Source organism: Actinoplanes regularis, assembly GCF_900188005.1.
Lineage (GTDB): Bacteria > Actinomycetota > Actinomycetes > Mycobacteriales > Micromonosporaceae > Actinoplanes > Actinoplanes regularis.
On sequence record NZ_FZNR01000011.1, the window covers coordinates 170,226 to 227,007 of the forward strand.

Genomic DNA, 56,782 nt, shown 5'->3' on the forward strand with positions numbered 1-56,782 from the left:
GCTCCCTGCGCACAGCATCCGCCACCGTCGACGGTCCCCAGCAGCGCAAGGCCCAGGCCCTATCCGTCGAGGCGTACCACGTCGCCGCCTCCATCCTGCTCAAGCAGGGCGACAAGGGACTGGCCTGGCTCGCGGCAGATCGCAGCGTCCAGGCCGCTCAGCAGACCGAGATCCCACTGATGATCGGCTCCAGCGCCCGGATCATCACCCACGCCCTGATGGACGGCGGCCACCACCGCGCCGCAGCCAGCAACGCCAGCAGTGCAGCCCAGCGCATGGACGCCGCCCTCCCCCAGCCGACCGACGACGACCTATCGGTCTACGGCTCACTCCTACTCCGCGGCGCAATCGCCGCCGCCCACAACAGCGACCGCCACACCAGTACCGAACTCCTCGACGAAGCCGAGCAGGCCGGCGACCGCTTGGGCCACGAGGGCAACCACATGTGGACCGCTTTTGGCCCCAACAACGTCCTGTGCCACCGCGTCAGCGCCGCCCTGCGATTTGGCGACGCTGGCACCGCCATCGACTACGCCCGCCGCATCGACCTCGACGCGCTGCCCATCAACGAACGCAAGGCCGTGCTCCTGCTCGACGTCACCCGCGCATTCCTGATGTGGGGCAAGCACGAACAAGCCCTCCACACGATCCAGGCCGCCGGCCAGATCGCACCCGAAGAGATCACCGGACGCCCCCGGATCCGCCAGCTCGTCGGCGACCTGGTCGCCACCGCACCCATCAGCGTCCGCCGCGAAGCCCGCGAGTTCGCCGACGCCCACGGGATCGCCGCATGAGCACCGACAGCAAAGTCCTCTACGTCGTCGTCTGCGCCGCCGGCCCCGCCGGCGAAGTCGGCCAGCTCGTCAAACTCGCCCAGGACGACGGCTGGACCGTCCAGATCATCGCCACGCCACCAGCACTCGACTTCATCGACGTCCCAGCCCTGGAGCAACAGACCGGCCGCCCCGTACGCAGCCAATACCGCAAACCCGGCGAGCCTCGAAGCCCCCGAGCCGACGCGATCATCGTCGCCCCGGCCACCTACAACACCATCAACAAGTTCGCCCAAGGAATCTCCGACACCTACGCCCTCGGCCTCCTCGCCGAAGCGCCCGGACTCGGCGTCCCCGTCGTCGTCCTGCCCTTCGTCAACAGCACGCTTGCCGGTCGTGCACCGTTCCGCCGCAGTGTCGAACAACTACGAGCCGAAGGAATCCAGGTCCTTTTCGGGCAGGGCGAGTTTGAGCCCCACACCCCTGGAACCGGAGGCGATCGCTTGACTACTTACCCCTGGCTTCTCGCACTGCGACGCGTCTGATCACCGGCACCACTGTCACGGTTTTCTCTGCCATGAGAGGACTGCCGCAGGGGAGGACCCTGATCAACGACTCGCTCTGCAGCGCACAGCAGTACCTGTCCCATGCGCGAGGCGTCGAGTCTCGACCATGGTGATCAAGAAGCGATGGCCGGCCGCCGGGCTGTACCACGTCTTCGAGCACACCTTCGACGAGCATTGGAGCGGTGGCTACCCCCGATGACTGACAACACCGACCTACTCCCCAGCGCCCACCAAGCCGTCGACCTCGCCCGCGACATCATGCGCACCATGCAACCCGGCGTCCTGACCGCCAAAGGTGACCGCGACATGGCCTCCGAAGTTGACTTTGCGATCGAGGAGCAGGTGCGGGCCTTCCTTGCTGAGCGAACCCCTGAGATCGGCTTCCTGGGCGAGGAGAACGGCACCAGCGGAGCCACCAGCAGCCTGTTGTGGGCGCTCGACCCCGTCGACGGCACTGTCAACTTTGTCCACGGCTCACCACTCTGCGCCATTTCTCTGGGCCTCATCGCCGAGAACCGACCTGTGCTCGGCGTCATCGACTTGCCGTTTCTCGGAACCCGCTACTGCGCGGTGGAGGGCAATGGCGCTCACGCCAATGGCAAGCCCATTAGCGCCACCATGACTGAGCGGGTCGGTGAAGCTGTCGCAGCCATCGGTGACTACGCGGTAGGCGAAGGATCCGAAGAAAAGAATCAAGAAAGATTTGCGCTCACGCAGAGACTCGCCAGCAACATGCAGCGTATCCGTATGCATGGCTCGGCCGCCATTGACCTCGCATGGCTCGCTGAAGGAAGAATCGACGCAGTAGTCATGCTCGCCAATAAGCCATGGGACACCGCAGCCGGAGTTATCATCGCTCGCGAAGCCGGCGCCGTTGTCATCGACAGTGATGGATCACAGCACGACATCAAATCGGCCGCAACGATTACGGCGAACGCCAACCTGCTCCCGGCTTTCCTTGATGTCGTCAGTGCCCCGCCAGCGGGCCAGTATTTAGGGAAAGTTGCGCTGTAATTCTCTGGTCCGAGAGGGCCCCGCCGAGGCTACTGATAATTCTGCATGTCTTCAAGGCTTTCTAAACGGGCGCTCACGCCGCAGTCTGAGCGCGAGCGACGACCCCGGCAGGTAGAGGTAACGCGTTAACATTTCTTGACTTCTGCTCGCGAAACGCGACGCGCGGATAGTTTCGCTCGTTAGAGGTAACTTCTAACGGCAGTGAAAATTAGGTAGGCCGCAGATATTGCAATTAGGACTTCAAGTCCACCTACCAAGCTACCCGAGCCGCGGTCGTCGGTCCGATATTCCTGGAGTCTTTGGTTGAGTGACTTTCTGGCATTGGGTGAAGTTTGGTTGAAATGGGTGGTTGATGTGTCGGCATCTTTGTTTTTCCGTTCAATTATGAATATGCAAATCCGTGTAGCTCCCCCAACTAGGACGGCGATACCTGCTATGACGGAAGCGATCGAGTCTGCGATGCCGAGATCCACGATCCGCATGGTAGAGCGTCGATGCAATAAGGCTGGAAGCGAGTCGGCCCCTGCGTTAGATGCTGTCACCGAGTCATCGAATCCAATCCGCCGAATTGTACTGCTGGATTGATCTATTATGGATCAAGGCGCTGCGCAAGCGCGGCGCGGCCGGACGCGCTCGGCCTGCTGGCGGCGTGCGGCCGGCATCGGCCGACGCGCCGGCCAATTCCTGCTGCGGTGCGTGATTCGAGTTATGCCTCCGGCGGGAGCGCTCGGGCATCTGGGATGGTGGTGCCATCCCGCCCACCGTCGACCCGGACGAAGTCGAGCAGACATGCTCCTGGGCGCCAAGGTCGTTCGTCCGGTTGGGCGCTCCACCTTGGCGCCCAGGAGCATGTCCGCTCCCCGGTGGGCGGGTCGACGCCGGACGGGATGGCTTGAGGTAGTACTCCAGCGACACAACGCGTTCTTTGTTGCTGGCGGCCTGAGTTGTTGCTGGTAGTGGGCTTCTACACTGCCGACCGTGGCTCAACTGCCGAGGTCTCGGACGTTCCTCCGAGTTTTCTTCACGCTTGCTCTGCTGCTCGTGCTCACCGGTCTGGCAGGCTCCATCTGGTCGAACCTGGATGACGCCCGGGGCGCTGACGTGGATGCCGAAGTGGTGCGCGTTGACAGCAGTGGCACTAAGCGGATGCTGACCGTCCGCTTCACCACGGCCGAAGGCCGAGTTTGTGAGGACTACTTCCGGTCCATGCTTGCCGAGCAAAGGACGGTTCGCGGTGGCGATGTCGTCAGGATTCACCACCCGAAGCAATACCCATGCGGCAATGCCCGGGATGTAGACGACTCGAGTCAGTGGGGGTCCACGGTTGTTGCAGCCGTGTTGACCATCGTCTTCGGGATTGGCTGTTTTGTGGCCTGGGGGCCGCCGATCACGATGCCGCCGCAACGCTATGCCGACATGCCCTAGCCGTCTGACCTGGTTCGATGCTTGATGCGTAGATCGACGGTTCGATTCCGTCAGGCGGCTCAGAGGGAAAGCCCAGGTCAATTGACCTGGGCTTTCGTGTATGCAGACGGCCGTGGGTCCACACCTCTGCTCTGTTCAGGCCAGTGGTTTGAGCACCCGGGAAACCCCGATCGACACCGCCAACAGCACTGCCACGGCGAGTAGGCCGCGTACCACCGTGAACCGGTCTCCGAGGAAGCCGATCAGCGGCGGTCCGCCGAGAAACGCGACGTAGCCGATCGACGCGACCACGCCGACGCGCGGCGCCGCCTTGGCCGGGTCGTCGGCGGCGGCGCTCATCCCGACCGGGAAGCCGAGCGAGGCGCCGGCACCCCAGAGCAGGACGCCGGCGAACGCCACCGCCGGGTGCGGGCCGAGCGAGAAGAGCAGCAGGCCGGCCAGGCCGAGTACGGCGAGCCCGCGGACCACCGGGACCCGGCCGTAGCGGTCGAGCAGGCTCGGGCCGTACCACCGGGCGATGGTCATCGCGGCCAGGAAGACCGCGAAGGCGAGGGTGCCGAGTTCGGCCGAGGTGCCGTAGTCGTCGATCATTGAGACGCTGATCCAGTCGATTCCGGCGCCCTCGGTGAACGCGAAGGCCAGCACGAACACCCCGATCAGCAGGGTGCGCGGCTCCCGCCAGAACGTGAGGAATCCGGACTCGGACTTCTCCGTGGGCTCGGCTTCGTCCGGGCCGAACTTCCGCACCGCGACGGCGACGACCAGGACGGAGACCACCATCATGATCAGCAGGTGGATGGTGACCGAGACACCCGCGGCCACCGCGCCCGCCCCGATGAGCGCACCGGCCACCGTGCCGACGCTGTACCCGGCGTGGAACCGCGGCATGATCGCCCGGCCGGCCCGGCGCTCCACCACCGCACCCTGCACGTTCATGGCCACATCCCAGGCGCCGGTGGCGAAGCCGTACAGGTAGAGGCCGATGATCACGGGGGTCACGCCGAACCGGTAGCCGATCCCGACCGTGCTCAGCGCCAGTCCGAGCAGCGGGGCCATCAGGATGACCGTCCGGCGGGAGCCGAACCGCCCGACGATGTGCCCGGCCAGTGGCAGTGAGGTGATCGAACCGACCGCGGTGGCCAGCAGCACCAGCCCGAGCTCGGACGGGTTGAGCCCGAGCGAGTCACGGATCTGCGGGATCCGGGCGGCGAAGCTGGCCATCGCGACGCCCAGGAAGATGAAGGCCAGATAGACCGCCCGGGTGGCCGACCGGAGACCCGAGTCGATGCTTGTGATCACCGACTGGACAGTACCGGTCACGTGTCTAAACTCGTGCCCGTGCTGGAACCGGAGTGGGACGTCGCGGTGATCGGGGCGGGCCCCGCCGGACTCGCGGCGGCGTACGCCGCCGCGTCGCGGGGCGCGCGGGTGGTGGTGCTGGAGCGGGCCGAGCATCCGCGCTACAAGACCTGCGGTGGCGGGTTGCTGGGCAGTTCGCTGCGGTTGAGCGCGGAGCACCTGGAGACGGTTCCGGTGCGGGACACCATCACCAGCCTCACCTTCACTCTGGACGGGCGCCGGGAGTTCACCCGGACCTCGGCGGAGCCGCTGCTCTCGCTGGTCCGTCGCGACGACTTCGACCACGCCTGGTGCCGGGCGGCGGAGAAGGCCGGGGCGACCGTGCGGCAGAACAGCCGGGTTCGCGCGCTGACGCAGGACGAGCATGGGGTCACCATCATGATCGGCGGCGAAGCCGGCGGGGAGACGGTGACCGCCCGGGTGGCGATCGGTGCGGACGGTTCGGCCGGCGTCACCAGCCGCCACGTCGGGGTCGTCTTCGAGCAGCAGGACCTCGGGCTGGAGGTGGAGCTGGCGGCCACCCCGGAGGACCGGGAGCGCTGGCGCGGCCGGGTGCTGCTCGACTGGGGCCCGTTCCCCGGGTCGTACGGATGGGTTTTCCCGAAGGACGACGAGCTGACCGTCGGCGTGATCATGGAGAAGGGCCGGGGCGCGGACACCAAGCGTTACCTGCACGATTTCGTCGAGCGGCTGGGCCTGTCCGGCCGCACGGTGCTGCGCGACTCCGGGCACCTGACCCGCTGCCGCACCGCGACGTCTCCGCTTCGCGACGGCCGGGTGCTGGTCGTCGGTGACGCGGCCGGCCTGCTCGAGCCGTGGACCCGGGAAGGGCTCAGCTATGCGCTCCGGTCCGGGATGTGGGCCGGCGAGATCGCCGCGAAGAACCAGGACCTTTCCGCGTACGACCGGATCGTCGCCGACCAGCTCCAGCCGGAGATGGTCGCCGGTCGCCGGCTGCTCGGTGCCTTCGCCCGGCATCCGTCGATCGTGCATACCGCGATGTCCAGCACTCTCGGCTGGCGCGCGTTCACCGGTTTCTGCCGTGGCGACTTCTCGATGGCGGGAGCGCTGGGCCGCCCGACGGTCCGGGCCGCGCTGCGCCTGCTCGGCGGCCGACCGGTTCGGGTCCAGCCGGCCGCCGGTTAGTGGACCTCAGCGGGGCGATCCTCGGGTGTGACCTGCCAGGGTCCCCACCGCATCGGCGCCGCGAATCCGTCCCGCCGGGCTTCCCTGGCGCCGGCCGCGGCGAGCGGCCCCTCCCGGTCGGCCTTGACCTCGGTGCCGATCAGTCGGGCTTGGTACCAGGAGCCGCTGAGGCCGCGCCGGACCCGTTCCCAGAGTCCACCCTCGACCAGTGCGAACGCGTGGCGGCGCAGGCGGTCGGAGAGCTGTTCGGGGTCCGGGTCGCAGTGGTCGCACGCGCAGCTCGGCAACGTCTCCAGCCACCACCGGCCGAAACGCAGGTGCAGGCCGGACTGGGTGAACTGGATCGCCATCGGCGCGGCCACGGGGTCGTGCGGGATGAGCCGGACGGTCCGTACGAACGCCTCGTCGGGTCCGATCGGCTCCTTGGTCTCCCGGCGCTCCACCTGATAGCGCTCGGCGAGCTCGTCCAGCAGGATCTCGGCCGCTTCGTGCAGCGTGGTGAAGCGGTTCGGATCGGTGGCGTGCTGATTGCCGTCCACCAGAGCAGTATGCCGCGCTCGGCCCGCGGCTCCCAGCTGCTCTGGTGGGGGTTTCATGTTCTGCCGAACTCGTCGGACTTGACGCCGGCGACGAAGGCTTCCCAGGCCTGCCGGTCGAAGGCCAGTGGCGTGCCGTCGGGTTGTTTCGAGTCTCGGATCAGGAAAAGGTTCCCGACTCTCGCGACCTCGACGCACGCACCGCTGGCGCATCGTTTACTTCGTCGCCAGCTCGCTTCCCTGGTCGTTTTGATCATTTCGTACACCTCCGTGGTGGTTCGAAATCCACGGTAAGCGACGAGGGAGGACATGGAAGACCGCCAGCATGAGTGAAAACGAAAAGACGCCGCTTATCTCACTAATTGTGAGTTATGCGGCGTTGATTGCGGCTGAAATATGTATTTTGCGAATATTTTTGGCCGGCCCGCTCCGACCTGGAGCGGGCCGCCCAAAAGCCTTCAGAAACGGAACTCGCCCGCGGTGACACCCTCGACGAACGCATCCCATTCAGCCTTCGTGAAGGTCAGGGCGGCGGCTTCGGGATTCTTCGAGTCGCGGATCAAATATGCGTCGTCGACCTTGGCGACCTCGACGCAGGTCGACGTGCCGCAACGGCTGCTCTTCCGCCATGCGGGCGCGTTGATGTTTTCCATTTGGGAACTCTCCACGTTTTCTTTGCCGCGCCCGACCCTGTGCCGGACGCGGCCCTGGTCGGTTATGTACGCGCCCGGGACGAGCGGTTATGGTCGCCGCGCTCCAGGGCTGCTATCTGTTGCCGGATGAAGGTGATTGTGTCCTCTTCGTCTGCGGCCTCGATCCAAACTTTTTCGAAGCGGGCGCGATGTTTGGCAGTGGCGCCGCGGTCCTCGATCATCTCGTCGCCGAGCCCGGTCTCCCGGTAGAGCACTTCCCCCTCGCTGAAACGGAGGAGGTCGAAGCTCGCGTTGTTGGTGACCGCCGCGTCCAGGCGGAACGGCACCATCCGGATCCGAATGGTGCCGTTGGTAGCGAGTCCGGCGAGGTAATCAAGCTGTTCGGTGAAGACCGCCGGGCCGCCGATCGTGCGTCGCAGCACCGACTCGTCCACCATCACCAGGATCTTCGCCTGCCCGGAGGCGGCCCGGGGAAGCAGTGCCTCCCGGCGCAGCCGTCGGGCCTCGATACGCCGGCCGATCTGGCCGGTGCTGAGTTCGTCCTCGAACCGGGTCATCAGGGCCGCCGCATAACCGGGCGTCTGGAGGTGACCGGGTACGTAATAGATCGAGTACGAACGGAGTTCGGTGGACTCGTTCTCGTACTCGACGAGTTTGCGGGTCGCCTCGGTGAGGCCCTCTCGGAACTCGGGGGTCTGATACCACGCCTCGCGCTGTTTCGTCCGCGCGATCCGGGTGTCCGCGACCATCGAACTGATCAGCGGACGGTCACGGATACCAAGTAGGCTCAGCAGCGGGCGCAGATCATTCGGAGAGATCGAGACATCGCCGTTCTCGATCCGAATGACCTTGCTGAGGGACCACTCCATCGCCTCCGCGACGTGGAGCTGGGTGAGGTCGGCTTGCTCTCGCGCCTCGCGGAGCGCGAGCCGCACGCGCCGACGCGCGACAGTGGGTGAATCACCCTCAGCCATGGGACCTTCATCGTTGAAGTAGTCGAACCGAGCGCGTGCGATGGAGCTGTGGTCACTCTGCTATCTCGCTGACTGCCACTAGGCAACTAGCAAATGAGCAGTCGGTGACCAGGCAATCAGTGAACAGGCAATCAGCTAGGTCGCCGATATCCTAGTACTGTCCTATCAGAACGAGACGTGCCAGGAGGGGTTTTGGTTCGAATCCTCGGTGTCACCCGTTCGGAAAACGTCATCCGTCCAGGTCAGGCCGCAGCCAGGCCGTAGCCCCAGGGAGTGCGCCGACCGTCTTCCATCGCTCTGCGCAGAGCGCGCCCGACCTGGTTGAAGACTCGGACATCACCCGACGAATAGAGCACGACCGCGGTGCCGTGGTACTGCGCGTGCAGCTCCCAACGCCGCGGCTCGCGCCAGAAGAAGGCGAGGAGCGGGCCGCTGACCGCCATGAAGGCGATTACGTAGAGTGTCGGATCCGCGAGCAGCGCCCATCCGGCGGCGACGGTCAGGAGCGCGCCGGCGGCGAGATGCGGGGCGTAGGGCCGGGTCCGCGCTGGGGATTGCACCAGCCCGACATGGCGAAGCTCCGAAATGGCGAAGCTCAACGACTCCGCCGAGGCGTGCCAGGTGAAATGAGCGTCGGTGACCTCAGCGTCCGACCCGCTGTAGTAGGTGCGTGTGCCGCGTGTGCTCATGGCGCACTCCTTCTCGCGTTACCTTGCGAGGAGGTGAAGGCCGGGGCCACCATTGGCGCGAGAGACCAACCCCGCCTCGCTCGTACAGCACTGGAACGGTCGCGATGGGAACGTCGGACAGGTGCGAGGTGCTGGAGAGCGGACAACGGCACCCGTTTGCCGCCGGGTGCCGTTGTTTTGTCTCTCCCTCCAACTCCGCCCTTGTTGCTCTACCCTCAGGAAAGCACGCCAGGTATCCGTTCGCCACCGCGCAGACTGCCATGTTGCAGATTACGGAGAAGTAGGTGACGGACCGGGCGTGTGGCACCCGGCACACGCGGCGGCGTTTCACCGCCGGAGCTACCGGGTAGGCCAACCGAGGATTGCCGCGACGAGCCTGTATTTACGCAGGTAGGAAGGGCGTAATCGGATGGAGAGTCGACTGAGTATCGCGGGGCAGGCGATACAACCGGTGCTGGTCATGTTCCCGCTGGGCCTCTTCGCGATGGCCGTTTTGTTCGATGTTGCCGACTTGCTCGGCGGCCCTACCATCCTCGGAGCGCTTGCCTACTGGAACATCGTCGCCGGGCTGATCGTCGGTGTGCCGGCCATGCTGGCCGGGGCGGTCGACGTGATGTTCATGCGCCTCCCGCAGGCTCGTCGGCTGGGTGCGCTCCGCACCCTGATCAACGTGGGTGTGCTGGTCGCCTTCGCGGTGATCCTGATGGTCCGGATCCGGGCGCAGGACCGGGTCGCCGGTGGCGGCCTGTTCCTGATCGAGGTGCTCGCCCTCGGCCTGGCCGGGTTCGGTGCCTGGTTCGCCGGCCAACTCGCCAACGGCCGGACCCCGGCTTTCGCCCGTGCGGCGGTGGGCGTGCGGGAGTACCGCAGGCAGATCTACTGAGGATTCTCCAGGATGCGGATCTGGCGGTCGATGAAGGCGCGCGTGGTCGCCTCGTCGGCTACCTCGTCCCACACCTTGTCGTAGCGGGCGCGGTGCTTGGCGATCGTCTCCCGATCCTCGATCATCTCGTCGCCCAGCCCGGTCTCCCGGTAGAGCACCTCACCCTCGCCGAGGCTGAGCAGGTCGAAGCTGGCGTTGTTGGTGACCGCCGCGTCCAGGGAGAAGGGGACCATCCGCATCGTGATGGCGCCGTTCTCGATGAGGTGGCGCAACTCCCGCAGTTGCTGGGCGAAGGCCGCCGCGCCGCCGATGGTGCGACGCAGCACCGATTCGTCCAGCATCACCAGGATTCGCATCTGTCCGGACTCGGCGCGGGCGAGCACCGACTCGCGGCGCAACTGGCGGGCCTCGATGCGACGCTGGGTCTGGTCGGAACTGAGTTCGTCCTCGAACCGGGTCATCAGCGCTTTCGCGTAGTCCGGGGTCTGCAACGGACCGGGGATGTAATAGACCGAGTAGGACCGCATCTGGGCGGCCTCGTTCTCGTACTCGATCAGTTTGCGCGTGGCATCGGTCAGGTTCTCCCGGAACTCGGGCGTGTGGAACCAGGCCGCGCGCTGCCGGGTGCGGGCGATCCGGGCGTCCGCGACCAGCGCGGCCACGGTCAGCTTGTCCCGGATCCCGAGGTAGGTCAGCAGCGGCTTCAGGTCGTTCGGCGAGATCGAGACGTCACCGTTCTCGATCCGGATGACCTTGCTGAGCGACCACTCCATCTCCTCGGCGACCTGGGCCTGCGTCAGGTCGGCGTGTTCGCGCGCCTCGCGGAGCGCGAGCCGGACACGCCGGCGCGCGACGGTGGGTGAATCGCCGACAGGCATGGGTCCTTCATCGTGGGATCGTCGGTTTCCTCGGCGGGCGGGCGCCTGCGAGGGGCATCGCTTATTACTGTCCTATCAGAACTGCGGCCGCAAGCGCACGGTAGTGGCAACCGCACTGCGGGTGCGGCTCGCCGCCTCCACGCCCGGAAAGACAGCGGACGGAAGCCGGTCCGGCGGGCGGGATGGGGCCACCTTGGCCGGAAAAGGAACCGGCACCCGGTTGCCGCCGGGTGCCGAACTGCTCCCCGCTACGCATCCGCCCGCGTAGCTCTGGAAATCCAGTCAAGCACGCCATCCGGCTGTCCGCCAGCAGACAGAGTGCCATGCTGCAGCCTGCCTGTCGGCTTGTCGCCGCCAGGCACCGAGCCGTCGCGGCCCCCGAACGGTGGGCCTGGCGGAAGTCCGTGACGACGGGGGATCGGCTGGGCCCGAGGAGAGGCGCCGGGCCCGATGTGGGCCCGTGCCATTCTGCTTCCGGTACGACGTCAGCGGTGCCAGACACGCGCGTTGCTGATGGTCGTGTTACCCGCTTTGTCGTACGCGCGCAATTGGACCTTGATCGTCTTGCCGTACTTCGCGGTGTTGATCGCGAAGTAGTAGTTGGCCCGGGTGTCGGTGACGACCGTCTTGCCGATGAACTGGCCCTCGATGAGCCCGGAGGAGAAGAGAGCCGGCGGGGTGGTGTCGGGTTCACCGGCGAAAGCCGGTGAACCGGTGAGAAGCGGAGAGGTGGAAAGTGCCGTGATCGCGGCGGTACGAAGCGTTTCTCAACGCCGTGTCCATCCCCCATGTGAGAACCGATGGCCGGAACGATACGGGACCGGATCAACGAAGTCGATCTTCATTTACCCCGCTGCACGGCTCTCGGCGGCGGCCGCCCACTCCGCGTCCGCGGCCTCCTTGAGCGCCGCCCCGTGCTCGCCGTCGTAGCGGACGAACTTGGGCAGCGCCGCGGCCAGGGCCAGGCTGCCGGCCACGCAGAGCACGCCGCCCACCCAGATCGAGCCACCGATGCCGAGCGACGTGCGGGCCATCATCCCCGAGCGGAGCTGGCCGAGCAGCGGGCCGGTGGTGTACGAGAGCATCTCGATGCCGCCCAGCCGGCCGCGCAGGTGGTCGGGGATGGTCTGGTTCCAGATGATCATGCGGAACAGGCCGGAGACCATGTCCGCGGCGCCCGCGAAGGCCAGGCAGAACAGGGTGAACCAGAGCCAGTGGGAGAGGCCGACACCGACGATGCCGACACCCCAGAGCGCGGCCGCGATGATCACCATCAGGCCGTGCCGGTGCACCCGCTGGGTCCAGCCGGAGCCGAGCGTGGCCAGCATCGAGCCGATCGCCGGGGCGGCGTAGAGCAGGCCGAGGACCTGCGGGCCGCCGAGCCGGTCGGCCAGGAATGGGTAGAGCGCGGACGGCATGGCGAAGAACATCGCGTTGATGTCGACCAGGTAGGTGCCGAGCAGTTCGGGCCGCGACCGGGCGTACTTCAGGCCGGTGACCACGCTGTCCAGGGACGGGCGGTCGGCGGCCGGGGGCGGCGGCACGGCCTTGATCAGGGTGAGGCAGATCAGCGAGGCCGCGAAGGTGAGCAGGTCGAACGTGTAGACCCAGGCCAGGTTGAGCGACGCGATCAGGATGCCGGCCAGCGACGGGCCGATCAGCTGGGAGAACTGCATGCTCAGCGAGTGCAGCGCCATCGCGGCCGGCAGTTCGTCGGGTTTCACCAGCCGGGGCAGCATCGCGCTCATGGCCGGGCGTTGCAGACCGGCCACCGCCGCGGTGAGGAACGCGCAGACGTAGAGCAGCCAGAGGTGCGGCTCGTCGGAGAGCGAGTTGAACAGGAGCAGGCCGCAGATCAACGCGAGCGCCGCCTCGCTGCCCCGGACCAGCAGCCGCCGGTCGAGGTAGTCGGCGAGGGCGCCCCCCGACGAACGCCATGATCAGGATCGGGAGCAGCTCGCAGACCCCGATCAGGCCGACCATCAGCGGGTCGTCCGTCAGCTCCTTCACCTGGTACGGAATGGTGATGTAGCTGATGAACGACCCGAAACTGGTCACCGTGCCGCTGACGAAGAGGAGCCGGAAGTCCCGGGAGGTGCGTAACGGGGTCAGGTCCACGCTCAGTCTGCGTTTGCGGTCGGCCACGAGAGGCCATCCTGCCTGGGGAAACGACTTCCCGCACCGCGATTTACGCCATATCCGTCACTTCATGACCAGTCGGCCCGTCGATTCGAAGGTCTTCAGGTCGGCGAGCGCCTCGTCGATCACGAACGACTTCTGGCCGGGCAGCGCGTCCAGCGGGAAGAAGCCGGCGTCCACGCTCTCCTCGGTCTCCCGGAGCAGCTCGCCCTCCCAGGTGTGCACCAGGAACGTCATCAGCACCTGCTGGTACGTGTGCCCGTAGTCGTTGGTGTACGTGTACGCGGTGTAGAACGCGTACGGCGTGAGCGAGGTGGCCCGCAGCCCGGTCTCCTCCCACAGCTCGCGGACCGCGCACTCCTCCATGGTCTCGCCGAGCTCCATCGCCCCGGCCGGAATGGCCCAGCGGCGGTTGTCCGACCGCTGGATCAGCAGCAACCGGTTCTCCTCGTCGAGCACCACGGTGCGTGCGCCGACGAAGAAGATCGTGTCTGTGTCGCCGACACTCGCGCGCACCTTGCCCAGGTACGACTCGGCCCATGTCAATGCCACTGAACCCACCCCATGGGGGAGAGCCTACTTATGCGGACTTCTTCGTGGCTTTGGCCGGGCGTGGTGTGGCGGCCTTCTTTGCTGCCGTCGTACTTTTCGCGGCTTTTTTCGCAGGGGTGGCTTTCTTCACGGCCTTTTTGGCCGGCTTCTCCGGCTCCGCCTCGCCCCGGGCCTTTTTTGCCCGCTCGACCGAGGCCTTGAGCGCCGCCATCAGATCGATCGCCGCCGGCGCGGCCTCCTCCGGCTCCTCGGGCTGGACGACCTCGCGCCCCTCCACCTTGGCGTCGATGACCTCCTGCAACGCCGACCGGTAGTTGTCGGTGAACTCGTCCGGCTGGAAGTCGCCGGCCATCGAGTCGATCAGCGAGCTCGCCATGGCCAGTTCGGCGGGCCGGGTCTCGATCTCGTCGTCGAGGAAGCCGAACTCGGGGGCACGCACCTCGTCCGGCCAGAGCATGGTGTTGAGCACCAGCACGTCGTCACGGACCCGCAGGGTGGCGAGCTGCTCCCGCTGCCGGATGGCGATCTTGACGATGGCCACCCGGTCGGCGTCGCGCAGGGCGTCGCGCAGCAGCACGTACGGCTTCGCCGCCTGCCCTTCGGGCTCCAGGTAATACGCTTTCGCGAAAAGCATCGGGTCAATCTGCTCGGCCGGAACGAATTCCAGCACGTCAATGGCGCGGGACGTACTCAACGGAAGATCGGCGAAGTCCTCGTCCGTCAAGATCACCATTTCTCCGCCGCCGATGTCATACCCTTTGGCGATATCGTCATAACTGACCGCCTCGCCGTCTATCGCGCAGGTGCGCTGGTACTTGATCCGGCCCCCGTCGGTGCGATGGACCTGGTGGAAGCGGATGTCCTTCTCCTCGGTCGCCGAGTAGAGCTTGACGGCGATCGACACCAGACCGAACGAGACCGCACCTTTCCAGATCGCTCGCATGATCGTCTCCAAACCCCGTCGTCACGGCACTCGATCAGGATGGCATTACTGGGACGCCTGCGTAAGGTGAATGCTTTTGCCTATGGTGATCGGGTGACGGGATCACCGCTGTCCCCGATGCTCGCGACCGCGGGCGAGCTTCCCGTGGGCGGGGAGTGGAGTTACGAGTTCAAGTGGGACGGGGTGCGGGTCCTCTCCCTGTTCAGCGGCGAGTCGCCGGAGCTGTTCGCCCGGTCCGGGGCGGTGGTGACCGCGGCGTACCCGGAGATCGCCGACCTGCACCTCCCGGAGGGCACCCTGCTCGACGGCGAGATGGTCTGCTTCGACGCGGCCGGCCGGCCGTCGTTCACCGCCCTCGCCGAGCGGATGCACGTCCGCGACCGCAACCGCGCGGCCCGGCTGGCCGCCTCCGTGCCGGCCACCTACCTGATCTTCGACCTGCTCTTCCTCGACGGCATGGACTACACCGGCCTGCCCTACCTGGCCCGCCGCGAGCGGCTGGAGGAGCTGAACGTGGCCGGCCCGCGCTGGATGGTGCCGCCGTCGTTCGGCGACGGTGCCGCCACCGCGGCCGCCGCCCGGGAGAACCACCTCGAGGGCGTGATGGCCAAGCGCTCCGACTCGGTCTACCTCCCCGGCCAGCGCTCCCCGGACTGGATCAAGGTCAAGTTCGATCGGACCGGCGACTACGTGATCGGCGGCTGGCGTCCCGGCGTCCGCAAACTGGGTGGTCTGCTGATCGGCGTGCCGACCCCGGAGGGTCTGGCCTTCCGCGGCCGGGTGGGCGGCGGGATCGGCGCGGCCGCGGAGAAGGACCTGCTCTCGCGGCTGGCGCCGCTCGCCGCCAGCGATTCGCCGTTCGCTCCCGGCGCCGTGCCGCGCGAGGATTCCAAGGGCGCCAACTGGGTACGACCCGAGTTGGTCGCCGAGATCCGCTACGGCAACCGGACCCCCGATCGCCGGCTCCGTTTCCCACGGTTCCTGCGGTTGCGCGAGGACAAGAAGCCGTCGGAGTGCTCCGACGATGCCTGACCGGATCGTGGTGCGCCTGGAGGGCCGTGACCTGGAGCTGTCCAACCTGGACAAGCTGATGTTCCCGGCCGCCGGGTTCACCAAGGGTGAGGTGATCAACTACTACACCCGGATCTCTCCGGTGCTGCTGCCGCACCTGCGGGACCGTCCGGTCACCCGGATCCGTTACCCGAACGGTGTCGAGGGCGCCCACTTCTTCGAGAAGAACAAGCCCGGGGGTACGCCGGACTGGGTGCGCCTGGAGACGCTGCCCGTCCCCGGCTCCACGAAGAGCCGGGAGACCATCGACTTCGTGGTCGTCGACGAGCTGCCCACGCTTGTCTGGCTGGCCAATCTCGCGGCGATCGAGCTGCACACCCCGCAGTGGCGGATCGGCGCCGACCCGGACCTGCTCGTCGTCGACCTGGATCCGGGTGCGCCGGCCGGGCTCAGGGAGTGCTGCGCCGTGGCGGTGCTGCTGCGCGACCGGCTGGCCGAGGACGGGATCACGGCGTACCCGAAGACGTCGGGGAAGAAGGGGATGCAGCTCTGCTGCCCGATCTCCGGCCGGCAGGACGCGCCGACCGTGTCCGGTTATGCCAGGCGGGTCGCCGAGGAGCTGGCGAGACTGGTGCCCGGCTCGATCACCGCGAAGATGGCCAAGCAGTTGCGTCCCGGCCGGATCTTCATCGACTGGAGTCAGAACAACGCCGCGAAGACCACGGTCACGCCGTACTCGCTGCGTGCCGGCGCCACACCGACCGCGTCGACCCCGCTGACCTGGGCCGAGACCGAAGCGATGGCGACCGGTGAGGCCGAGGCCCGGCAGTTCGGCGCCGCCGAGGTCCTGGCCCGCGCCGAGCAGCACGGCGATCTGCTCGCGGGACTGCTGGAGGCCGGTCCGGAACTGCCCGTTGGTTGATCGACTTTTGTGGGACGGTCCCGTATCGTCGCGGCCGCGAGGGCCGGTAAAGGTCCTCACGTTCCAATGGGGGATGCGGCGTTGAAAACGTCCCGGGCGGCCGCGATCGCGGCACTGTCCACTTCTTTGATCCTTGCCACCGGCACGCCGGCCTTCGCCGCCGACGTGCCGGTGGACACCATCGCGCCGGTAGTCGACAACACCGGCCTGACCGATGGTCAGTTCGTCACGCGTACCACGGTCCTCGTGCCGACCGTGAGTGACGACAGCGGCGTCGTCAGGCTGGAAACCTACGTCGACGGCGCACACCGGCGGGTTTTCGGGATCGGCGCGAATGGTCCGCGCGCCACTCTCGACCTCGCTGATCTCACCGACGGAATGATCGTCGATGTCACTGTCCGGGCCTATGACGCCGCCGGCAACGCCGGCGAGCGGACCACCCGGGTGGTCGCCAACCCGATCGCGCCGACCGGGACGGTTTCACCGCCGCTCGGCACCGAGATGACCAGCGGGCCGGTCACCGTCTCGCTCGTTGATGTGCCGGACGACCTCGCCAAGGTCAGCATGATCCTGGTCCGTAACAACGAGGAGATCGCGGTTCGCACCGCGGCGCCGTGGTCCTTCGACTGGATGGCCAAGCCGGGGTCGCAGTTCTACTTCAAGCTCACCGACGTCGCCGGCAACTTCGTGCATCGCGTCCCGGGCTATGTCGTGGACGATTACGCGCCCGTCGTCTCCGACATCGATTGGTCCCATAACTTTGTCTTGGGCTCGACGACGACCGTGCACGGCAAGATCACCTCTCAGGGCGGCACCATCGGCGCCGATGCGACGTTGTCGGCGACCGTCTCGGATTCCACGCTGGACCGGATCGAGTGGTGGGTGGACGGTGCGCTGTACTCGACCGGCTCCTCGACCATCACCTGGAAGGACCGGGTCGGCACTCGGCGGAGCACCACCATCGAGATCCGTGCCACGGACCGGCTCGGCCACGCCACCACGAAGGTGTTCCCGGTGGTGATCGACCCGGTCGGCCCGGTTATCACCGCGATCACCCCGGGGGACCGTGCGCTGGTGCGCGGGAGCTACTTCGTGACGAATGTCAAGGTGACGAACCCCGCCGACCTCGAGTACTCCGAGCTCGTCGGCCTGCCGAACATCGCGAACGCCCCCGGGGGCCTTGCGATCTACCCCGCCAAGGACGGCCCGCTTTCCTTCACCTGGCGCTTGATAGATCCGCTCGGCAACGAGACGTTCGCGTCGCGGACCGTGATCGTGGACCGGACCAGGCCGACACTGAAGCTGACCAAGGCGCCGGCGAACAAGGCCAAGGTCAAGGGCACGGTCGCGGTGACCGCGTCGGCGGCCGACAAGAACGGGATCGCCAAAGTTCAGCTGCTGATCAACGGCAAGCTGGTCGCCACCGATTACCGGGCCGGTTACGCCTTCGCGATCAACACCGCGAAGTACGGCAAGACCTTCACGATGCAGCTTCGCGCGTACGACCGGGCGGGTAACTCGATCGTCACCTCCACCCGCACCTACCGTCGCTGATCGAACCACGAACCGCCCGGGCCACCCACGTGGTCCGGGCGGTTCGTGCTTTCGGGGCGGTGCGCTCTCCCCGCGTACGTAATCGAAGGTTTTGAAAGCTTTTGATCGCGCGGTCAGGATGGTGGATGGATGTACCTTGCGGCGCAAGGTACTCTGTTGCGCATGGCAGAAGGAGCGCAGTTGGCCTCCGGGCTTCGGCGCGGGACGTTGGAGTTCTGCGTGCTCGCGATGGTGGAGTACGAGGACCGGTACGGGACCGAGATCGTCCGGAGGCTCGCCGAGGAGAAGACCCTCGCCGCGACGGAGGGCACGATCTATCCGTTGCTGTCGCGGCTGCGGCGGGGCGGACTGATGGACACCAAGTGGGCCGAGTCGCCCAACGGGCCGCCCCGGCGCTACTACAGCCTCACCCCGTCCGGGCGGTCCGCGTTGGCGAATTTCCGCACCGAGTGGGTGTCGTTCCGTCTGACCGTCGATCGTCTCGTGGGAACCGGGGAAATCGCATGAAGCCCAACCAGACCGACCTGGTCGGTGAGTACCTGCACGAGGTGGAGCTGCGCCTGAGCGGCCTCCCGCTGCTGCAACGCCGGGAGCTGCTGGCCGACCTGGCCGCGCACATCGAGACCGAGCGTGCCGAGCGCAACGTGCAGTCGGACGGGGAGCTGATCGAGATCCTCGAACGGCTGGGCAGCCCCGAGGTGGTCGCCGCCGCGGCGTACGAGGAGGCCGGCGGCGCTCGCCCGGCCGCCACCGCCTCGGCACAGGCCACCTATCTGCCGCCGCCCGGCATGCCGGCGGCGCCCGCCGCACCGAAGCGGTACGGCTGGATCTTCGCCGCGCTGGCCGCGGTGGGCGTGGTGGTCGTGCTCTGCCTGGGCGGCGCCCTCGCGACTTTCCGCAGCGAGGGGCCGCCGGAGCCGGCCTCGCCCGCGGAGTACGCGACGCCGGCCGATCCGACGTCGCCGGCCACCCCGCCGTCGGCGGCCCATTCGGCGCCGCCGGCCACCCCGCCGTCGGCGCGGACGCCCTAGTCGACCTGGGGTAGTGGCGGGCCGAGCACGTCGTCCGCGTCCACGATGGTGTACGCGTACCCCTGCTCGGCCAGGAACCGCTGACGGTGCGCGGCGTACTCGGTGTCGATGGTGTCCCGGGACACCACGGTGTAGAAGTGCGCCTGCCGCCGGTCACCCTTCGGCCGCAGCACCCGGCCGAGTCGCTGCGCCTCCTCCTGGCGGGACCCGAACGTGCCGGAGACCTGGATCGCGACCGCCGCCTCGGGCAGGTCGATGGAGAAGTTGCCGACCTTGGAGAGCACCAGGGTGCGCAGCTCACCGGAGCGGAACGCGTCGAACAGCCGCTCCCGCTCCCGGTTCGTGGTGGAGCCCTCGATGATCGGGGCGTCCAGGAATTCGCCCAGCGTGTGCAGCTGATCCAGGAAGCCGCCGATGACCAGCACCTGCTCCTCCGGGTGCTTGTCGATCAGGGCCTTGACCACCGGGAGCTTGGTGCGGGCGGTCGCCGCCATCCGGTAGCGCTCCTCGGCCTCGGCCACCGCGTACGACATCCGCTCCGCCTCGGTCAGGGTGACCCGGACCTCGACGCACTCCGCGGGCGCGATCCAGCCCTGCGCCTCGATGTCCTTCCACGGCGCGTCGTACCGTTTCGGGCCGATCAGCGAGAAGACGTCGCCCTCCCGGCCGTCCTCGCGGACCAGCGTCGCGGTCAGGCCGAGCCGGCGGCGGGCCTGCAGGTCCGCGGTGAACCGGAAGATCGGTGCGGGCAGCAGGTGCACCTCGTCGTAGATGACCAGGCCCCAGTCGCGGGCACCGAAGAGGTCCAGGTGGGTGAAGGCGCCACCGCGGCGCGCGGTGAGCACCTGGTACGTCGCGATGGTGACCGGCCGGATCTCCTTGCGCTCGCCGCTGTACTCCCCGATCTCCTCCTCGGTCAGGCTGGTCCTGGCGATCAGCTCACGTTTCCACTGCCGGCCGGCGACGGTGTTCGTCACCAGGATCAGGGTCGTCGCCGAGGCGGTCGCCATCGCGGCGGCGCCGACCAGGGTCTTGCCGGCACCGCAGGGCAGCACCACCACGCCGGAGCCGCCCGCCCAGAAGCCGTCCACCGCCTCCTGCTGGTAGGAGCGCAGCGTCCAGCCGTCCTGCGTCAGGGAGATCGCGTGTGCCTCGCCGTCCACGTAACCGGCGAGGTCCTCGGCCGGCCAGCCGAGCTTGAGCAGCGCCTGCTTGAGCCGGCCACGCTCGGAGCCGTGCACCGCGATGGTCTCGTCGTCGAGCCGCGCGCCGAGCATCCCGGCCAGCTTCTTCGACTTCGACACCTCGAGCAGCACGATCTTGTCGAGCCCGCGCAGGACCAGCCCGTGCGCCGGATCGTTGAGCAGCTGCAAGCGGCCGTACCGGTCCATCGTCTCGGCGACGTCGACCAGCAGCGCGTGTGGCACCGGATAGCGCGAGTACTTGATCAGTGCGTCGACGACGCTCTCCGCGTCGTGCCCGGCGGCCCGCGAGTTCCAGAGCCCGAGCGGCGTCAGCCGGTACGTGTGCACGTGCTCGGGTGACCGCTCAAGCTCGGCGAAGGGCGCGATGGCCATCCGGCAGGCCTGCGCATCCGGGTGATCGACTTCGAGTAGCAGGGTCTTGTCCGACTGCACGATCAGCGGTCCGCTGTTCACGCACAAACCTCCGATGAAAGGCGACCCTCCAGTCTGCCACGGAACTCCTCACGCCTCGTCGGTCACCGCCGCGGTGATCCGGTGCAGGGCGAAGGTGTGCAGGCTCTCGCCGCGCTCGTCCTCGGCGCGCAGGTAACCGGCGCTCAGCGAGACCGGGCGGACCAGGCGGGACAGGGTGGCGCCGTGCGAGTCGACGTACCCCACCCAGACCTTCGACCGGTCGCGGACCGCCTGCTGGAGCACCGCCATCGCCTGACTGTGCTGCTGCACCGCGGTCAGGCCGGGCACCGCCTGGCCCTGCGCGGCGCGCACGGTGACCGGGGCCCGCCGTGCCGCGCGCGTCGCGAGGTCGCCACGGCGCAGCTGCTCGACCACGCCGGCCAGGCGCGGCCCGACCAGCGTCGGCGGCCCGGCGGGTTCGGCGATCCGCGGCGTACGGGTCGGCGCGCGCCGCGCCTTCGGCCTGGTCAGCACCGCCGCCCCGCCGGCGTCCTCGGCCACCGGGGCGAAGCCGGCCTCCCGCAGCCCGCCGAGCAGCCGGGCCACCGGGCGCGGGCTGACCAGCACGGTCGGTGCGATCCGGCGCAGTTCCAGACTCACCAGCCGCTTGTCGGTGAGCACCTCGGCGATCAGCGCCTCGTCGTCGCTGCGCAGGTAGGAGCCGGCCGAACCGCTGCGCAGGCCGCCGTGCTTGCGGGCCACGTCGTCGATCAGGTATTCCAGCGTCTGCGGCACCGGCGTGCGGGACCGGCGGCGGAACAGGGCGTGCAGGTCGGTGGCGGTGTAACCGACGTCGAGGGCGCGCCGCACGCTGGCCGGGGTGACCCGGAAGACGCTGGCGCCCCCGACCGACTCCGGCTCCGCGAGCACGTCCAGCTCGGCGGCGAGTTCCGGCTCCGGCGGGCCGGGCACCACGACGGTCAGGTCGGCCTGCACCAGGATGTGATCGACCGGGGCGGGCAGCAGGTGGTCCAGGACCCGGACGGCGTCGGCCGGCGCCTCCTCCGGGTGCAGGCCGAGCGGATCGCTCTCGTCCGCTTCCAGGTCGGTGAGCAGCGGTTTCGCGTACGACGTGAGCGCACCCAGCCCGGTGATCCCGAGCAGCGCGGCACCCGTGTAGCCGTCCCGGTGCCCGAGCTCCCGGCCCCGTGCGCGGCGCGGCGCTTGCCAGGCCAGCAACGCGAGCAGGTCGTCGACGGCGGGCGCGGCGCCCGGCTCCAGGCCGGCGAGGGCGTCCAGGGCCTCCCGCCGGGCCTGCGGCGCGCCGGCGCGCTCGGCGTCCGGGGCGAGCGCGTTGATCGGCCGGTCCCGCTCGTCCCGCCTGCCGACCAGGCCGGGCTGCCGGGTCATGGTCAGCCAGGCCCTGGCCAGCACGCTCCAGCGGTGGGCCATGCCGGTCGCGCGCCACAGGTCGTACGCCCCGGTGGGCAGGAAGATGTCCTGCACCGCGCCGGGCGCCCGGTGCACCGGCGCCTCGGACTCGCCGAGCAGGCCCGCCGCGTACGCCACCTCGACCAGCAGCGCGGCGCCCGGCTCGTCGCAGCCGGCGGCCCGGGCCAGTCGCTTCAGGTCCCGGACGCCCAGCCCGCCGGTCTTCAGCGCCGGGGCCGGCTCGGCCGCCAGCGCCTCCAGCACCGCCTCGGTGGCCCGCACCGCCTCCATGGTCTGACCGGCACCGGCCGAGTCCACCGCCTTCTGGTCCCGCGAGGGCCCCTCCGGCAGCGGCGGCAGCGGCCGCAGCGCGCCCAGCGGACCGGTGTCCCGCCGCAGCAGCAGCCCCACCTCCCGGGGCAGTTCGACCAGGTCGCCGTCGGGTCGCGGAGCCCGGCCGGCTTCCGAGATCGGCACCAGGATGTGCTGGTCGACGAGCCAGCGGACGGGCTCGGTGACCTCACCCCGATTGAGCGACCCGACCGGCGGCCCGGCGGCGAGCCGGTCCAGCACGGCGCGGGCGCCCGGCGGCGCGGCCAGCACGGTGCGGCGCAGCCGGGCCCGGTCGGCGACCAGGGCGGCGGCGTGCGGGTCCAGATAGTCGGCGGGGCGGCCGAGGCCGGCCGGGTACGGCGAGGTCACCTCGTCGACCGCGCTCACCACCTGTAGCGCCTCCGGCGGCCCGTGCAGCAGGAAACGCACCCGGAGCCGGTCGACCGCGACCCGCACGTCGTCCGCGGGCACCTCGGTGATCAGCTCCAGAATGGCGTCCACGGAGGTCAGGGCGGTGTCAGCTGCACGGGTGACCCGCGCGGCGTCGAGGATCGTGAGGGTGAACTCGTCCAGCCCGTCCAGGCACCGGGCGACCGAGCCGCGCGACTGCGCGCGAACGGCCAGCGCCGAGATGTCGGCGGGGACCGGAACGACCAGGTCAGGGCGCAGCTGAAGGAGCGCGCCCAGCGCCTCGTCGGGCAGCGACCGGAGTTGATCCGCAAATGTGGTGGCCATCGTCTTCAACGCTAACGTTCATGGGACGATGGTGACGGGTCCGGGCGTGGCCGGATCTCCATTCAGAGGAGGACCGAACGTGGCGTTAGAGGGCAAGATGCCGGGCACCCAGGTGGCGAAGACCAGTGGCGTCCAGTCGCGGGGCATCGACATGAAGGGCCGGCTGCACGTCTCGGAGCTGGTTTCCGACCGCGCCGCCGCCCCGTCGCCGTTCGGCGACGACCAGACCTTCCCGCTGCCGGTCGAGACCCTGCGGTACTTCGAGTCTCAGGCTGAGTGATCGGTCGGTCGACCCCCGACCGGAATCACGTACCCCTTGTCCGACTTGATCGCCTTTCTGGCTGTGCCGGATGGGATTGCAGTTGGGTCCGGGGCCTCGGCTGGATAGGCTCCCCGTGAGCAGTTGTGTCCATTGAGTGAAGTTGAGGTCAGCGGTGCCCACGGGTCGAGTGAAGTGGTACGACGTGACGAAGGGATTCGGATTCGTCACCAGTGATGAGGGCGGAGACGTGTTCCTGCCCAAGGGTGCGCTGCCGGCGGGGGTCACCGACCTGAAGACGGGACAGCGGATCGAGTTCGGCGTGGTGGACAGCCGCAAGGGCGCTCAGGCTCTCGGCGTGAAGCTGCTGGACGCGCCGCCCTCGCTCACCGAGCTGCGTCGTCGTCCGCCGGAAGAGCTGGCCAGCATGATCGAGGACATGATCAAGGTGCTGGAGAACACCGTGCAGCCGGCCTTGCAGCGCGGTCGGCACCCGGACAAGAAGACCGCGCAGAAGATCGCGCAGTTGGTGCACGCGGTTGCCCGTGAGTTCGAGATCTAACTTCGGACCAGGGACGACACAGCAGGCGTCAAACCCGCCGCCGCCGCACGCCCGAGCAGGGCATCGGCGGCGGCGAGTCCGTCTTCGCCCAGGTTCAGGGTGAACTCGTTGACGTAGAGCTCGATGTGCTGCTTCACCACGGCCGGCTCCATCTCCTGCGCGTTGGCGAGGATGAACTTCTGGCTGGCGGCCGGGTCGAGCCAGCCGAGGCGCAGTGATTCGCGGATCCAGCCGGCCGCCTCGGCCGGGTCGACCGCGCCCTTCCTGGCCAGGATCGCGCCGAGCGGGATCGGCAGGCCGGTGTCCGATTCCCACCACTCGCCGAGGTCGGCCAGAGCGGTCAGGCCGTAGCGCGGGTAGGTGAAGCGGGCCTCGTGGATGACCAGGCCGGCGTCCCACGTGCCGTCGGCGACCCCGGGCATGATCCGGTGGAACGGCACCACCTCGATCTTCGCCGGCGGGTGGTCGGCCGACCAGAGGCGCATCAGCAGGTACGCCGTGGTCCGGTCGCCGGGCACCGCCACGGTCGCGCCGGACAGGTCGGCGCGCTGCTCCCGGGCCAGCACCAGCGGGCCGCAGCCCCGGCCCAGCGCACCGCCGCAGGCCAGCAGATCGTACTTGTCCAGCAGCCACGGCAGCGCCGCGTAACTCACCTTGACCAGGTCGAACTCGCCTCGCTCGGCGGCCGTGTTGGTCACGTCGACATCCGCGAAGGTCAGGTCGACCGCGGGTGCGCCGGGGACCAGCCCGTGGATCAGCGCGTGAAAGACGAAGGTGTCGTTCGGGCATGGGGAGACCGCGAGGGATAGCGCCACGTGACTCACGCTAGCCCCGGTCCGGGCCGGACGCCCGGAGGCGGGGTTGTCCAGTGCCTCACACCGGGTGTTGCCGCCAAGAAAAATATTCATATTCAGCTCTGGCTTAAACCCGGTGTGAATTCCTACACTCCGCCTTGACAGATCATTTGATCTACCAAGGGAGGGTCCCGTGGGTCGCAGGCTGCTCGCGAGCGTTCTGGTGCTGGGCCTCATCGGCGGGCTGTCCGCGCCCGCCGAAGCGGCGGCGACCTGGACGCCCGCCTACGACCTGGAGGGTGCCTGCGTCACCCTCCAGGCGTTCAACGGATCGAGCTCGCTCGGCTATGTCTTCAAGGACTCGGTCGGCTACGGCTTCACCGGTACGGCCGGCCGGGCCGAACCGTTCCGGTTCGAGGCCACCCAGCTCGGCCGGTACCTGCTGCGCGACCACACCGGCGCGCCGCCGTACCAGAGCGTGCTGGGCTGGGTCTGGGCCGGAGACGCGTACGGGGACCGGGCCGACTGGACGGTCAGCTCCTCGGCCGGCCGGTACCGGCTGGTCAGCACCGCGACCGGGCAGCAGATGGGTTCGTACCTCGGCGGGCTCGGAGCCGGCAGCGCCACCATGGCGCTCACCCCGGCGACCGGCTGCGCGGCCGTCCCGGACATCGCCACCGGGGTGAGCGGCACGCCGGCCCCCGCGGTCGACTCCGGCGGCAAGCTCGTCGGCTGGATCGACGCGCACGCCCACATCACCGCCGGCGAGGCGTTCGGCGGGTCCATGCACTGCGGGGACGCCTACGCCGCCGGCGGTGCCCCGGTCGCGCTCGCCGGCTGTGCCTCGCACGCGACCCTGGGCTGGGGTGCGCTGCTCGAGGCGATCATCGCCGGCACCGACCCGGTCGATTCGTCCGAGCACGGCTGGCCCTCGTTCACCGACTGGCCGCAGACCGACACCATGCTGCACGAGGCGTCGTACTTCCGCAGCCTGGAGCGGGCCTGGCAGTCCGGCCAGCGGGTGCTCAACGTGTTGCTGGTGGCGAACCGGGTGATCTGCGAGCTGACCCTGGAGCACACCTCCTGCGACGAGATGGACCAGATCCGGGCGCAGTCGCAGTACCTGCGGAAGATGCAGGACTACATCGACGCCCGTAGCGGCGGACCGGGCAAGGGCTGGTTCCGGCTGGCGACCACCCCGGCCGAGGTCCGGGCCATCGCCGCCCAGGGCAAGCTCGCGGTCACCATCGGCGTGGAGAACTCGGAGATCTTCGGCTGCCGGGAGATCCAGGACGTGCCGCAGTGCACCACCGCGCAGATCGACGCGGGCCTGAACGAGCTGCAGAGCATGGGCGTCAGCGGCTTCTACCCGGTGCACAAGTTCGACAACGCGTTCGGCGGGACCCGCTTCGACTCGGGCGCGACCGGCGCCGCGATCAACGTCGGTCAGCTGCTCTCGAGCGGCCACTGGTGGCAGGCGACCAGCTGCACCGGCCCGGCCGACAACGATCAGCCGCTGGTCAGCGACGGCATCGCCAAGCTGCTCGAGCTCGGTGTCGCGCTGCCGCCCGGCACGGTGCTGCCGGTCTACCCGAGCGGGGACATCTGCAACACCCGCGGGCTCACCACGCTGGGCCGGTACCTGGTCCAGAAGATGATGGACCGGGGAATGATCATCCACATCGATCACATGAGTGTGAAGACCGCGACCGCGGTGCTCGACATGGCGGAGCAGGCCGGGTACGCGGGGGTCACCTCGGTGCACAGTTGGGCCGACCGGACCCTGGTGAACCGGGTGCTCGGGCTCGGCGGGTTCGTCGCCTCGTACGCCTTCGCGGCCACCGACGACGGCTCCGGCACCCCGGCCTTCCTCGACGAGTGGCGGGCCAACAAGGCCCTCGCCAACGGCACCAGGATCACCGGGTACGGCGTCGGCACCGACATCAACGGGCTGGGCTCGCAGGCGGAGCCCCGCCTGACCGCCGGCTCCAGCCCGCTCGTCTACCCGTTCACCGCGGTGAACGGGACCACCGTCACCCGGCAGACCTGGGGAACCCGCACCTTCGACCTGAACACCGACGGTGTCGCCCAGTACGGCCTCTACGCCGACTGGATCTCCGACCTGGTGGACCAGGCCGGTCCGGACAAGGCGCTGCTGCGTCAGCAGCTCCTGCAAGGCGCCGAGGCCTACGTCGAGATGTGGGAGAACGCCCGCTCATGACGGTGACCGAGGCGCCGGTACGCACCCGGTGGATGGTCGCGTACGCCCTGGCCATGATCGGAGTGGCGGCCGGCTGGTTCGGCCCGATCCAGATCCTGCTCCCCGAGCAGGCGGACCGGCTGGCCGGCGCGGACGGCAAGGAGGCCCTGCTCGCGCTCGTGACCGCGGTCGGCGCGGCGGCCTCGCTGGTCGCCAACCCGCTCTGGGGCGCGCTCTCCGACCGGTTGGGTTCCCGGCGCCCGGTCTTCGTGGCCGGCACCGCGATCGGTGTCGCCGGCCTCCTGGTGCTGGCCGTGGCGGAGACCAGGAGCGTGATGATCGCCGGCTGGGTGCTGGTGCAGGTGGGTCTGAACGGCCCGCTCGCCGCGCTGGCCGCGATGATCGGTGACCGGGTACCGGAGCGGCAGCGGGGCACCGTCGGCGCCCTGTTCGGCGTCGCCCAGATCGTCGGTGTGGTGCTCGGGACCGCGCTGGCCGTCGCGGTCGGCCAGGGCACGCCCGGCTACGTGGCGGTGGCCGTGGCGGTGCCCGCGCTCGGCGCGGCGCTGCTGCTGATGCGCCAGGAGCCGATCCACGTCTCGGACCGGTCCGAGATCCACTGGGCGGCGCTGATCCGGCCGGGCGCCCAGTTCGCCTGGGCGTGGCTGATCCGGTTCCTGCTCAACCTGGTCAACGCGCTGGTGCTGGTCTACCTCTTCTACTACCTGTCCGATCAGGTCGGTGTCGCCGACGCGGCGACCTGGGTGCTCGTACTCACCGTGGTCAACGTGCTCTTCGCCGGCATCTTCGGTTTCGCCGGCGGGGTGCTCTCGGATCGCTGGGAACGCCGCCGGGTGTTCATCGCGGCCGCCGCGGTGATCCTGGCCGCCGGGACCGTGCTGATGGCCCTGGCGCCGGTGGTCACCGTGGTGATCGGGGCGTCGGTGCTGGTCGGGGTGGGCTGGGGGGCGTACGTCGCGGTCGACATGGCGGTGATCACGCACGTACTGCCGGACGCCGAGACCCGGGCCACCATGCTCGGTGTCGCCAACATCGCGGGCACCCTGCCGCAGCTGCTCGCCCCGGTGATCGCCGCGCCGATCGTCACCGCGCTCGGCGGTTACCGGGCTCTCTACCTGCTCACCGCGGCCATCGCGGTGGCGGCCCTGGCCTGTCTGCCCCGTTTGAAGACACTGGCCTGAAAGGATTTTGATGCGATTTCCACCCGGCTTCCGGTTCGGCATGGCGACCTCGGCCTACCAGATCGAGGGCGCCTTCGACGTCGGTGGCAAAGCCCCGAGCATCTGGGACACGTTCACGGCGCTGCCCGGGACCGTCCGGCACGGTGAGGACGGCCGGGTCGCCATCGACCACTATCACCGGTACGCCGAGGACGTCGAGCACATCGCCGCCGCCGGCGTGCGGGACTACCGTTTCTCGATCTCCTGGACGCGGGCGCTCGCCGACCCCGGCTTCTATGACCGGCTGGTGGACGCGCTGCTCGCCGCCGGGGTCCGTCCGGTCCCCACGCTCTACCACTGGGACCTGCCGCAGGACCTGGAGGACCAGGGCGGCTGGCTGAACCGGGACACCGCGTACCGGCTCGCCGACTACGCGGGCGTGGTGGTGCGGCGGCTCGGTGACCGGGTCCGGGACTGGATCACCATGAACGAGATGAACGTGCAGACCCTCTACGGGTACGCGCTCACCGATCACGCCCCGGCCCGCGGACTCGGTCTCGAGGCGCTCCCGGTCGCCCATCACCAACTGCTCGCGCACGGGCTTGCGGTGCAGGCGCTGCGGGCCGGCGACGCGGGCGCGGTCGGCATCGCCAACCAGCACTTCCCGGTGTACCCGGCCAGTGACGACCCCGCCGACGCGTTCGCCGCCGAACTGTTCCGGGGGCTGACCAACTGGACGTTCTCCGATCCGATCCTGCTCGGTGACTACCCGGACGAGATGATCCGCGCCGGGGTGGGCACGTCCGGTGCGCAGCTGGACCGGGACCTGGAGCTGATCGCGGCGCCGCTGGACTTCTACGGGGTCAATTTCTACGAGCCGACCGCGATCGAGGCACCGCGGGCCGGAAAGGACTACTCCGGCGTCCTGGAAGTCGACATTCCGGAAGGGCTGCCGTTCTCGCCGGTGCCGGTGAAGAGCGACGAACGCACCGACTTCGGCTGGGCGATCGTGCCCGGCGCGCTCACCGAGATCCTGGTCGCGTTGCGGGACCGCTATCCGGGGCTGCCGCCGGTCATCGTCACCGAGAACGGTGCGTCGTTCCACGACGCGGCACCCGACCCTTCGGGCCGGGTGCGTGATCCTCGGCGGATCGCCTATCTGGACGCGCATCTGCGGGCGGTCGAGGCCGCGATCGATTCCGGGGTACGCGTGGACGGGTTCTACGTCTGGTCGGCGTTCGACAACTTCGAGTGGGCGGCCGGGTACGACGAGCGGTTCGGTCTCGTCCACGTGGACCGGGAGACTCTCGCCCGTACGCGGAAGGACTCCTGGTACTGGTACCGCGACCTGATCGCCGCCCACCACACCTCAGGCGGCTGACTTCCTCAGCTGGTTCACGAATCCGTCGGCGAGGCGGGTCAGGCGTTCCGCCCGGCCCTCCTCGGCCCAGCCGTCCACGAGGCTGAGCAGCGTGCTGCCCTCGACCAGGATGATGAAGTCGTCGATCACCGCCTCGTCCGCGACGCCCGGGCGCACCTCGCCCAGCTCGCGGGCCTCGCGCAGGCAGTTGCGCAGATGCACCCGGATCGCCCGGTGCGACTCGCGGCGCGACTCGGCCAGCAGCGGATGGGACAGCGCCGCACCGGCGAAGGCCACGTTGACGTGCGCGTCGGCGGCCCGCTCGGCGTCGATCGGCAGCACCGCGTCGAGGGCGGCGCGGAGCGCGGCCAAGCCGTAAAGCGTGCCGCCGAGGCGAAAGGCGCGCTCCACGATCAGCTCGTAGACCGCCTTCTGCGCGGCGACCAGAATGTCGTCCTTGCCGCCGAGGAAGTGCGCGAGAACGCTGAGCGAGCACCCGGCCTCGTCGGCGATCGCTCTGGTCGTCGTGCCCTCGACGCCGCGCGCGCGAACGACGCGCCAGGTGGCTGCGAGGAGTTCCGCCTTGCGGGCCTCATGGTCGACCAGCTTCGGCATCTGGCCAGCTTAACCGCCACGTCACCGGCGGGAGGACGCGCCGAGGCCGGGGTGTGTACAACCTGTGGAAAGCGGCGATGGGCGGTTCAGCCGGCGGGGCGGGTGGCGGGCTCGACGAGCGTGAGGTGGTGCAGACGGCGGGCCACCGGCAGGGTCAGGATCACGCCGACCACCGGGATGAGGAACGCGATCCGCAGGCTGATCGGCTCGGAGAGCGCACCGAGCAGGACCGCACCGAGCAGGGCGCCGCCGTAGTTGAAGAGGTTCACCCGGGCGATCACCTCGTCGCTGCTCTGCGCGGCCGCCTCGCCGGCGGCGCTGAACGCCAGCGGGACCAGCACACCGACCCCGATGCCGGCGATCGCGAAGCCGGTCACCGCGGCGGCCACCGACGGGAGCAGGACGACCAGGCCACAGCCGACACCACAGACCGCGAGCGAGCCGAGAGCCATCGTCACCCGGCCGGCGCGCGGCACCACGTGGTCCGCGATCAGGCGGCTGATCAGCACCGTCGCCTGGTAGGCGGCGTAGCCGAGCGGTGCCAGGGAGGCCGTCGCGGCGAGCGAGTCGGTCAGGTAGATCGAGCTCCAGGTGCTCACCGCGGAGTCCACCAGGAACGCCGTGAAGATCAGCATGCCGCAGACCCAGACCACCCGCCGGACCGCGCGGCCACCGGCCTCGTGGACCACATGGGAGCGCTCGGTGCGGCCGGGCTCGAAGGCCCGCCAGCCCGCCAGCCCGACCAGCACGGCGAACCCGGCCGCCGCGCCGACCGCGACCGCCGCTCCGCCGCCGCCGGCCAAGGCACCCGACATGAGCAGCGCCGCGGCGATGGCGGCGGCGGTGTACGCGGCGAACAGCCGGCTCATCACGCTGCGCCCCAGCCGGGCCTGGACCAGCACACCCTGCATGCTCAGCGAGGCGTCCACAGTGCCCAGACCGACCCCGTAGCAGAGCAGGATGGTCACGAAGACCGCGTTCGGGGTGCCCACCGTCGTTCCGGCCAGCCCCGTGCCGATCAGGAGGAGGCCGCCGGCCAGCGCGTAACGGCTGCCCCAGCGCGCGGCCACCTGGTCCGCGACGACCGACCCGCCGGCCGCGGCGACGCAGACCAGCAGCAGGATCGCGGAGACGAAGGCGTCGCTCAGCCCTTGCCGGTCCTTGAAGGCGGGCAGCGCGGTGACCACCGCCGCATACCCCAGCCCCTGGGCCGCGTAGCCGGCACCGATCAGGCGGGCCCGGGCCCCGGCGGTCATGTCGTTCATCGTGCCTCGCTCAGTGTCCAGCGGCTCCCCGTGACTTCTGGCGATCGCAGCGACGTAGGTCACAGTCTGTTCAGCGCAGCATGCCGGGCCCGATCAGCAACAGCAACAGATTCCTGTAAAGAAATTCACTTTTTGCTCGCGCGGCATCCGGCAATCACCAGCTGACATCTCGAAGCGGGCAATTCGGAAATGCACTGATCAGTGGCTCGATAATGATTCCCGTCCGATTTTTCGACGGGACGATCTGCGCAATGCTCCTCAGGGCAGGCGCTGCAGGGCGGGGGCGGCGGCGCGAAGGGCGGCGAACGCGTCGGCCAGCCGCCAGGCACCGCGGTCCCGCGGGCCGATCGGGTTCGAGATCGTGCGCAGCTCGGCGAACGGGACGGCGGCCCCGGCCGCGGCGATCGCCACGCCGTAGCCCTCCATCGCCTCGGCGACCGCCCGCGGGAAGCGGGCGGCCAGGCGGGCGGTCGTCTCGGCCGTGCCGGTCACCGTGCTCAGCGTGAGAACGTCGCCGGCGACCGCCTGCGGAAGCGCCGCGCGAAGTGCCGCGATCAGGACGGGGTCGGCTTCCAGGACGCTGCCGCCGAAGCCCAGCTCCTCGATCGGGAGGAAGCCGTCCGGGGACTCCGCGCCCAGGTCGGCGGCGATCGTGCGGGTGGTGAGGACGGTGCCGCCCACGTCGGCGCGGCCGGGGAAACCACCGGCGATGCCGACGCTGATCACCGCGCGGTGGTCGCGCCGGGCGAGCAGGCGTGCGGTCCCCGCGGCGGCGGCCGCCGGGCCGACCCCGACCGCCTCGACGACGACCAGGGCCGGGTCGAGGAGCGGGCGAAGGGCATCGGCCTCGGCGGGCACGGCGGTCACGACCAGGACGGGGGACGGGATCACAGGGTCTCGCTGCTCTCTTCAGTCGCCGTTCCGGGTGGCCGAGCCACCGAAGGAGGGGCGGTAGACGTGATATCCGGGCGGTGCCGCCGGGTGATCCTCGTCTCCGGGGCCGGAAGGGCTGCCCGCGGGGGTGTCCGCGTCGAGCCGGCGAGTGGGCTCGTCCGAGGTCGGCGCCGGGTCGGCCGGCTTGCGCCGCCGTCGGCTCGTCCACCAGCCGGGAGCGGGGCGCCGCTCCTCCAGGGTGGGGTCCAACGTTCGGTCGCCCGCCGCGGTGCGCTGCCGCGGTGCGCCGTGACCGGCCTCGTCGGGAACCGCCGGGGCGTCCGGCCATGGGTCGGCCGCCTCGTAGAACAGGTCCTCGTCGTCGGGGCGTGACGTGTCCGAGGACGTACCGGAAGGGGATGGATCTTCGGCGGAGCCGGCGAGGTCTTCCGGGCGGCCCGCCAGCCGTTCGTTGTGCAGGTGAGCGGTCGACCAGGTGGCCCGGGCGGCCGCGAGGACCGCCAGCAGCGCGGCGAGCGCGATCCCCAGGCGGCCGGTGAGCGGGATCAGGCCGAGGCCGCCGCCGGTCACCCAGGCCAGCATGAGGACCGTCTCGGAGTGGGCGAAGGCGGTGGCACGCAGCCGCTCCGGGACGCGCTCCTGGATGCTGGCGTCGACGGCGAGCTTGGCGATGCCGCTGAAGACGGCGGTCAGCAGGGCCAGCAGGGCGACGGTGACCAGGTTGTAGAAGACGGTGGCGAGGATCGCCGCGCCGGCGGTGATCACCAGGCCGCTGGACTGCAGGGCGAGCGGGCGGCGGATGCGCAGGCCGGTGCCGGCGGCGGTGGAGAGGAACGTGCCGAGCGCCAGCGCGCCGCCCACCACGCCGACCGCGGCGCTCTTGCCGAGATCCCGGCCGAGAACCGTGGTCTGCACATCCCCGGCCATGATCGCGAAGGTCAGGAAGAGCAGCAGGAAGCCGTAGATCAGGCGCAGGCCGGCACTGCCGAAGAGGGCGGCCAGCACCAGGCGGCCGGAGAGCGGGCGGTCGGAGCCGCGGTTCAGCCCGAGGACGGTGCGCCAGGCTCGCGGCATGGCCTCGGGCGGGTCGGAGTCGGCCCGCGGCGGCAGGCGCAGCGCCACCACCATCCCGACGGCGAAGATGATGATGGCGACCCGCATCGGCCACTGTGGCCCGAACCGGAAGGCGAGCAGGCCGATCGGAGCGACCAGGGCGCCGGCGAACGTGCCGTAGACGCTGGCCCGCGCGCCCACCTGGGACAGGCCGACCCCGGCGGGGAGCAGGCGGGGGACGGCGGCGGAGCGGGCCACGCCGTAGGCCCGGGAGAGGGCCAGCACGCCGAAGGCGGCCGGATAGAGCGCCCAGCCGGTCAGATTGTTGGACATCACGTAGGCCAGGAACGCCCGGCCCAGCATGGTCACCGCCAGGGCGTAGCGCCGGCCGTGCCGGAAGTGGTCGAGCAGCGGGCCGACCACCGGGGCCAGCAGTGCGAACGGGACCATGGTGATGAGCAGGTAGAGCCCCGCCTTGCCGCGGGCCTCGCCGAGCGGAACGCTGAAGATGGTGCCGGCCAGGCCGATGGCGATCAGCGCGTCGCCCGCGCAGGAGACCGCGTGCAGGTCGAAGAGCCGGATCATGCCGATCTCGTTGGCGGCGCCGCGGGCCCGGACGGTGCCGATCCGCCGGGTCGCCCAGGCTCCGCCGCGCACCGAACCACGCACCATCAGGCGCACGGCTTTGACACCCGTGCCGACGGTGCGTCCGAGGGTGGGAAGCAGCGGCATGGGAACCATCCTGACTGATCCGGGCGACCCGTGCCGTGATCTGGCGACCTGTCGCCCCACCAGCCACCCCGGGAACGGATTCGGCACGCCATCCACCCGGTATCTGGGGAGTCATTGCGGCACGCGGGCTTCGGTAAGCAACAATGGGCGGGTGACCTCCAGGACCACCTCTCGCGCCGCCCGACTCGACCAGGTCTGTGCCGATGCCGTCGGGGTGGCCCGTGGTGCGATCACCGATGTGGACCCCGAAGACATCGGCGAGCACCTAGAAGCTGTCGCCGAGGGTGATCGGGTGGTGACGCACTTCTTCGAGTCGCGTCTCGCCGGTTACCGCGGCTGGCGCTGGGCCGTCACGGTGACCCGGGTGCCCCGCAGCCGGCACGTCACCGTCTGCGAGACCGTGCTGCTGCCCGGCCCCGATGCCCTGCTCGCCCCCGGCTGGGTGCCGTGGAACGAGCGGGTCCAGCCCGGTGACCTGGGCGTCGGCGACCTGATGCCGACCGCGCCGGACGACGACCGCCTTGCCCCGGGCTACGTGCTCAGCGACGACGCCGCCGTCGAGGAGGTCTCCTGGGAGGCCGGCCTGGGCCGCTCCCGGGTGATGTCCAAGGAGGGCCGGATGGAGACGGCCCAGCGGTGGTATGACGGTGACGCCGGTCCGGAGGCGCCGATCTCGGCCGCCGCCCCGCGTAACGCCCGCTGCGGCACCTGCGGCTTCTACCTGCCGCTGGGCGGCTCGCTGCGGCAGATGTTCGGCGTCTGCGGCAACCTGTACGCGCCGGACGACGGCCGTGCGGTGAGCGCCGACCACGGTTGTGGCGCGCACTCCGAGACCCTGCTGGCCGCGGTCGAGCAGCCGGTCGACGAGCTGCCCACGATCTACGACGACGGCGAGGTCGAGGCCATGGCGGTCAGCCGCGGCCACGGCTCGGTCGAGTCAAGCGAGCCCGCCGAGGACTACGGGCACAGCTAGACCTCTTGGATGCGGAACTCCGGGTGTGACAGCGCACGGCGCTGTCTCCGGTTTTGGTCGTGCACGATCATGGTGATCAGGCCGGGGATGCCGACGAGGAACCCGGCCACGCTGGTCTCGAGCCATTCACGGGGCGCGTCGGTCAGCAGGAAGACGAGGGTGGCCACGGCGAACGCGGCCAGGCCGGCGAGGGCGAACGGGACCATCGGCGGGTCGAGTGGTTCCACACGCGGCTTGGAGCCGGTCACGACGGTCAGGCCGGCCAGCGGATCGTCAGCCCGGGTCGCGGGAGACAGGTCACTCACTCCGACAGGGTAAGGCCATTACGGAACGTCTCGGCGCAGGACGTGAGAGTTGTAACATCATTCCGCTTTTGCCGAGGTCAATCGGTTCTGACACCATGCGCGCGTCGTCAATGTGCCACCCGGAAGGGCAAGCATGTCCACAGCCGCCAAGTCCCCCGCAGCGCGGAACGGTTTTGACCGCTTCTTCCAGATAACCGAACGCGGCTCAACGCTGAGCCGCGAGATCCGTGGCGGGCTCGTCACGTTCTTCACGATGGCGTACATCGTCGTCCTCAACCCCCTGATCCTGGCCGGTGGCGCCGACCAGAAGGGCGTCCACCTGCCGCTGGCCGCGCTCGCGGCGGGCACCGCACTGGTCGCCAGTGTGATGACGATCCTGATGGGCGTGGTGGCCCGCTTCCCGCTCGCGCTCGCCGCCGGCCTGGGCGTGAACGCGCTGGTCGCCTACGAGATCGCGCCCCAGATGACCTGGGCCGACGCGATGGGCCTGGTGGTGATCGAGGGCCTGCTGATCGGCGTACTGGTGCTGACCGGTCTGCGGACCGCGGTCTTCAAGGCGGTGCCGACCCAGCTCAAGACCGCGATCGGGGTGGGCATCGGCCTGTTCCTGATGATCATCGGTCTGGTCGACTCCGGCCTGGTGCACCGGGTGCCGGACGCCGCCAACACCACCGTCCCGGTCGAGATGGGTCTCGGCGGCAAGCTGCTCACCTGGCCGACCCTGGTGTTCGTGATCGGCCTGCTCGGCACGTTGGTGCTCTTCGTCCGCAAGGTGAAGGGCGCGATCCTGATCGGCATCCTGGGCACCACGGTGCTGGCCATCGCGGTGGAGGCGATCGCCGGGGTCGGTTCCGTGGTCACCAACCCGCACGGCTGGTCGCTGAACGTGCCGAAGATTCCGGAGAAGGTCGTCGACACCCCGGACCTGTCCCTGCTCGGCCACTTCAACGTGCTCGGCTCGTGGCAGCACGCCGGCTGGCTGGTCGCGCTGATGTTCGTCTTCACGCTGCTGGTGGCGGACTTCTTCGACACGATGGGCACGATGGTTGCGGTGGGCCAGGAGGGCGGGATGCTCGACGCCGAGGGGATGCCGCCGAAGACCCGGGAGATCCTGCTGGTCGACTCGGTCGCGGCGGCGGCCGGCGGCGCGGCCAGCGTCTCCAGCAACACCTCGTTCGTGGAGAGCGCCGCCGGCGTGGGCGAGGGTGCCCGGACCGGTGTGGCGAACCTGGTCACCGGTGCCCTGTTCCTGCTCGCCATGTTCTTCGCGCCGCTGGTGCAGGTGGTGCCGTTCGAGGCCGCCTCGACCGCACTCGTGGTGGTCGGCTTCCTGATGATGACGGCGGTCCGGCAGATCGACTGGTCGGACTGGAGCATCTCGGTGCCGGCGTTTTTGACCATCACGCTGATGCCGTTCACGTACTCGATCTCCAACGGGATCGGGGCCGGGATCATCTCGTACGTCGTGCTGAAGGCGGCCACGGGCAGGGCGAGGGAGGTCCACCCGATCCTGTACGGGGTCGCCGTCCTCTTCGTCCTCTATTTCGCCCGGGGTCCGTTGGAGTCCTGGGTCCTCTAGGTGTTTCATCGTCACCGGGTGCGCTCGGCGCACCCGGTGATGATGGTCATGCGGGTAATCACATGTCGTTAGCCATGCTCATTAGCTAGGCTAAGTATCGTGACGGAGCGAGTGATGACGGAGTACACAGCGGAATCGCTCGCCAAGACTCTCCGGGAAGCGATCATCCGGTTCAGCCGGCGGATCCGGCAGGCCCGGCCGGTCGGCGAGCTGACGTTCAGCCAGCTCTCCGCGCTGACCAGCCTTCAGCTGCACGGGGCGCTGACCCCGCGCGAGCTTGCCGACCTGGAGCGGGTGCAGCCGCCGACGATGACCAAGATCGTCGGCAAGCTGGAGGATCGTGGCCTGGTCGCGCGCACACCGCACCCCACCGACGGGCGTCAGGTCATCCTGGCCGCCACCGACGAGGGGCGCGCCGTCTACGCGCGCAACGAGCAGGTCCGCAACGAGTGGCTGGCCGTCCAACTGGATCGGCTGACCCCCGAGGAACGGGACACCCTGGCGCGCGCGGCGGAGATCATGCTGCGCGTCGCCCGCGCCTGAGGCCGGTTCCCGCTCTCCCGGTCGGTCGTGCCGCTTCGTCACACGACGATGACGCGTACGACCGAGCGAGGAGGCACCACCGCATGCGGGCAGTGCTGGACACGACCTTCCGATCCCTGAGAGTCCGGAACTATCGCCTCTTCGCCCTCGGCCAGTTGATCAAACTGATCGGTGTCTGGACGATGTTCACCGCCCAGGACTGGCTGGTCCTCGACCTCTCCGGAAACTCGCCGGGCGCACTCGGCGTGGTCACCGCCCTCCAGTTCGTCCCGGTGATGGCGCTGACCCTCTACAGCGGGCGGCTCGCCGACCGGTACGACAAGCGCAAGCTCCTGATCCTGGCGAACGCCGCGTTCGCGGTCACCGCGGTCGCCTTCGCCGTCATCGTGGCCTCCGGCACCGTGCGGCTCTGGCACGTCTTCCTGTTCGCGCTCCTCTTCGGCATCGCCAACTCGGTCGAGACCCCGGTCCGGCAGGCCTTCGTCTCCGAACTGGTCGAGTTGCCGCTGCTGCCGAACGCGCTGGCGCTCTCCGCGGCCACCTTCAACACCGCCCGGGTCGGCGGCCCGGCGCTGGCCGGCGCCATGCTCGCGGTGCTTCCGATCCGCGCGGTCTTCCTGATGGTGACCGTGCTGGTGATCGCCCCGGTCTTCACCTACACCCGGATGAACACCGGCGAGCTGTTCGGGCTCCCGCGCGCGTCCCGCGGCGACGCCCGGGTGCTGGACGGGCTGAAGTACGTCGGCAAGCGCGCCGACCTGCTGCTGCCGATCTGCCTGATGGCGGTGATCGGCATGATCGGCTTCAACTTCCCGGTCACCCTGGCCGCCCTCGCGAAGATCGACTTTCATGCCGGGGCCTCCTCGTTCGGCCTGCTCACCACGGCCCTCGCGGTGGGTGCCCTGGGCGGTGCGCTGGCGGGCAGCGGACGGCGGGCGCGGCCCAGCGCCTACCGGGTGATCGGCGCCTCGCTCGCCTTCGGCCTGCTGGAGTTCGCGGTCGGGTTCGCGCCGAATTTCCTGATCGCCGCGGTGCTGCTGGTGCCGACCGGGTTCTTCTCGATCTACCTGGCCCAGGCGGCCAACCACCGCGTCCAGATGGGCGTGGACGCCGACTATCGAGGTCGGGTGATGTCGCTCTACGTGCTGGTCTTCCTCGGCACCACGCCGATCGGGGCGTCGCTGGCCGGGTGGTGGGGTGAGCACTTCGGGGTCTCGTCGAGCATCTGGCTGGGTGGCCTGGTGTCGTTCCTGGCGGCGGTGGCGGCGCTGGTCTGGCAGCTGCGAGTGAGTGGTGATCGGCTGGAGTTTCGGTCGCGGCCGGTCGTCCGACCCGCGCTGAAATCTGTACTGACCGAGCGATAGGTGTGAATTGTCCAAAAAACGCGTTGAAAATTTTGCTCGATGTCTTTAAGGAACCTGGCAAATAGGTAGTTGGCAGATCAGGTCCGCCGAATGGGTGTTCCCGCCCGGCGGATTCCGGCATAACGTCAGATCGTGGTGATGGTGCAACTGGTAGTGATCTCGGCGGCGTGGGTGCTGCTGATCGTGCCGTGTGCCTGGGTGTTGCTCCGGCGTCCTACCCTGCGCCGGCCGGCTTCCCCTGGTCATCTGCCCCGACGGCGCTCCACCCTCCGCCGGGTGCCCGCTCCTGGCCGCCTGCCCCGCAAGGGCTCGGCTCAGGCCTCCTGGGCCCGTCGTCCCGGGCCGCAGAGCCGCGAGCTCCGCCGGCTCGACCGCGAGCTGCCGGGCGTCGACCTGACGGCCCGGGCGGAGGCGCTGCCCGTGGTCCCGATCGAGCAGCTGGCCTACGACCTCCGTCGCCTGGACCGGCAGCGCCGCAGCGGTCCGCTGCGGTCGTCGGAGGTGTGCATGGCCGCGCTGCTGCAGGCCTACGACGTGCGGTTGCAGCTGGCCTGCCGCTGCCTCGGGCTGACCGAGGACCTGCAGCCGTTACGGGGCGTGGACCGGGAAATCGAACGTTTTCGAGTGGAGTGCCAGCTGGAGGCCGCCGGCCTGGCCCTCCGCGACTGACCCCGGTCGCGGCGGGCACCACCGGAGATCACTGGCCGCCGGGCGGCAGGGGCCACTCGTGCAGGGTGTGATAGTTGCCCAGCAGGCTCTCCACGAGGGCGATGCCGGTCACCGGCCACTCCGGCCCGGCATAGCCCTCGAGCGCCGCGGACAGGCCCCGCTCGGTGCGGTAGGAGACCGTCAGATGCGGCCGGAACGGCCGGGTGTCGATCGTGAACCCGGCACCGTCCAGCGCCACCCGGACCGACTCCCGCAGCTCACCGAGGGCCTGGACGTCACCGCCGACCCCGGTCCAGATGACCGCACCGAACCGGCCGGCTCCGGCGAGCCGCAGCCGGAAGGCGGGCGGCCGGGGCGCGGCGGCGAGGGCCTCGGCGACCTCCGCTGTGCGGAAATCCTCGACCTGGCCCAGGAACGCCAGGGTGATGTGCCATTTCGAGGGCCGGGCGAAGCGCGCTCCGGCCGGCAGCCGGCCGAGCAGGTCCTCGCGGGCCGCCGCCGGTGGGAAGACGGCCACGAAGAGTTTGCTCAGGACGACTCCCGGGCGGCCGGGCCGCCCCCGAAGAGCACGTCGTCCCAGCTCGGGAGCCGCTTGCGCGGCTTGTTCTCGTCGCCCTCGCCACCGCCACCGGCCTGCGCGTTCTGGCCGACCGTGCGGCGCGGGCGCAGGACCGCCAGCGACGGCACCGCCGGGACCTCCTTGGGCAGGTCGGCATCGTCGTCGAAGGCCGAGCCGGCACCGCCACCGAGCAGCGCCGCGGCACCGCCGGCGACCGGTCGGCGGGCCGCCGGGGAGACCGGCTCCAGGCTGCGGCCGGAGGAGCCCTCCAGCGGACGGTCCAGCGAAGCGAGCAGCGCGTCGCGGCCGGCCCGGATCGGGTCGCGGGTGGGGCGGGCCGGAGCGTCCGCCGCCGGCAGGCCGTGGCCGCCGCGGGTCGGCTCGGCGGTGCGGATCGGGCTGGGCAGGCCGTGCCCGCCGCGCTCCGGAACCGGCTCCTGGCCGAGGATCTGGGTGGGGCGCTCGGCGCACAGGTATTGCGCCATGTCGTCGTGCGGGGAGACGACCTGGCGGCCCTTGTCCAGGTCCCAGATGGCCTGCGCGGTGGCCTTGCCGGACGGCCAGGTGGCGACGATCCGCCAGGTGCCGTCGTCCTTACGGAACGCGTCCCAGGAGATCTTCTCGGTGTCGATGCCGTGCTGTGCCAGCCGGCTGTCCACCACCTCGGCGAGCGGCTGACCGGAGTCGGAGGTCTTCAGCCGGGTGCGGCGCGCGTGCTGGGCCAGCATGGCCCGCTCCTGCAGCACCGGGCCGGCATAGCGCAGCACCCGGTCGACCGGGACGTTGGCGATGCGGGCCACATCCTCGGCGGACTCACCCTGGCGGATCCGGGCCTGGATGTCCCGGGGTGACAGCGAGGGCATGACGTCGGGCGTGATGACCGCGACCGCCGTCCCGGGCGGTGCGGGGCTGTCGGTGAGTACGGTGGTGACCCGGTCGTCGAGGGGGAGCGCGAGTAGTCGGCCCACCTCGTCGGCGAGCACGAGGGCCTGTCCGTCCTCGGAGAGGGCGACGAAGCGTACCGGCCGCATGCGTTGCCTCCGTCTCGTCGCGTTGGCCTCCACTCCCGAGAGTCGGCCACCCGGGCGCGTTTCGGAACACGGTACGCGCCTTGGTCACTCAATGGGGGTAAGCCACGCCGTCAAACAACTGACCAGCCAAGATGATCTTCATTGTGTTCGCGTGCTGCTGACCATTCCTTCGTACGGACTATGCCTCCCTGATCGCAATGCGCCAAGCCGCCGATCGGGAAGCCGATATCCGTACCGGCGAAAAGCGCGACGCGGGCGGCGGGCCCGCGCCGCGCATGGTTTTCAGAGGCGCTCGACCACGTAGTCGATGCAGGTGGTGAGGGCCACGATGTCGGTCGGGTCGACGGTCGGGTAAAGCGCGACCCGCAGCTGGTTACGACCCAGCTTGCGGTACGGCTCGGTGTCCACGATGTCGTTGGCGCGCAGCACCTTGGCGATCACCGTGGCGTCGACACCGTCCGCGAAGTCGATGGTGGCGACCGCCGCCGAGCGCAGCGCCGGGTCGGTGATGAACGGCTCGGCGAACGACGACCGGTCGGCCCAGCCGTAGATGGCGGCCGCGCTCTCCGCGCTGCGCTTGACCGCCCAGGAGAGTCCACCCTGCGCGTTCATCCAGTCCAGCTGCTCGGCTGCGAGGAAGACGGTGGCCAGCGCCGGGGTGTTGTACGTCTGCTCCAGCCGGGACTGCTCGATGGCGGTCACCAGGTCGAGGAACTGCGGGATGTACCGCCCGGTGGCCTTGATCTCGAACGCCCGCTCGATCGCCGCCGGCGACATCAGGGCCAGCCAGATCCCGCCGTCCGAGCCGAGCGCCTTCTGCGGGGCCAGGTAGTAGACGTCGGTCTCGCTCAGGTCGACGTCCAGACTGCCACCGCCCGAGGTCGCGTCGGTGAGCAGCAGGGCGCCCGGGTCGGCGCCCTCGACCCGGCGGACCGGCACCGCGACACCGGTCGAGGTCTCGTTCTGCACGCTCGCGTACACGTCCACGCCGGCCTCGGCGCGCAGGTAGGCCGCCTGGCCGCCGGGGGCCCTGTGCACGGTCGGCTCCGCCAGGAACGGCGCGGCCGTCACGGCCTGCACGAACTTCGCCCCGAACTCGCCGAACTCGGCGAACTGGGCCTTGTCGCGGACCAGGCCGAAGGTGGCGGTCTCCCAGAACGCGCTGGTGCCGCCGTTGGAGAGGACCACCTCGTACCCGTCGGGCATCGAGAAGAACTCGGCGAGGCCGCGCCGGAGCCGGGCTACCTGTTCCTTGACCGTCTTCTGCCGGTGGGACGTGCCCATGAAGGTCCGGGAGACCGCGGAGAGGGCCTCGACACCCTCCGGCCGGACCTTGCTCGGCCCGGAGCCGAATCGTCCGTCGACCGGTTTGATCGCGTCAGGAATCCGAATTTCATCCAACGGTTCGTCCTCGGCTCTCCGGTGCGGGGGTGGCACTGCGACGGTCACACATTATGCGTGAGTTGGGACCAGCCCTCGACCTGCGAGGGCTTGCGGGACTCCGGTCCCAGGTAGCGCAGGCTGGGCCGCAGGATCCGGCCGAGCCGCTTCTGCTCCAGGATGTGCGCGCTCCACCCGGCCACCCGGGCGCAGGTGAACATCGAGGTGAACATGTGCGCCGGGACCTCGGCGAAGTCGAGCACCACCGCGGACCAGAACTCCACGTTGGTCCAGAGCTCGTGGCCCGGCTTGCGCTCGCGCAGCGCGGCCAGCGCGGCCGCCTCCAGGGCCGCGGCCACCTCGAAACGCGGAGCGCCCAGCTCCTTGGCGATCCGGCGGAGCACCCGGGCCCGTGGGTCCTCGGCGCGGTAGACCCGGTGACCGAAACCCATCAGCCGGTCGCCGCGGTCGAGGGCGTCCCGCACGTAGCCCTCGGCGTCACCGCTGCGCTCGACCGCCTCCAGCATGTGCAGCACCCGGGTCGGCGCGCCGCCGTGCAGCGGGCCGGAGAGCGCGCCGATCCCGGAGGAGATGCAGGCGGCCGCGTCCGCGCCGGTGGAGGCGACGATCCGGGCGGTGAAGGTGGAGGCGTTCAGGCCGTGCTCGGCGGCGGAGATGAAGTACGCGTCGACGGCCTTGACGTGCCGCGGATCCGGCTCGCCGCGCCACCGGCGCATGAACCGCTCCACGATGGTCTCCGCCTTGTCGATGTCCTTCTGCGGCACCGCCGGCAGGCCGAGCCCGCGGGCCGCCTGGGCGACGAAGGAGAGCGCGGTCACCGAGACCCGGGCGAGATCCTTGCGAGCCTGCTCGTCGGTGATGTCGAGCAGCTGGTCGAGCCCCCAGTACGGCGCCAGCATGGCGACCGCGGACTGCACGTCGACCCGGATGTCGCCGGAGTGCACCGGCACCGGGAACGGCTCGGCGGGCGGCAGCCCGGGCCCGAACCGGCCGTCCACCAGCAGGCCCCAGACGTTGCCGAAGGAGACCTGGCCGATCAGATCCTCGATGTCGACGCCGCGGTACCGCAGCGCGCCACCGGCCCGGTCGGGCTCGGCGATCTCGGTCTCGAACGCGGTGACGCCCTCGAGTCCCGGCTTGAAGTCGGACACGGCACTCCCTGGGAGACGTGAGCTGCGGTGAGTGATTCATCTTGCCCGCCGGGTAACCGCACGGTCGACCCGTGGCGATTGTGCTCTCGGTGACACCCATCCTGGTTCAACTGACACCGGACGGTTGCGGACTTAACGTCGTTGCAGCCGAAAGGAAGTACCTCCGATGCCATCCGATCCGCCGTCCCCCGCGGGGATGCGCCGTGACTACACCGAGCACGGGCTGTTGCTGGAGAGTTCGCTGGCCGAGAAGTGGGCCGCGCAGTTCGGGCTCTGGTTCGCCGAGGCCGCTGTGGCCGGGGTGCCCGAGCCGAACGCCATGATCGTGGCGACCGCGGACGCGGCCGGCCACCCGTCGGCCCGGACGGTACTGCTGAAGGGGTACGACTCCACCGGTTTCGTATTTTTCACCAATTATGAGTCACAGAAGGGTGTCGAGGCAGCTGAGAATCCGTACGCCAGCCTCGTCTTTCCCTGGTTTTCCATGCAGCGCCAGGTGATCGTGACGGGATCGGTCGAGCGGGTCTCCCGGGCCGAGACCGAGGAGTACTTCGCCTCCCGCCCGCGCGGCTCCCAGCTCGGCGCCTGGGCCAGTCCGCAGTCCCGGGTGCTGCCCGGCCGGGAGGCGGTCGACGCGGGCCTGGAAGCCGCGGCGAAGCGGTTCGGCGACGGGCCGGTGCCGGCCCCGCCGCACTGGGGCGGCCTGCGGGTGTGCCCGGCGACCGTCGAGTTCTGGCAGGGTCGCGGCAACCGGCTGCACGATCGGCTCCGCTACCGCCTGGTCGGCGGGGACTGGATCATCGAGAGACTGGCCCCGTGAGCGTGCTCGAGGACCGGAGGAAGAAGTCCTGGATGATCGACACCACCCCGCTGCGGGTGGTGACTTTCCGCCGGATGTGGATCGGCAACGGGGCGTCGTTCTTCGGCTTCCAGTTCACCGCGGTGGCCGTGCCGGTGCAGATGTTCGCCATCACGCACTCGCCGTTCTGGGTCGGCCTGCTCGGCGTGGCCGGCCTGGTCCCGCTGCTGATCTTCGGGCTCTGGGGTGGCGCCGTGGCCGACGTGGTCGACCGGCGCCGGTTGCTGCTGTCCAGCTCGGCGCTGACCTGGGTGGTCACGCTTGGCCTGCTGACGCAGGCGATTCTGGGGGTACGGAGCCCGCACCTGCTCCTGGCGCTGACCGCGCTCCAGTCGGTGGGCTTCGCGATCAGCTCCCCGGCCCGGCAGTCGATCGTTCCGCGGATCGTGCCGGCCGAGCTGGTCCCGTCCGCGAACACGCTGCACTACACGACCACCACGGCCGGCGGCGTGCTCGGCCCGTTGGCCGCCGGCCTGGTCATGGGGGTCTGGTCCGCCGACGTCGGCGTCCCGGTGGCGTACGCGGTCGACGCGCTGCTGTTCACCGTCGCGTTCTGGGCCACCTGGCGGCTGCCGGCCATCCCGCCGATCGAGCCCGACGGCTCCGGCGAGAAGCCGACGGCCGGCCTGCGGGGCATCCTCGCCGGCCTGAGCTTCCTGGTCACCCAGCCGGTGCTGCTGCTCTCCTTCGCGATCGACCTGATCGCCATGGTGTTCGCCATGCCCCGGGCGCTGTTCCCGGCCGTGGCCGAGGACCGGTTCGGTGGCGGCGCCGCGGTCGGCTGGCTGTTCAGCGCGATCGCGATCGGCTCGCTGCTGGGCGGGCTCACCTCCGGCTGGATCGGCCGGGTCCGCCGCCAGGGCGTCGCGCTGGTCGTCGCGGTGGTCGGCTGGGGAGTGGCGATCGCCCTCTCCGGCCTGGCCCACCAGCTGTGGCTGATGGTCGTACTGCTCGCCGTGGCCGGCGCGGCCGACCTGGTCAGCGCGGTCTACCGGCAGACGATCATGCAGACGTACGCCCCGGACCGGCTGCGCGGCCGGCTGCAAGGCGTGTTCACCGTGGTGGTGGCCGGCGGTCCCCGGCTGGGTGACCTGCGGGCCGGCGCCACCGCGCAGTTCACCGGCGTCGGCACCTCCTGGGTGGGCGGCGGCCTCCTGGCGGCGGCGCTGGCCCTGGTGCTCGCGGCGGCGTTCCCGGCGCTGCTCCGCTACCGGCCCGTCCAGGAACTCAAGGAGAACGCCGAACGATAGTGTCCCGGGTATGACAGAGACAGCGGCGAAGTCCGGGGTTCAGTGGTCGATCGAGGCGGACGGCCGTCGTGCCGTGCTGGCCGAGGTCGGTGGCACGCTGCGCGGCTTCTCGTCCGGTGGGGTGGAGCTGCTCGACGGCTTCGCCGCGGACGAGATCTCCCCAGGCTCCGCCGGCCAGATTCTCGCCCCGTGGCCCAACCGCATTCGCGACGGGCGGTACACCTTCCAGGACGAGACGTACCAGCTCGCGCTCTCCGAGCCGGCCCGGCACAACGCCATCCACGGCCTGGTCAACTGGTCCCGCTGGCGGGCCGTCGAGCACGCCGCCTCCGCGGTGACGCTGGCCTACGACCTGCCGCCGCAGGTCGGTTACCCGTGGGCGCTCAGCCTGCGGACCCGATGGTCGGTCTCGGCCGAGGGGCTGCGCAGCGTGCAGGAGGTCGTCAACACCAGCGACGCGGACGCGCCGTGGGGTTACTCGGTGCACCCGTACCTGCGCCTGCCCGGCGTTTCGGTGGACGACACCGTGCTCCAGGTGCCGGCGAAGACCCGGCTGCTCGCCGACGCCCGGCTGCTGCCGCTCGGCGCGGTCAAGGTGGCCGGTAGCGAGTACGACTACGCCGAGCCCCGCCGGATCGGCGCCGCGATCCTGGACACCACCTTCGGCGACATCGACTTCGGCCCGGACGGGCTGACCGAGGTCGTCCTCGCCGACCCGGACTCGGACACGAGGATCACCCTCTGGGCCGACGAGAAGTTCAAGTACTGGCAGATCTTCACCGGCGACACACTGCACGGCGAGCGGCACCGCCGGTCCGTCGCGATCGAGCCGATGACCTGCCCGCCGGACTCGTTCCGCTCCGGCCGGGACCTGATCGTGCTGGCTCCGGGCGAGACCTGGACCACGGCGTGGGGGATCCGGGCCTGATGGAGTTCGACGAGGTGGTTCGCCGGCGCCGGATGATCCGGGGGTACGACCCGGATCGCCCGATCCCGCCGGAGCTGGTCGACAAGATCGTCCGGCACGGGCTGCGCGCCCCCTCGGCGGGTTTCTCGCAGGGCTGGAGCTTCCTGGTCCTCACCTCCGCCGAAGATCGCGAGCGGTTCTGGACCAGCACCGCCTCCGCGGACGGCGATCCGGGCGGCTGGCTCGGCCGGATGCGGACCGCTCCGCTGATCATCGTGGCGCTCTCCAACAAATCGGTCTATCTGGACCGTTACGCCGAGAGCGACAAGGGCTGGACGGACCGGGACGAGGCGCGCTGGCCGGTGCCCTACTGGGACATCGACACCGGGTTCGCCGCGCTGCTGATGCACCTGACCGCGGTGAACGAGGACCTGGGCTCGTGCTTCTTCGGAGTGCCGGCGGACCGGGTCCAGGCGTTCCGGACCGCGTTCGGTGTGCCGGACGAGTTCAACCCGGTCGGAGTGCTCTCCGTCGGCTATCGGGGAACCGACAAAAGGTCACCGTCACTCAAGCGCGGCCATCGTCCGGTGGACGATGTGGTGCATCATGGCCGGTGGACTTCGGCTGCGGGGGCTTGACCAACCTGCGGCTACGCTGGCATACCGAACGACGTTTCGCAGGGGGAAGGGGCAGCCGCCGTGATCTTCAAAGCGGTCCGGGACGGAGCCCCGTACCCCGATCACCACACCACGCTGAAGGCGTGGGCGGAGATCCCGCCGCGGCCGATCCGGCTCGCCGACCTGATCACCACGAAGCGTGAGCTGGCGCTGGACAAGCTGCTCGCCGAGGATTCGACGTTCTACGGTGATCTCTTCCCGCACGTCGTGGAGTACAAGGGCGCCCTCTATCTCGAGGACGGTTTGCACCGTGCATTACGCGCTGCGCTCCAGCAGCGCAATCAGATTCACGCCCGCGTATTGGTAGTAGAGGGCTGACGTTCGGCGTTAATTTGACATGCATGGTTGTTCGACCGCTTGACCTGCTGGATCTTGACGACCTACTGAGTGATGACGAGCGCGCGGCGCGTGCTCTGGGCCGCCAGGTGGCGGCCGATCATGTTCGCCCGGACGTGGCCGGCTGGTACGAGACGAGCGACCCCCCGATTCGGGACCTGGCCCTGGAACTGGGCAAGGCCGGCCTGTTCGGCATGCACCTGACCGGCTACGGATGCGCCGGCGTCTCCATGGTCGCCTACGGCCTGGCCTGCATGGAGTTGGAGGCCGCCGACTCCGGCATCCGATCGCTGGTCTCCGTGCAGGGCTCCCTGGTGATGTACGCGATCTGGCGGTACGGGTCGGACGAGCAGAAGGACCACTGGTTACCCGCGCTGGCCACCGGGCGGGTCATCGGCTGTTTCGGCCTCGCCGAGCCGGACCACGGATCCGACCCCACCGGGATGTCCACCCGGGCCCGTCGCGACGGCGACGACTGGGTGCTGGACGGGGTCAAGACCTGGATTCTGAACGCGCCGATCGCCGACGTCGCGGTGATCTGGGCCCGGGCCGAGAAGGGTGTGGCCGGGTTCGTGGTGTCCACCGACACTCCAGGGTTCGCCACCCGCGAATTCCGGCACAACATGTCGCTGCGTGCGTCGCGCGTCGGTGAGCTGGTGCTGGACGGTGTTCGGCTGCCGGAGAGCGCCCGGCTGCCCGGTGCGCGCAGTCTGATGGCGCCGCTCTCCTGCCTGACCGAGGCCCGGCTGAGCATCATCTTCGGAGTGCTGGGCGCGGCCCGGGACTGCTTGGACGCGACGCTCGACTACGCCTCCGCGCGGGAGCAGTTCGGGCGGCCGATCAGCGGGTTCCAGCTGACCCAGGCCAAGCTCGCGGACATGGCGCTGGAGCTGCAGAAGGGCTTCCTGCTCGCGCTGCATCTGGGCCGGTTGCGGGATGCGACGGGCAAGCCGTTGCGGCCGGAGCAGGTCAGCATCGGGAAGCTGAACAACGTGCGGGAGTCCATAAAGATCGCTCGGCAGTGCCGGACCATCCTCGGGGGTAACGGGATTCGCGGGGAGCTTCCGGTGATGCGGCATGCCAGCAATCTGGAGAGCGTGCTGACGTACGAGGGGACTTCGGAGATCCACCAGTTGTCGATCGGTCAGAAATTGACCGGATTGAACGCATTTTCTCCCTAGTGTTCTCGGGCTTGCCGGATCTCGGCAAGCCGGCCGAAGTGTGGGAGCGGTTTGCCTGGCCGCTCTCTCCGGCAGCGGCGTGTGCGTGCGCATGGAAGTTGTTCGCGGCATCCCGGCGATGCCGTGAACGGTGGTGGTCTGCCTGTTCGGGCGTCTCAGGATGCGAATTGTCGTACCCCCTCCGTACCGTTGAGGCATGGCCCATTCACCGGATGTCGACGAACCGACGGCGGAGTACCAGGCCGTGCCCGAGGGGGCCGAGCCGGTCGCTCCGGAGCACAGGCCGAGCTTCTTCGCGCGGCTACTGATCTTCATCGGCTTCGTCTTCGCCCTGCTCGTCGCGTCCTGCTTCGGGTTGCGTGCGCTGAACGTGCTGCCCTCCTTCGACAACCCGTTCTCCGATCAGGCCGTCGACCGCAGCCAGCCCGTGCTGCTGCAATCCATGCGTGACCTGCATCGTTACGTCGCTGCTGACGGCACCTTCCAGGTGATCGTCGATCTGCAGCAGAACAAGGAGAACATTCCGGACTTCCTGGTCAATCGACGGATTCTCTTCGTGGGCTCGGGCACCGTGGAGACCTACGTCGATTTCAGTGCCATCGGTGGCGACGCGCTCAAGGTCGACAACGAGAAGAAGACCATCGAGCTGACGCTGCCTCCGCCGCAGCAGTCGACGGCCGCCCTCGACATGTCGAAGAGCTACGTCGTCGAGGAGGATCGTGGCCTGCTGACCAGCATCGGTGATGCCTTCCGCAGTGATACCGAGAAGCAGCAGCGGGTGTATCAGGCGGCCCAGCAGAAGATCACGGAGGCCGCCAAGTCCAGCGGCCTGGACCAGCGAGCCCAGCAGAATACGCAGCTGATGTTGGAGAGCTTGTTCTCTCGTCTGGGCTACACGTCAGTCAAGGTCACCTTCACCACCCCCTGACGAGGTCGAGACCGGAAGCCGAGCGGCTTCCGGTCTCGCCAACGAAGAGCGAGCCTGCGGACACGGTTCGCCGCCCTCGGTGTGGGCGGTCGTTTCCGCGGAGCGGACCTCGTGGGGCGGGGGTGCCGCCTCCGAGGCGATCGTTTCCGGCGGGCGGATTGTCGCGGCCAGTGGTCGTTCCGCGGAGCGGACCGGAAGCGCTGCCGCTGGGGCCGGTCGTTTCGGCGAGGGATCGCCGTAGACGGGGGCGCCGCCGCCCTCGGGGGTAGGGCGGCGGCGCCGGGAATCGCGGTCCGATGGTGGCTGGGCCGCGATTCGGTTTTTGGCCCGGTGGTGTGGCGGTGCCACCCACCCGGCACCTGCCTTCCGGTACGTCTCGGCCGACGGCCTTGGGCGTACCGGAAGGTGTCGGTCCCGGCCGGGATTGCCAGCCCGGCTTCCGCCCGGCCGGGAGTCTCGGGCGTCCTGTCTGCTGTCGCTTATCGGATATGTGCCCGCATGACCGACGGATTACTCATCCGCGGCGGAGATACCGATTCGCTTAAGGCTTTCCCCGCTCCGGTGACCATGTCGCTCAGGCCATTTCGATCTTGGCGACCCGGGTTCAAGCGGCAGTCATTGCCAAGATCGAATTGATGGCGGCTCGTGGTATTCGCAGCCGGCGTCGGCGGTGCGGTCACTCGCTGGGCAGGAACGCCCAGAGGACCAGGTAGACGACGAACTGCGGGCCGGGGAGCAGGCAGGAGAGCACGAAGGCCAAGCGGACCACGCCGGTCGAAAGCCCGAAGCGACGGGCCAGGCCGGCGCAGACACCAGCGATCATGCGGTTGTCGCGGGGTCGGGTAAGCGTGTGTGACTTGAGGGGGCGGGTCACGATCATCCACTCCTTCGGTGGTGGCCGGGGCGTTCTGCCCTGGACCACTTCGACGGTAGGTACGGCGGCGCGGTCGTCCCTCATTCCTCAGGTGGAGGTGAGCGACAGAGCTCCCGTAGGGGAGACCCGTACCCGAATGTCCCGCTCGGTTAACCACTGAGGCGGTTTACACCCCCTGGCTGAATGTCGCTTTTTGCTGGGAACGTGCACACGAAGCGGGTGACAGTTCGGATCTCGGTAATTGATTGATCACTATCCGCGAATGGCACGTTCACCCGATGGCAAAGCATCGACACCGCTCGCAGAGTCATTAACCGATCGCCGACCGTCGTGGGATCGGGATCACAGTCGATGGGGGAGGTTGACGGTGTCCACCGTCGCGCTCAAGGACGTCACCAAGATTTGGCCAGATGGCACGCTCGCCGTGGACCGGGTGTCCCTCGATGTCCGGGACGGCGAGTTCATGGTTCTTCTCGGCCCGTCGGGCTGCGGGAAGTCGACCGTGCTGCGCATGATCGCCGGATTGGAGGACCCCACCGAGGGGGAGATCCTGCTGAACGGTGAGCCGGTACTCGACGTGCCCCCGCGGGACCGCAGTATCGCCATGGTCTTTCAGGATTTCGCGCTCTATCCGCACATGACCGTCGCCGACAACATCGGCTTCCCGCTCAAGCTGTCCGGCGTCGAGCCCGGCCCGCGGCAGGATCGGGTCGGCACGGTGGCCGGCGCGCTCGGGATCGGCGAGGTGCTCGGTCGCCGCCCCAGTCAGCTCTCCGGCGGGCAGCGGCAACGGGTCGCGATGGGCAGAGCGATGGTCCGCCGCCCGGGCATCTTCCTGATGGACGAGCCCCTCTCCAACCTGGACAGCGGCCTGCGCGCCGAGCTGCGCGCCGAGATCACCAGCATGACCCGCGAACTCGGTGTCACCACCATGTACGTGACGCACGACCAGGCCGAGGCGCTGACCATGGCGGACCGCGTGGCGATCATGCGTCGTGGCGTGCTGCAGGACCTGGGCACACCGACCGAGGTCTACCGCCGCCCGGCCACCCTCTACGTCGCCGCCTTCCTCGGCTCCCCGCGGATGAACCTGCTGGAGGCTTCGGTCTACGTCCATCTGGATCGCTACGTCGCGCTCAACTTCGGTGAGCAGACGCTCTACCTGGCCTGGTCCGACCCGCGGTCCCGGGCGGTGGCGCGCTACCACGGCGAGCGGATCGTGGTCGGCATGCGGGCCGAGGCGCTCACCCCGGTCACCCCGGACACCCCCGGGGCGGTCCTGCACGGCCGGATTCGCTACCTGGAGCATCACGGCCACGAATCGCTGGCCTACCTGGACATCGGGGCGACCGCGATCGTGGTCGACGAGATCGCCGGCACGGCCCCCGATCCGGCCGCTCCCGGGGGCACCCTGAAGCGGCTCGGCGGCGCGCTGCAACGGCTCACCAACCGGGCTCCGGTGGCGGACGCCAAGGGGGCCCCGGTCAGCCTGCTCAACGATCCGGGGCGGCACCACCGGAAGCCGGCCGAGTTGTCGGTGCGGCTGGCGCCGTACCCGGCGGTCAACCCGGGGCATCCGCTCACCGTGACGGTGCAGCTGGACGCCCTGCACTTCTTCGACGAGCGAGGCGATCGGATCGATGTCGGCTGGCGTTGAGCGGAGGCGGGAACAGTGGATGGAGAGCGCCACTTCCGGGCGGGATCGCGGCTGCCTGCTGCCACCGGTCGGCCACAACGCGTAGGCTGCACGACGGTGGAGGACAGGATCGGCCAGACGGTGCGCTCGGCTCCCGGCGGAGAGCCGAGGGTCGATGCCGTCACTTCCCGGCCCGCCGAGCCGGTCCTGCTGGACCGCTCTTTCGGGCATGCCGACATCACCGTGCTCCGGCACGAGGTGGCTCGCCTGCTACCCGGGGTCGGCGTGACGGGTGAGCGCCTCTCCGGCTATGTGCTCGCCGTCAACGAGGTGATCACGAACGTGGTGCTGCACGCCGGTGGGCACGGCCGGATCGTGCTGCGACGGGAGGGTCGCTCGGTCTGGTGCGTGGTCACCGACTCCGGCCCGGGCATCCCGGACGGCTATCAGGACAGCCATCTCCTCCCCGGTACGGACGAGATCGGTGGGCGCGGGCTGTGGCTGGCGCACCGGCTGTGCGACGAGGTGACCACCGCGACCGGCCCGATCGGCACCTCGATCGGCCTGCGAATTGATCTTGCCCCGTTGGTTTGAGGGCAGAAACTGCAGCTTGAACGGCTTATGAAACACCCATGAAATGTGAAGCCGCCCTTCGCCTCTCGTCCCGGCGCGGGTGCGGCTACATTGGGCGCGTGCTCGGACTTCCTTCCCAGGTGACCGCCTGCCTTTTTGATCTTGATGGCGTGCTCACAGATACCGCCCTTGTGCACAGTGCCGCGTGGAAACAAACGTTCGATACGTTTCTTGAATCGTGGGCTCAGCGGCATGATCAACAGTTTGTGCCGTTCGATTCCAGGGTTGACTATCACCGATATGTCGACGGCCGGCAACGCGCCGACGGCGTCCGGACCTTCCTCGCCTCCCGTGGCATCACCCTGCCCGAGGGCACCCCCGACGACGATCCCGACCAGGACACCGTCAACGGCGTCGGCAACCGCAAGAACGTTCTCGTGCTCCAGAAGATCAAGGAGGGCGCGGTCCAGGTCTACCCCGGCTCGGTGGAGTACCTGAAGGCCGCGAAGGACGCCGGCTTGCGCCGCGCGGTCGTCTCGGCGAGCGCCAACTGCAAGGACGTCCTGGCGGCGGCCGGTATCGCCGACCTCCTCGAGGCCCGCGTGGACGGGGTCGTCGCCCGCGAGCTGGGCCTGCCCGGCAAGCCCGCGCCGGACACCTTCCTGCACGGGGCGAAACTGCTCGGCCTCCCACCGGAGAGCTGCGCGGTCTTCGAGGACGCCCAGGCGGGCGTGGCCGCCGGCCGGGCCGGCGGCTTCGGCGTCGTGATCGGTGTGGATCGGGTCGGCCAAGCCGACGCGCTGCGCGAGAACGGCGCCGACGTCGTAGTCACTGATCTTTCCGAACTGCTCAACCAATAAGAAGAGGCACGACCGTGATCCGTGAACGGGCCTACCCCGTCGACCCCTGGCACATTCGGGAGACCCGGCTGGACCTGGACCTGCTGGCCCAGTCCGAGTCGGTTTTCGCACTCTCGAACGGTCACATCGGGATACGCGGAAACTTGGACGAGGGCGAGCCGCACGGCCTGCCCGGTACGTATCTGAACTCGTTCTATGAGCTTCGGCCGTTGCCGCACGCCGAGGGCGGGTACGGTTTCCCCGAGTCCGGTCAGACCATGGTTAACGTAACCAACGCCAAGCTCATGCGGCTGCTGGTGAACGATGAGCCATTCGACGTGCGCTACGGCGACCTCCGCTCCCACGAGCGCTCCCTGGACATGCGGGCCGGCACCCTGGAACGGGTGGTGGAGTGGGTCTCCCCGTCCGGCCAGGGCGTGCGGGTGCGCACGGTGCGGCTGGTCTCGTTCACCCAGCGGGCGGTCGTCGCCTTCCTCTACGAGGTGGAGCCGCTGGACAGCGCGGCCCGGCTGATCCTGCAGTCCGAGCTGGTGGCGAACGAGCAGCTGCCGCCGGTGAGCAAGGACCCGCGGGTCGCCGCGGTGCTGGACCGGCCGCTGCAGGCCGAGGAGATGCTGGAGCAGCGCTCGGGCGGCCTGTTGGTGCACCGCACCAAGGTCAGTGACCTGCGGATGGCCGCGGCCATGGAGCACCTGGTGGAGACGCCGGGCCGGCACGCGATCACCACCGAGGGGCACGCCGACTGGCTTCGTACCACGGTGGCCTGCCGGCTGGAGCCGGGGCAGAAGCTGCGGGTGGTCAAGCTGGCCGCGTACGGCTGGTCCAGCATGCGCTCCCTGCCCGCCCTGCGCGACCAGGTCGGCGCCGCCCTGGCCAGCGCCCGGCTGGACGGCTGGGACGGCCTGGTGCAGCAGCAGCAGGAGTTCCTCGACGCGTTCTGGGACCACTCCGACGTGCGTGTCGAGGGTGACCCGGAGGTGCAGCAGGCGGTCCGCTTCGGCCTCTTCCACACGCTGCAGGCCGGCGCCCGCGCGGAGAAGCGCCCGATCGGGTCGAAGGGTCTCACCGGCCCCGGTTACGACGGCCACACGTTCTGGGACGCCGAGACGTTCGTGCTGCCGGCGCTCACCTACACCCAGCCCTCGGCGGCCGCCGACGTGCTGCGCTGGCGGCACTCGACGCTGAACCTCGCCCGGGAGCGGGCGCAGACGCTGGGCCTGCAGGGTGCCGCGTTCCCGTGGCGGACCATCCGCGGCCAGGAGTGCTCCGGTTACTGGCCGGCCGGCACCGCGGGCTTCCACATCGCGGCGGACATCGCCGACGCGGTCCGTCGTTACGTGCAGGCCACCGGCGACTTCGACTTCGAGCGTGAGGTCGGCCTGGAGCTGCTGGTGGAGACCGCGCGGCTGTGGCGCTCGCTGGGGCACCACGACCGGCACGGGCGGTTCCACATCGACGGCGTCACCGGGCCGGACGAGTACACCGCGGTGGTGAACGACAACATCTACACGAACCTGATGGCGCAGCAGAACCTGATGACCGCGGTGGATGCCTGCAAGCGCCACCCGGATCTGGCCCGGCGCTTCGGGGTCGACGACGAGGAGGCCGCCTCCTGGCGGGACGCGGCGGCGGCCGTGCACATCCCGTACGACAAGGAGATCGGCGTTCACCAGCAGTGCGAGGGCTTCACCCGGCTCCAGGAGTGGGACTTCGAGAACACCCCGCCGGAGGGTTACCCGCTGCTGCTGAACTACCCGTACTTCGATCTGTACCGCAAGCAGGTGGTCAAGCAGGCCGACATGGTGATGGCGATGTACATCCGAGGTGACGCGTTCACCCCGGAGGAGAAGGCCCGGAACTTCGCGTACTACGACGCGCGTACCGTCCGGGACTCCTCGCTGTCGGCCTGCATCCAGGCGGTCATGGCGGCCGAGACCGGGCATCTCGAGCTGGCCCACGACTATCTGGGTGAGGCCGCCCTGATGGACCTGCACGACCTGCACCAGAACGCCCGGGACGGCGTGCACGTAGCGTCCCTGGCCGGCTCCTGGATCGCGCTGGTCGCGGGCCTGGGCGGGATGCGGGACTTCAACGGTCAGCTGTCGTTCGCGCCGCGGCTGCCCAACCGGATCAACAACCTGGACTTCTCGCTGCTCTGGCGGGGCCTGCGGCTGCGGGTCAACGTCACCGACGAGGAGGTCACCTACTCGCTGCGCAACGGTGGCGGGTCGGCCCGGCTCACCCTGCTGCACCACGGCAAGGAGATCGAGGTCACCCAGGTGCGCCCGGTGACCATGCCGATCCCGTCGGCCGGGGCGGTCGGCCCGTCGCCGAGCCAGCCGGCCGGTCGCGCACCGGTGCGGCGGGCCGCCGCCCACACCTGATTCCGGTACGACGTGAAAACGGCCCCCACTCGAATCCGCCGATCCGAGTGGGGGCCGTTTCCGGTGTTCAGGGGCTTATAGCAAGGACACGTGCACGTGGTCGGTGTGGTCACTCGGACCGTGGTACGCGTGCCAGTTGTTGGTCGCGGGGAACCAGATCTGCTTGTACCAGATCACGTAGTAGATGCCGAGCTGGTCGGCGTTGCGCACCAGGAACGCGGTGAGGTCGTTGCCGTACCTCATCATGTCGTCGTTGTGCGCCGACGAGAAGCCGCTCTTCTGCAGGGACCAGTCGCAGGCCCGGCCCTTGGGGTGCTCGAACGGCCCGCCGTCACGGTGGCAGCCGACGAAGCGGTTGAAGCCGGCCTTCTTCGTCTCCTGGTAGAGGTGCAGCGTGCGCTTGGTGACGCAGCCGCCGGTGGTCGGGTCGTCCTGGTTGCACGACTCCGGGGAGAAGCTGCCGTCGGAGTTGCGCGGGGCCTGGGACGCCTTCTTGGAGACCGCGTCGACGAAGCCGTTGGTGATGGTCTTGTTGATGCCGGTGCCGCCGCCGAGCAGCTCGAGCTGGTCCTCGGCAGAGTCGTGCTGCTTCTGCTGGATCGTCAGCTGCTTCTGCGCGTTCTTGACCTCGGCCTCGAGCTTGGCCGCGCTGTCGTTGATCGTCGCGAGCGCGGTGTTCAGC

At 69.4% G+C, this 56,782-nt stretch carries 56 protein-coding genes (2 of these 56 only partly in view); 32 read left to right on the forward strand and 24 right to left on the reverse strand.

Features of this window, described 5'->3' with window-relative positions; genetic code table 11:
* From CHC09_RS27000 to CHC09_RS27015, 4 genes are all read left to right on the forward strand, one after another.
* Positions 1-794: the 3' portion of a helix-turn-helix domain-containing protein gene (locus tag CHC09_RS27000; protein ID WP_203833269.1), read on the forward strand. The gene continues 622 nt to the left of window position 1, outside the view; 794 of the gene's 1,416 nt are visible here — the last part of the coding sequence; its start codon lies off the left edge, out of view; its stop codon occupies positions 792-794.
* Complete coding sequence (locus CHC09_RS27005; protein ID WP_089296014.1) at positions 791-1,318, forward strand: flavoprotein; 528 nt, start codon at positions 791-793, stop codon at positions 1,316-1,318. Before CHC09_RS27000 ends, CHC09_RS27005 begins: the two co-directional genes overlap by 4 nt.
* Before the next feature lie 216 nt (positions 1,319-1,534).
* Entirely contained in the window at positions 1,535-2,353 is an 819-nt protein-coding gene (locus CHC09_RS27010) for an inositol monophosphatase family protein (RefSeq protein ID WP_089296015.1), read from the forward strand.
* Positions 2,354-3,331: 978 nt separating this feature from the next.
* Entirely contained in the window at positions 3,332-3,778 is a 447-nt protein-coding gene (locus CHC09_RS27015; RefSeq protein WP_089296016.1) for a DUF3592 domain-containing protein, read from the forward strand.
* Between the two features lie 135 nt (positions 3,779-3,913).
* Here the strand turns inward: CHC09_RS27015 and CHC09_RS27020 are convergent, their stop codons facing one another.
* Positions 3,914-5,077 (reverse strand): MFS transporter, encoded by a 1,164-nt coding sequence (locus tag CHC09_RS27020; RefSeq protein WP_239138611.1) that lies wholly within the window; start codon positions 5,075-5,077, stop codon positions 3,914-3,916.
* Between the two features lie 39 nt (positions 5,078-5,116).
* On the opposite strand from CHC09_RS27020, the gene CHC09_RS27025 reads away from it, so the two are divergent.
* A complete protein-coding gene (locus tag CHC09_RS27025) occupies positions 5,117-6,283 on the forward strand; it encodes a geranylgeranyl reductase family protein (RefSeq protein ID WP_239138610.1) in 1,167 nt (388 codons plus the stop codon).
* Here the strand turns inward: CHC09_RS27025 and CHC09_RS27030 are convergent.
* The 5 genes from CHC09_RS27030 to CHC09_RS27050 form a co-directional block, all read right to left on the reverse strand.
* Positions 6,280-6,822: a DUF6226 family protein gene (locus CHC09_RS27030; RefSeq protein ID WP_239138609.1), complete on the reverse strand. Its 543-nt coding sequence runs from the start codon at positions 6,820-6,822 to the stop codon at positions 6,280-6,282. The two genes, CHC09_RS27025 and CHC09_RS27030, sit on opposite strands and share 4 nt — an antisense overlap.
* 53 nt (positions 6,823-6,875) lie before the next feature.
* Entirely contained in the window at positions 6,876-7,076 is a 201-nt protein-coding gene (locus CHC09_RS27035; protein ID WP_089296020.1) for a DUF397 domain-containing protein, read from the reverse strand.
* Between the two features lie 201 nt (positions 7,077-7,277).
* On the reverse strand, positions 7,278-7,472 hold the full coding sequence (locus tag CHC09_RS27040) for a DUF397 domain-containing protein (RefSeq protein ID WP_089296021.1): 195 nt from the start codon (positions 7,470-7,472) through the stop codon (positions 7,278-7,280).
* 62 nt (positions 7,473-7,534) lie between these two features.
* Positions 7,535-8,446, reverse strand: a complete 912-nt coding sequence (locus CHC09_RS27045; RefSeq protein ID WP_089296022.1) for a helix-turn-helix domain-containing protein — start codon at positions 8,444-8,446, stop codon at positions 7,535-7,537.
* A 242-nt stretch (positions 8,447-8,688) separates the two neighbouring features.
* Entirely contained in the window at positions 8,689-9,135 is a 447-nt protein-coding gene (locus CHC09_RS27050) for a DUF6232 family protein (protein WP_089296023.1), read from the reverse strand.
* Between the two features lie 409 nt (positions 9,136-9,544).
* Between CHC09_RS27050 and CHC09_RS27055 the strand changes: the two genes are divergently transcribed.
* Entirely contained in the window at positions 9,545-10,018 is a 474-nt protein-coding gene (locus CHC09_RS27055; protein ID WP_089296024.1) for a DUF2231 domain-containing protein, read from the forward strand.
* Here the strand turns inward: CHC09_RS27055 and CHC09_RS27060 are convergent.
* The 4 genes from CHC09_RS27060 to ku all read right to left on the reverse strand — a co-directional run bounded on the left by CHC09_RS27060 (position 10,012) and on the right by ku (position 14,530).
* The gene (locus CHC09_RS27060; RefSeq protein ID WP_089296025.1) at positions 10,012-10,896 is read right to left on the reverse strand and encodes a helix-turn-helix domain-containing protein; all 885 of its coding nucleotides are present in this window, start codon (positions 10,894-10,896) and stop codon (positions 10,012-10,014) included. The two genes, CHC09_RS27055 and CHC09_RS27060, sit on opposite strands and share 7 nt — an antisense overlap.
* A gap of 845 nt (positions 10,897-11,741) precedes the next feature.
* Positions 11,742-12,788: an MFS transporter gene (locus CHC09_RS27065; protein WP_342352362.1), complete on the reverse strand. Its 1,047-nt coding sequence runs from the start codon at positions 12,786-12,788 to the stop codon at positions 11,742-11,744.
* Positions 12,789-13,098: 310 nt separating this feature from the next.
* Positions 13,099-13,587 carry an NUDIX domain-containing protein gene (locus CHC09_RS27070; protein WP_089296098.1) on the reverse strand — a complete coding sequence of 163 codons (489 nt, stop codon included), beginning with the start codon at positions 13,585-13,587 and terminating at the stop codon, positions 13,099-13,101.
* Between the two features lie 28 nt (positions 13,588-13,615).
* Positions 13,616-14,530 carry a non-homologous end joining protein Ku gene (ku, locus tag CHC09_RS27075; RefSeq protein ID WP_089296099.1) on the reverse strand — a complete coding sequence of 305 codons (915 nt, stop codon included), beginning with the start codon at positions 14,528-14,530 and terminating at the stop codon, positions 13,616-13,618.
* 93 nt (positions 14,531-14,623) lie between these two features.
* On the opposite strand from ku, the gene ligD (CHC09_RS27080) reads away from it, so the two are divergent.
* From ligD (CHC09_RS27080) to CHC09_RS45445, 5 genes are all read left to right on the forward strand, one after another.
* Entirely contained in the window at positions 14,624-15,562 is a 939-nt protein-coding gene (ligD, locus tag CHC09_RS27080) for a non-homologous end-joining DNA ligase (RefSeq protein ID WP_373871980.1), read from the forward strand.
* Positions 15,555-16,463 (forward strand): non-homologous end-joining DNA ligase, encoded by a 909-nt coding sequence (gene ligD / locus CHC09_RS27085; RefSeq protein ID WP_089296027.1) that lies wholly within the window; start codon positions 15,555-15,557, stop codon positions 16,461-16,463. The genes ligD (CHC09_RS27080) and ligD (CHC09_RS27085) overlap by 8 nt, the downstream gene beginning before the upstream one ends.
* An 81-nt stretch (positions 16,464-16,544) precedes the next feature.
* Positions 16,545-18,017 (forward strand): Ig-like domain-containing protein, encoded by a 1,473-nt coding sequence (locus CHC09_RS27090; protein ID WP_143232573.1) that lies wholly within the window; start codon positions 16,545-16,547, stop codon positions 18,015-18,017.
* A 162-nt stretch (positions 18,018-18,179) separates the two neighbouring features.
* Positions 18,180-18,524: a PadR family transcriptional regulator gene (locus CHC09_RS27095; RefSeq protein ID WP_089296100.1), complete on the forward strand. Its 345-nt coding sequence runs from the start codon at positions 18,180-18,182 to the stop codon at positions 18,522-18,524.
* The gene (locus tag CHC09_RS45445; protein WP_143232575.1) at positions 18,521-19,048 is read left to right on the forward strand and encodes an HAAS signaling domain-containing protein; all 528 of its coding nucleotides are present in this window, start codon (positions 18,521-18,523) and stop codon (positions 19,046-19,048) included. Before CHC09_RS27095 ends, CHC09_RS45445 begins: the two co-directional genes overlap by 4 nt.
* On the opposite strand, the gene CHC09_RS27105 is transcribed toward CHC09_RS45445, so the two are convergent.
* Both CHC09_RS27105 and CHC09_RS27110 read right to left on the reverse strand, forming a co-directional pair.
* The gene (locus CHC09_RS27105) at positions 19,045-20,706 is read right to left on the reverse strand and encodes a DNA repair helicase XPB (protein ID WP_089296030.1); all 1,662 of its coding nucleotides are present in this window, start codon (positions 20,704-20,706) and stop codon (positions 19,045-19,047) included. The genes CHC09_RS45445 and CHC09_RS27105 overlap by 4 nt on opposite strands.
* A 48-nt stretch (positions 20,707-20,754) precedes the next feature.
* Positions 20,755-23,145 carry a helicase-associated domain-containing protein gene (locus tag CHC09_RS27110; RefSeq protein WP_089296031.1) on the reverse strand — a complete coding sequence of 797 codons (2,391 nt, stop codon included), beginning with the start codon at positions 23,143-23,145 and terminating at the stop codon, positions 20,755-20,757.
* A 79-nt stretch (positions 23,146-23,224) separates the two neighbouring features.
* Between CHC09_RS27110 and CHC09_RS27115 the strand changes: the two genes are divergently transcribed.
* A complete protein-coding gene (locus CHC09_RS27115) occupies positions 23,225-23,425 on the forward strand; it encodes a hypothetical protein (RefSeq protein WP_089296032.1) in 201 nt (66 codons plus the stop codon).
* 154 nt (positions 23,426-23,579) lie between these two features.
* The gene (locus tag CHC09_RS27120; protein ID WP_089296033.1) at positions 23,580-23,966 is read left to right on the forward strand and encodes a cold-shock protein; all 387 of its coding nucleotides are present in this window, start codon (positions 23,580-23,582) and stop codon (positions 23,964-23,966) included.
* Here CHC09_RS27120 and CHC09_RS27125 read toward each other — a convergent pair.
* On the reverse strand, positions 23,963-24,781 hold the full coding sequence (locus CHC09_RS27125; RefSeq protein ID WP_089296034.1) for a 1,4-dihydroxy-6-naphtoate synthase: 819 nt from the start codon (positions 24,779-24,781) through the stop codon (positions 23,963-23,965). The genes CHC09_RS27120 and CHC09_RS27125 overlap by 4 nt on opposite strands.
* A 172-nt stretch (positions 24,782-24,953) precedes the next feature.
* Here CHC09_RS27125 and CHC09_RS27130 point away from each other — a divergent pair, with 172 nt between their 5' ends.
* The 3 genes from CHC09_RS27130 to CHC09_RS27140 are packed head-to-tail and all read left to right on the forward strand — an operon-like array spanning position 24,954 to position 29,522.
* Positions 24,954-26,981 carry an amidohydrolase family protein gene (locus tag CHC09_RS27130; RefSeq protein ID WP_089296035.1) on the forward strand — a complete coding sequence of 676 codons (2,028 nt, stop codon included), beginning with the start codon at positions 24,954-24,956 and terminating at the stop codon, positions 26,979-26,981.
* Positions 26,978-28,162, forward strand: coding sequence for an MFS transporter (locus CHC09_RS27135; protein ID WP_089296036.1), 1,185 nt, complete (start codon positions 26,978-26,980; stop codon positions 28,160-28,162). The genes CHC09_RS27130 and CHC09_RS27135 overlap by 4 nt, the downstream gene beginning before the upstream one ends.
* Before the next feature lie 10 nt (positions 28,163-28,172).
* Positions 28,173-29,522, forward strand: a complete 1,350-nt coding sequence (locus CHC09_RS27140) for a GH1 family beta-glucosidase (protein WP_089296037.1) — start codon at positions 28,173-28,175, stop codon at positions 29,520-29,522.
* Here CHC09_RS27140 and CHC09_RS27145 read toward each other — a convergent pair.
* The 4 genes from CHC09_RS27145 to CHC09_RS27160 all read right to left on the reverse strand — a co-directional run bounded on the left by CHC09_RS27145 (position 29,511) and on the right by CHC09_RS27160 (position 34,069).
* Positions 29,511-30,116, reverse strand: a complete 606-nt coding sequence (locus CHC09_RS27145; RefSeq protein ID WP_089296038.1) for a TetR/AcrR family transcriptional regulator — start codon at positions 30,114-30,116, stop codon at positions 29,511-29,513. The genes CHC09_RS27140 and CHC09_RS27145 overlap by 12 nt on opposite strands.
* An 86-nt stretch (positions 30,117-30,202) precedes the next feature.
* Positions 30,203-31,381, reverse strand: coding sequence for an MFS transporter (locus CHC09_RS27150; protein ID WP_089296039.1), 1,179 nt, complete (start codon positions 31,379-31,381; stop codon positions 30,203-30,205).
* Between the two features lie 258 nt (positions 31,382-31,639).
* Positions 31,640-32,269: a futalosine hydrolase gene (locus CHC09_RS27155; RefSeq protein WP_373871981.1), complete on the reverse strand. Its 630-nt coding sequence runs from the start codon at positions 32,267-32,269 to the stop codon at positions 31,640-31,642.
* A gap of 21 nt (positions 32,270-32,290) precedes the next feature.
* Positions 32,291-34,069: an MFS transporter gene (locus tag CHC09_RS27160; protein ID WP_373871979.1), complete on the reverse strand. Its 1,779-nt coding sequence runs from the start codon at positions 34,067-34,069 to the stop codon at positions 32,291-32,293.
* A 142-nt stretch (positions 34,070-34,211) separates the two neighbouring features.
* Here CHC09_RS27160 and CHC09_RS27165 point away from each other — a divergent pair, with 142 nt between their 5' ends.
* A complete protein-coding gene (locus CHC09_RS27165; protein WP_179277297.1) occupies positions 34,212-35,033 on the forward strand; it encodes a DUF3027 domain-containing protein in 822 nt (273 codons plus the stop codon).
* On the opposite strand, the gene CHC09_RS27170 is transcribed toward CHC09_RS27165, so the two are convergent.
* Complete coding sequence (locus CHC09_RS27170) at positions 35,030-35,239, reverse strand: DUF2530 domain-containing protein (protein ID WP_089296102.1); 210 nt, start codon at positions 35,237-35,239, stop codon at positions 35,030-35,032. The two genes, CHC09_RS27165 and CHC09_RS27170, sit on opposite strands and share 4 nt — an antisense overlap.
* Before the next feature lie 232 nt (positions 35,240-35,471).
* Between CHC09_RS27170 and CHC09_RS27175 the strand changes: the two genes are divergently transcribed.
* From CHC09_RS27175 to CHC09_RS46585, 4 genes are all read left to right on the forward strand, one after another.
* Positions 35,472-36,917: an NCS2 family permease gene (locus tag CHC09_RS27175; RefSeq protein ID WP_089296042.1), complete on the forward strand. Its 1,446-nt coding sequence runs from the start codon at positions 35,472-35,474 to the stop codon at positions 36,915-36,917.
* A 99-nt stretch (positions 36,918-37,016) separates the two neighbouring features.
* The gene (locus tag CHC09_RS27180) at positions 37,017-37,460 is read left to right on the forward strand and encodes a MarR family winged helix-turn-helix transcriptional regulator (RefSeq protein WP_373871978.1); all 444 of its coding nucleotides are present in this window, start codon (positions 37,017-37,019) and stop codon (positions 37,458-37,460) included.
* 83 nt (positions 37,461-37,543) lie between these two features.
* The gene (locus CHC09_RS27185; protein WP_089296044.1) at positions 37,544-38,824 is read left to right on the forward strand and encodes an MFS transporter; all 1,281 of its coding nucleotides are present in this window, start codon (positions 37,544-37,546) and stop codon (positions 38,822-38,824) included.
* Between the two features lie 138 nt (positions 38,825-38,962).
* Complete coding sequence (locus CHC09_RS46585; protein WP_239138616.1) at positions 38,963-39,493, forward strand: hypothetical protein; 531 nt, start codon at positions 38,963-38,965, stop codon at positions 39,491-39,493.
* A gap of 28 nt (positions 39,494-39,521) precedes the next feature.
* Here CHC09_RS46585 and thpR read toward each other — a convergent pair whose 3' ends face one another.
* The 4 genes from thpR to CHC09_RS27210 all read right to left on the reverse strand — a co-directional run bounded on the left by thpR (position 39,522) and on the right by CHC09_RS27210 (position 43,635).
* Positions 39,522-40,010 carry an RNA 2',3'-cyclic phosphodiesterase gene (thpR, locus tag CHC09_RS27195; RefSeq protein ID WP_239138608.1) on the reverse strand — a complete coding sequence of 163 codons (489 nt, stop codon included), beginning with the start codon at positions 40,008-40,010 and terminating at the stop codon, positions 39,522-39,524.
* Positions 40,011-40,021: 11 nt separating this feature from the next.
* The gene (sepH, locus tag CHC09_RS27200; RefSeq protein WP_089296045.1) at positions 40,022-41,083 is read right to left on the reverse strand and encodes a septation protein SepH; all 1,062 of its coding nucleotides are present in this window, start codon (positions 41,081-41,083) and stop codon (positions 40,022-40,024) included.
* A gap of 282 nt (positions 41,084-41,365) precedes the next feature.
* Positions 41,366-42,484: a phosphoserine transaminase gene (gene serC, locus CHC09_RS27205; protein WP_089296046.1), complete on the reverse strand. Its 1,119-nt coding sequence runs from the start codon at positions 42,482-42,484 to the stop codon at positions 41,366-41,368.
* A gap of 44 nt (positions 42,485-42,528) precedes the next feature.
* Positions 42,529-43,635 carry a citrate synthase 2 gene (locus CHC09_RS27210; RefSeq protein ID WP_089296047.1) on the reverse strand — a complete coding sequence of 369 codons (1,107 nt, stop codon included), beginning with the start codon at positions 43,633-43,635 and terminating at the stop codon, positions 42,529-42,531.
* Positions 43,636-43,801: 166 nt separating this feature from the next.
* Here CHC09_RS27210 and pdxH point away from each other — a divergent pair, with 166 nt between their 5' ends.
* The 7 genes from pdxH to CHC09_RS27245 all read left to right on the forward strand — a co-directional run bounded on the left by pdxH (position 43,802) and on the right by CHC09_RS27245 (position 49,773).
* The gene (gene pdxH / locus CHC09_RS27215; RefSeq protein WP_089296048.1) at positions 43,802-44,455 is read left to right on the forward strand and encodes a pyridoxamine 5'-phosphate oxidase; all 654 of its coding nucleotides are present in this window, start codon (positions 43,802-43,804) and stop codon (positions 44,453-44,455) included.
* A gap of 32 nt (positions 44,456-44,487) precedes the next feature.
* Positions 44,488-45,744 carry an MFS transporter gene (locus tag CHC09_RS27220; RefSeq protein ID WP_089296104.1) on the forward strand — a complete coding sequence of 419 codons (1,257 nt, stop codon included), beginning with the start codon at positions 44,488-44,490 and terminating at the stop codon, positions 45,742-45,744.
* Between the two features lie 10 nt (positions 45,745-45,754).
* Complete coding sequence (locus tag CHC09_RS27225) at positions 45,755-46,672, forward strand: aldose 1-epimerase family protein (protein WP_089296049.1); 918 nt, start codon at positions 45,755-45,757, stop codon at positions 46,670-46,672.
* Positions 46,672-47,289 (forward strand): nitroreductase family protein, encoded by a 618-nt coding sequence (locus CHC09_RS27230; RefSeq protein WP_089296105.1) that lies wholly within the window; start codon positions 46,672-46,674, stop codon positions 47,287-47,289. Before CHC09_RS27225 ends, CHC09_RS27230 begins: the two co-directional genes overlap by 1 nt.
* Positions 47,290-47,349: 60 nt before the next feature.
* A complete protein-coding gene (locus tag CHC09_RS27235; protein ID WP_089296050.1) occupies positions 47,350-47,646 on the forward strand; it encodes a type II toxin-antitoxin system VapB family antitoxin in 297 nt (98 codons plus the stop codon).
* Between the two features lie 23 nt (positions 47,647-47,669).
* The gene (locus tag CHC09_RS27240) at positions 47,670-48,845 is read left to right on the forward strand and encodes an acyl-CoA dehydrogenase family protein (RefSeq protein ID WP_089296051.1); all 1,176 of its coding nucleotides are present in this window, start codon (positions 47,670-47,672) and stop codon (positions 48,843-48,845) included.
* A 244-nt stretch (positions 48,846-49,089) separates the two neighbouring features.
* Positions 49,090-49,773 (forward strand): DUF4230 domain-containing protein, encoded by a 684-nt coding sequence (locus CHC09_RS27245; protein ID WP_239138607.1) that lies wholly within the window; start codon positions 49,090-49,092, stop codon positions 49,771-49,773.
* Between the two features lie 676 nt (positions 49,774-50,449).
* Here CHC09_RS27245 and CHC09_RS27250 read toward each other — a convergent pair.
* Positions 50,450-50,653, reverse strand: coding sequence for a PspC domain-containing protein (locus CHC09_RS27250; protein WP_089296053.1), 204 nt, complete (start codon positions 50,651-50,653; stop codon positions 50,450-50,452).
* Between the two features lie 361 nt (positions 50,654-51,014).
* Here CHC09_RS27250 and CHC09_RS27255 point away from each other — a divergent pair, with 361 nt between their 5' ends.
* From CHC09_RS27255 to CHC09_RS27270, 4 genes are all read left to right on the forward strand, one after another.
* On the forward strand, positions 51,015-52,304 hold the full coding sequence (locus CHC09_RS27255; protein ID WP_089296054.1) for an ABC transporter ATP-binding protein: 1,290 nt from the start codon (positions 51,015-51,017) through the stop codon (positions 52,302-52,304).
* A gap of 96 nt (positions 52,305-52,400) precedes the next feature.
* Positions 52,401-52,877: an ATP-binding protein gene (locus CHC09_RS27260; RefSeq protein ID WP_089296055.1), complete on the forward strand. Its 477-nt coding sequence runs from the start codon at positions 52,401-52,403 to the stop codon at positions 52,875-52,877.
* A 98-nt stretch (positions 52,878-52,975) separates the two neighbouring features.
* Positions 52,976-53,716, forward strand: coding sequence for an HAD family hydrolase (locus CHC09_RS27265; RefSeq protein WP_089296056.1), 741 nt, complete (start codon positions 52,976-52,978; stop codon positions 53,714-53,716).
* Between the two features lie 14 nt (positions 53,717-53,730).
* Positions 53,731-56,100, forward strand: coding sequence for a glycoside hydrolase family 65 protein (locus CHC09_RS27270; protein ID WP_089296057.1), 2,370 nt, complete (start codon positions 53,731-53,733; stop codon positions 56,098-56,100).
* Between the two features lie 75 nt (positions 56,101-56,175).
* Here CHC09_RS27270 and CHC09_RS27275 read toward each other — a convergent pair whose 3' ends face one another.
* Positions 56,176-56,782: the 3' portion of a coiled-coil domain-containing protein gene (locus tag CHC09_RS27275; RefSeq protein WP_089296058.1), read on the reverse strand. Its footprint extends 428 nt past the window's final position; only the last 607 of its 1,035 coding nucleotides appear in the window; its start codon lies off the right edge, out of view — the gene reads right to left on this strand; the stop codon is at positions 56,176-56,178.

Bases quoted from the DNA above. Each gene is read 5' to 3' on its own strand.
- CHC09_RS27005 (WP_089296014.1), top strand. From the start codon at position 791: ATGAGCACCGACAGCAAAGTCCTCTACGTCGTCGTCTGCGCCGCCGGC.
- CHC09_RS27010 (WP_089296015.1), top strand. From the start codon at position 1,535: ATGACTGACAACACCGACCTACTCCCCAGCGCCCACCAAGCCGTCGAC.
- CHC09_RS27035 (WP_089296020.1), bottom strand. From the start codon at position 7,076: ATGATCAAAACGACCAGGGAAGCGAGCTGGCGACGAAGTAAACGATGC.
- CHC09_RS27040 (WP_089296021.1), bottom strand. From the start codon at position 7,472: ATGGAAAACATCAACGCGCCCGCATGGCGGAAGAGCAGCCGTTGCGGC.
- CHC09_RS27045 (WP_089296022.1), bottom strand. From the start codon at position 8,446: ATGGCTGAGGGTGATTCACCCACTGTCGCGCGTCGGCGCGTGCGGCTC.
- CHC09_RS27050 (WP_089296023.1), bottom strand. From the start codon at position 9,135: ATGAGCACACGCGGCACACGCACCTACTACAGCGGGTCGGACGCTGAG.
- CHC09_RS27055 (WP_089296024.1), top strand. From the start codon at position 9,545: ATGGAGAGTCGACTGAGTATCGCGGGGCAGGCGATACAACCGGTGCTG.
- CHC09_RS27060 (WP_089296025.1), bottom strand. From the start codon at position 10,896: ATGCCTGTCGGCGATTCACCCACCGTCGCGCGCCGGCGTGTCCGGCTC.
- ku (WP_089296099.1), bottom strand. From the start codon at position 14,530: ATGCGAGCGATCTGGAAAGGTGCGGTCTCGTTCGGTCTGGTGTCGATC.
- ligD (WP_089296027.1), top strand. From the start codon at position 15,555: ATGCCTGACCGGATCGTGGTGCGCCTGGAGGGCCGTGACCTGGAGCTG.
- CHC09_RS27095 (WP_089296100.1), top strand. From the start codon at position 18,180: ATGGCAGAAGGAGCGCAGTTGGCCTCCGGGCTTCGGCGCGGGACGTTG.
- CHC09_RS45445 (WP_143232575.1), top strand. From the start codon at position 18,521: ATGAAGCCCAACCAGACCGACCTGGTCGGTGAGTACCTGCACGAGGTG.
- CHC09_RS27110 (WP_089296031.1), bottom strand. From the start codon at position 23,145: ATGGCCACCACATTTGCGGATCAACTCCGGTCGCTGCCCGACGAGGCG.
- CHC09_RS27135 (WP_089296036.1), top strand. From the start codon at position 26,978: ATGACGGTGACCGAGGCGCCGGTACGCACCCGGTGGATGGTCGCGTAC.
- CHC09_RS27140 (WP_089296037.1), top strand. From the start codon at position 28,173: ATGCGATTTCCACCCGGCTTCCGGTTCGGCATGGCGACCTCGGCCTAC.
- CHC09_RS27145 (WP_089296038.1), bottom strand. From the start codon at position 30,116: ATGCCGAAGCTGGTCGACCATGAGGCCCGCAAGGCGGAACTCCTCGCA.
- CHC09_RS27150 (WP_089296039.1), bottom strand. From the start codon at position 31,381: ATGAACGACATGACCGCCGGGGCCCGGGCCCGCCTGATCGGTGCCGGC.
- CHC09_RS27160 (WP_373871979.1), bottom strand. From the start codon at position 34,069: ATGGTTCCCATGCCGCTGCTTCCCACCCTCGGACGCACCGTCGGCACG.
- CHC09_RS27170 (WP_089296102.1), bottom strand. From the start codon at position 35,239: ATGGTCCCGTTCGCCCTCGCCGGCCTGGCCGCGTTCGCCGTGGCCACC.
- CHC09_RS27175 (WP_089296042.1), top strand. From the start codon at position 35,472: ATGTCCACAGCCGCCAAGTCCCCCGCAGCGCGGAACGGTTTTGACCGC.
- CHC09_RS27185 (WP_089296044.1), top strand. From the start codon at position 37,544: ATGCGGGCAGTGCTGGACACGACCTTCCGATCCCTGAGAGTCCGGAAC.
- CHC09_RS46585 (WP_239138616.1), top strand. From the start codon at position 38,963: ATGGTGCAACTGGTAGTGATCTCGGCGGCGTGGGTGCTGCTGATCGTG.
- sepH (WP_089296045.1), bottom strand. From the start codon at position 41,083: ATGCGGCCGGTACGCTTCGTCGCCCTCTCCGAGGACGGACAGGCCCTC.
- pdxH (WP_089296048.1), top strand. From the start codon at position 43,802: ATGCCATCCGATCCGCCGTCCCCCGCGGGGATGCGCCGTGACTACACC.
- CHC09_RS27220 (WP_089296104.1), top strand. From the start codon at position 44,488: ATGATCGACACCACCCCGCTGCGGGTGGTGACTTTCCGCCGGATGTGG.
- CHC09_RS27225 (WP_089296049.1), top strand. From the start codon at position 45,755: ATGACAGAGACAGCGGCGAAGTCCGGGGTTCAGTGGTCGATCGAGGCG.
- CHC09_RS27230 (WP_089296105.1), top strand. From the start codon at position 46,672: ATGGAGTTCGACGAGGTGGTTCGCCGGCGCCGGATGATCCGGGGGTAC.
- CHC09_RS27240 (WP_089296051.1), top strand. From the start codon at position 47,670: ATGGTTGTTCGACCGCTTGACCTGCTGGATCTTGACGACCTACTGAGT.
- CHC09_RS27250 (WP_089296053.1), bottom strand. From the start codon at position 50,653: ATGATCGTGACCCGCCCCCTCAAGTCACACACGCTTACCCGACCCCGC.